General features: G+C 35.1%; 32 protein-coding genes (1 of these 32 only partly in view). 19 read left to right on the forward strand and 13 right to left on the reverse strand.

The window, feature by feature from the left end:
• The 3 genes from RMN97_RS02710 to RMN97_RS02720 form a co-directional block, all read left to right on the forward strand.
• On the forward strand, positions 1-2 hold a 2-nt sliver of the coding sequence (locus RMN97_RS02710) for a carboxyl transferase domain-containing protein (protein WP_309612990.1). Its footprint begins 1,627 nt before the window's first position; just 2 of its 1,629 coding nucleotides fall inside the window; its start codon lies off the left edge, out of view; only part of the stop codon is in view: it crosses the left edge, with 2 bases visible at positions 1-2.
• Positions 3-58: 56 nt separating this feature from the next.
• Complete coding sequence (locus tag RMN97_RS02715; protein ID WP_309612991.1) at positions 59-1,705, forward strand: M1 family metallopeptidase; 1,647 nt, start codon at positions 59-61, stop codon at positions 1,703-1,705.
• 70 nt (positions 1,706-1,775) lie between these two features.
• Complete coding sequence (locus RMN97_RS02720; RefSeq protein ID WP_309612992.1) at positions 1,776-2,201, forward strand: DoxX family protein; 426 nt, start codon at positions 1,776-1,778, stop codon at positions 2,199-2,201.
• A gap of 53 nt (positions 2,202-2,254) precedes the next feature.
• Here the strand turns inward: RMN97_RS02720 and RMN97_RS02725 are convergent, their stop codons facing one another.
• Positions 2,255-3,295, reverse strand: coding sequence for an AMP-binding protein (locus RMN97_RS02725; protein WP_309612993.1), 1,041 nt, complete (start codon positions 3,293-3,295; stop codon positions 2,255-2,257).
• Positions 3,288-4,244 (reverse strand): CPBP family intramembrane glutamic endopeptidase, encoded by a 957-nt coding sequence (locus RMN97_RS02730; protein WP_309612994.1) that lies wholly within the window; start codon positions 4,242-4,244, stop codon positions 3,288-3,290. Before RMN97_RS02730 ends, RMN97_RS02725 begins: the two co-directional genes overlap by 8 nt.
• A 63-nt stretch (positions 4,245-4,307) precedes the next feature.
• On the opposite strand from RMN97_RS02730, the gene RMN97_RS02735 reads away from it, so the two are divergent.
• Together RMN97_RS02735 and RMN97_RS02740 are read left to right on the forward strand one after the other, a co-directional pair.
• Entirely contained in the window at positions 4,308-4,649 is a 342-nt protein-coding gene (locus RMN97_RS02735) for an ArsC/Spx/MgsR family protein (RefSeq protein ID WP_309612995.1), read from the forward strand.
• A 65-nt stretch (positions 4,650-4,714) separates the two neighbouring features.
• Positions 4,715-7,171 (forward strand): TonB-dependent receptor domain-containing protein, encoded by a 2,457-nt coding sequence (locus RMN97_RS02740; RefSeq protein ID WP_309612996.1) that lies wholly within the window; start codon positions 4,715-4,717, stop codon positions 7,169-7,171.
• 55 nt (positions 7,172-7,226) lie between these two features.
• On the opposite strand, the gene RMN97_RS02745 is transcribed toward RMN97_RS02740, so the two are convergent.
• The gene (locus RMN97_RS02745; protein ID WP_309612997.1) at positions 7,227-7,400 is read right to left on the reverse strand and encodes a hypothetical protein; all 174 of its coding nucleotides are present in this window, start codon (positions 7,398-7,400) and stop codon (positions 7,227-7,229) included.
• 288 nt (positions 7,401-7,688) lie between these two features.
• On the opposite strand from RMN97_RS02745, the gene fumC reads away from it, so the two are divergent.
• Entirely contained in the window at positions 7,689-9,086 is a 1,398-nt protein-coding gene (fumC, locus tag RMN97_RS02750) for a class II fumarate hydratase (protein ID WP_309612998.1), read from the forward strand.
• A gap of 179 nt (positions 9,087-9,265) precedes the next feature.
• Here the strand turns inward: fumC and RMN97_RS02755 are convergent, their stop codons facing one another.
• The 4 genes from RMN97_RS02755 to RMN97_RS02770 all read right to left on the reverse strand — a co-directional run bounded on the left by RMN97_RS02755 (position 9,266) and on the right by RMN97_RS02770 (position 12,043).
• Positions 9,266-9,766 carry a CAP domain-containing protein gene (locus RMN97_RS02755; protein WP_309612999.1) on the reverse strand — a complete coding sequence of 167 codons (501 nt, stop codon included), beginning with the start codon at positions 9,764-9,766 and terminating at the stop codon, positions 9,266-9,268.
• 323 nt (positions 9,767-10,089) lie between these two features.
• Positions 10,090-10,743, reverse strand: coding sequence for a pyridoxamine 5'-phosphate oxidase (gene pdxH, locus RMN97_RS02760; RefSeq protein WP_309613000.1), 654 nt, complete (start codon positions 10,741-10,743; stop codon positions 10,090-10,092).
• Between the two features lie 54 nt (positions 10,744-10,797).
• Positions 10,798-11,703 (reverse strand): ribonuclease Z, encoded by a 906-nt coding sequence (locus tag RMN97_RS02765; protein WP_309613001.1) that lies wholly within the window; start codon positions 11,701-11,703, stop codon positions 10,798-10,800.
• A gap of 7 nt (positions 11,704-11,710) precedes the next feature.
• On the reverse strand, positions 11,711-12,043 hold the full coding sequence (locus RMN97_RS02770) for a ribonuclease Z (RefSeq protein ID WP_309613002.1): 333 nt from the start codon (positions 12,041-12,043) through the stop codon (positions 11,711-11,713).
• Positions 12,044-12,339: 296 nt separating this feature from the next.
• On the opposite strand from RMN97_RS02770, the gene RMN97_RS02775 reads away from it, so the two are divergent.
• Positions 12,340-12,705: a hypothetical protein gene (locus RMN97_RS02775; RefSeq protein WP_309613003.1), complete on the forward strand. Its 366-nt coding sequence runs from the start codon at positions 12,340-12,342 to the stop codon at positions 12,703-12,705.
• 93 nt (positions 12,706-12,798) lie between these two features.
• On the opposite strand, the gene RMN97_RS02780 is transcribed toward RMN97_RS02775, so the two are convergent.
• Together RMN97_RS02780 and gyrA are read right to left on the reverse strand one after the other, a co-directional pair.
• Entirely contained in the window at positions 12,799-14,127 is a 1,329-nt protein-coding gene (locus RMN97_RS02780) for a tetratricopeptide repeat protein (protein ID WP_309613004.1), read from the reverse strand.
• Positions 14,128-14,243: 116 nt separating this feature from the next.
• Complete coding sequence (gene gyrA, locus RMN97_RS02785) at positions 14,244-16,859, reverse strand: DNA gyrase subunit A (protein ID WP_309613005.1); 2,616 nt, start codon at positions 16,857-16,859, stop codon at positions 14,244-14,246.
• Between the two features lie 263 nt (positions 16,860-17,122).
• On the opposite strand from gyrA, the gene RMN97_RS02790 reads away from it, so the two are divergent.
• The 4 genes from RMN97_RS02790 (at position 17,123) to RMN97_RS02805 (ending at position 21,530) form a co-directional block, all read left to right on the forward strand.
• Entirely contained in the window at positions 17,123-19,666 is a 2,544-nt protein-coding gene (locus RMN97_RS02790) for an ATP-dependent Clp protease ATP-binding subunit (RefSeq protein WP_309613006.1), read from the forward strand.
• Between the two features lie 249 nt (positions 19,667-19,915).
• A complete protein-coding gene (locus RMN97_RS02795; protein WP_309613007.1) occupies positions 19,916-20,431 on the forward strand; it encodes a YetF domain-containing protein in 516 nt (171 codons plus the stop codon).
• A gap of 4 nt (positions 20,432-20,435) precedes the next feature.
• Entirely contained in the window at positions 20,436-21,017 is a 582-nt protein-coding gene (locus RMN97_RS02800; protein WP_309613008.1) for a TMEM175 family protein, read from the forward strand.
• Positions 21,018-21,164: 147 nt separating this feature from the next.
• Positions 21,165-21,530, forward strand: coding sequence for a DUF1304 domain-containing protein (locus tag RMN97_RS02805; RefSeq protein WP_309613009.1), 366 nt, complete (start codon positions 21,165-21,167; stop codon positions 21,528-21,530).
• Here RMN97_RS02805 and hutH read toward each other — a convergent pair.
• The gene (gene hutH / locus RMN97_RS02810) at positions 21,527-23,029 is read right to left on the reverse strand and encodes a histidine ammonia-lyase (protein WP_309613010.1); all 1,503 of its coding nucleotides are present in this window, start codon (positions 23,027-23,029) and stop codon (positions 21,527-21,529) included. The genes RMN97_RS02805 and hutH overlap by 4 nt on opposite strands.
• Positions 23,030-23,213: 184 nt before the next feature.
• Positions 23,214-23,363, reverse strand: coding sequence for a hypothetical protein (locus RMN97_RS02815; RefSeq protein ID WP_309613011.1), 150 nt, complete (start codon positions 23,361-23,363; stop codon positions 23,214-23,216).
• Between the two features lie 201 nt (positions 23,364-23,564).
• Here RMN97_RS02815 and thrA point away from each other — a divergent pair, with 201 nt between their 5' ends.
• The 7 genes from thrA (at position 23,565) to proB (ending at position 37,149) form a co-directional block, all read left to right on the forward strand.
• Complete coding sequence (gene thrA / locus RMN97_RS02820) at positions 23,565-26,012, forward strand: bifunctional aspartate kinase/homoserine dehydrogenase I (protein ID WP_309613012.1); 2,448 nt, start codon at positions 23,565-23,567, stop codon at positions 26,010-26,012.
• An 82-nt stretch (positions 26,013-26,094) separates the two neighbouring features.
• Entirely contained in the window at positions 26,095-27,015 is a 921-nt protein-coding gene (locus RMN97_RS02825) for a homoserine kinase (protein ID WP_309613013.1), read from the forward strand.
• A gap of 69 nt (positions 27,016-27,084) precedes the next feature.
• Complete coding sequence (gene thrC / locus RMN97_RS02830; RefSeq protein ID WP_309613014.1) at positions 27,085-28,371, forward strand: threonine synthase; 1,287 nt, start codon at positions 27,085-27,087, stop codon at positions 28,369-28,371.
• A gap of 213 nt (positions 28,372-28,584) precedes the next feature.
• The gene (locus RMN97_RS02835; protein WP_309613015.1) at positions 28,585-33,765 is read left to right on the forward strand and encodes a reprolysin-like metallopeptidase; all 5,181 of its coding nucleotides are present in this window, start codon (positions 28,585-28,587) and stop codon (positions 33,763-33,765) included.
• Between the two features lie 226 nt (positions 33,766-33,991).
• A complete protein-coding gene (locus RMN97_RS02840; RefSeq protein WP_309613016.1) occupies positions 33,992-35,176 on the forward strand; it encodes a hypothetical protein in 1,185 nt (394 codons plus the stop codon).
• Positions 35,177-35,198: 22 nt separating this feature from the next.
• A complete protein-coding gene (locus RMN97_RS02845) occupies positions 35,199-36,395 on the forward strand; it encodes a glutamate-5-semialdehyde dehydrogenase (RefSeq protein WP_309613017.1) in 1,197 nt (398 codons plus the stop codon).
• Complete coding sequence (proB, locus tag RMN97_RS02850; protein ID WP_309613018.1) at positions 36,379-37,149, forward strand: glutamate 5-kinase; 771 nt, start codon at positions 36,379-36,381, stop codon at positions 37,147-37,149. Before RMN97_RS02845 ends, proB begins: the two co-directional genes overlap by 17 nt.
• Position 37,150: 1 nt before the next feature.
• On the opposite strand, the gene ytxJ is transcribed toward proB, so the two are convergent.
• The gene (gene ytxJ, locus RMN97_RS02855; RefSeq protein WP_309613019.1) at positions 37,151-37,537 is read right to left on the reverse strand and encodes a bacillithiol system redox-active protein YtxJ; all 387 of its coding nucleotides are present in this window, start codon (positions 37,535-37,537) and stop codon (positions 37,151-37,153) included.
• A 162-nt stretch (positions 37,538-37,699) separates the two neighbouring features.
• Here ytxJ and clpB point away from each other — a divergent pair, with 162 nt between their 5' ends.
• On the forward strand, positions 37,700-40,303 hold the full coding sequence (clpB, locus tag RMN97_RS02860) for an ATP-dependent chaperone ClpB (protein ID WP_309613020.1): 2,604 nt from the start codon (positions 37,700-37,702) through the stop codon (positions 40,301-40,303).
• Positions 40,304-40,386: 83 nt separating this feature from the next.
• Here clpB and acs read toward each other — a convergent pair.
• On the reverse strand, positions 40,387-41,823 hold a 1,437-nt coding region (gene acs / locus RMN97_RS02865), incomplete at its 5' end, for an acetate--CoA ligase (RefSeq protein WP_309613021.1).

Raw genomic sequence — 41,823 nt, forward strand, 5'->3', positions numbered from 1 at the left:
AATCGTAACAAAATTAAAATTAGTCGCACTAATATTTTAGATTTTTTATTTGTAAACTATGAAAAAAATACTTGTTCTAAGTTTTATCATTTGCAACTTCCAACTTCTTTCTGCACAAGAAAAAACAACACGTAAAGACTCGCTTCAAGGCGGACTGCGTCCGGAGCGAACTTGTTTTGATGTGCTTCGTTATAATTTGAACATCAAGATTAATCCAGAAGAGAAATCAGTAGTTGGATATAACAATATTACCTTTAAAGTAATCAATACTACTTCAAAAATACAATTGGATTTATTTGCAAACATGCAGATTGACAGTATTGTTTTCAACTCTAAAAAACTTAATTATAAAAGGGAATTCAATGCCGTTTTTATTGATTTTCCAACTACATTAATTAAAGGAACTGAAACACAAAATCTAACATTTTACTATTCCGGAAAACCTATTATTGCCAAAAATGCACCTTGGGATGGTGGTTTTGTTTTTACGAAAGATAAACAAGGAAAGCCATGGATTGGTGTCGCCTGTCAAGGAACCGGAGCTTCTTTATGGTATCCGGTAAAAGATTCACAGAGCGATGAACCCGATTTTGGTGCAACAATAAAAGTAGCAGTTCCAAATGGTTTGATGAATGTTTCCAACGGAAGATTTATGGGAAGCGTCCCGTTATTTGAAAACGGGATAAAAAATGGTTACACACGTTGGGATTGGGAAGTCAAAAATCCGATAAACACCTATTCAATAACAGTAAACATAGGCGACTACGTAAACATTCATAAAAACTACAAAGGCTTGGATTTAGATTACTATGTTTTACGTGAAAACGAAGCAGCAGCCCGAATGCATTTTGAAGAAGTTAAACCAATGATGGATTGCTTTCAGAGTAAGTTTGGCCCATATCCTTTTTCAGATGACGGATATAAATTGGTGGAAACACCTTATTTAGGTATGGAACATCAAAGTGCTGTGGCCTACGGCAATAAATATATAAAAGGTTATTTAGGGAACGATAGATCCGGAACTGGAATAGGGTTACTTTTTGACTATATTATTATTCACGAAAGTGGGCACGAATGGTTTGGCAACAGCGTTACATCCAAAGACATTGCTGATATGTGGATACACGAAGGTTTTACTTGTTACACTGAAAATGTTTATGTTGAATGTCAATATGGTTATGAAAAAGGACAACAATATGTAAACGGTTGCAAAAGAAATATTGATAATTTAAGTCCAATTATAGGCACTTATGGTGTAAATAAAGAAGGCTCTACAGATATGTATGAAAAAGGAGCACTGTTCTTAAATACCCTGAGACATATTGTAAACAATGATGAGAAATGGTGGAAAATACTATTGAAATATTCCGAAACATTCCGTCATAAAATAATTAATACCGAAACTGTTGTCAGTTTTTTTAATACCGAAACTGGAATGAATCTGACTCCTGTTTTTAATCAGTATTTAAGACACAAAAATATTCCTGAGTTATTGGTTTCAATGGATAAAAAAAGGCATCTTGTTTTGAAATGGAAAACAGATGAACCTAATTTTGTAATGCCTGTTGAAGTTGAAATCAATGGTAAAGTAACACGTATACTTGTAAGCAACAATAAAACCAAAACAAAAGAAAAAGTAAAATTGCCTTTTGGGAGCAAGAACTTTAACAGCAATAAATTTTATTTTTCGACTGCTGTTAAATAAAAAACTAAAAAAATAACTTTGTATCTTATTAAAAAATAGTAACTTAGACTGAATTTTAAACTTTGTTATTATGGATACTTCAGTAAAAGGTTTGAACAAATGGGCAAATGCTCACTCTACTTTTTGGTTCGACGCCATCAGAATTATTTTAGGCATTTTTTTAATTTACAAAGGCGGTTATTTCGTCAGTAATAGTCGCGGTTTTGAAGATTTAATTGGTCCCGTAAGTAATTTTATGGGTGGCATGTTAACTTTCCATTACATTGCGGCAGCTCATATTATGGGTGGTATTATGATTGTTTTCGGATTGTTGACACGTTGGGCATTAATAGCGCAATTGCCTATTCTTATTGGTGCCGTCTTACTAAATTTTATTGGAGATATGAATGTTGTCAACTTAATCATTTCGTTAGTGACATTGGCAGTAAGTATTTTTTACACCATTTATGGCAGCGGAAAACATTCAGCTGATTACTATTTTAAAATGGAAAAATAAGTTGTTTACTTTAAAGGAAAAAACGTCCCAATAAATAATTGGAACGTTTTTTTTTATTTCATTGTTTCTTTTCTTAAAATTTTTCCAGTTGTAGTTTCTTTAAACTTGGGTATAAAAATAAGCTCTTTTGGCTTTTCGTATTTATCCAAAGACTCATAAAGCGAATCATCAAGCTCATGTTTTTCGCCTTCGATAACTAACACCACTTTTTCTCCTAATTCATTATCCGGTTTTGACGCAATAAAAAAACGTTGTTGAATTTTACTGGCTAGCTTCTCTTCTATTTGTTCTGGAATTAATTTGATTCCGCCACTATTGATAACATTATCCATTCTACCTAGGAAAATAAATTGATTTTCATTTACTAATTCAACAATATCATTAGTCATGATAACTTCTGGAGATATCCTTGGAGCGTGGATAACCAAGCAATTTCTATCGTCATACGAAATCGTAACGTGAGGCAGCACTGTAAATGCTTTTTCTCCCAACTTTCTGGCGGCTATATGAGTAATAGTTTCCGTCATACCGTAGGTTTCATATACTTCGATTGGCAATTTTAATAGTTGCTTTTCCAGTGCTTTATTTACGGCTGCACCGCCAATAATCATCTTTTTTACTTTTTTTAATTCATCTATTGAATTTTGCGCCTGCAAGGGAACCATCGCTACAAAATCAAAATCAATTTCGTTATTGTCTAATGGATGTGAACTTGGAGCCACAAACTCTAATTCGAGTCCTAAAATCATAGCTCGAACCAACATCATTTTGCCTGCTACGTATTTTATAGGCAAACATTGCAGTGCTTTATTGCCTGGTTCCAATTCGAAAAAATCGCCAGTAGCCAATGCTGAATCTACCATCGCTTGTTTATGGACAGAAATTGTTTTTGGCACTCCGGTTGTTCCCGAAGTTTCCATTTCAATAAAATTTTTACTATCAAACCAGTCTAATAAAAAATCACCTACCGGTTTTTCAAAATCTTCTCCTTCTTTGATAAAACTATACGCCACACGACATAAATCTTCTCTATCCAGATGAAATCCATTCAACTTGAACAAATTATGTACATTTTCGTAGGTTGGACTATTCATGATTTTCAGTATTTTGTATTAGTTCTATAACTTCAATTATAATTGTTCCGGTAAGTTTTTCTTTCCAATTGGTCCAATTATATTTTTTACTAAAGATATATAATAGTAGTGGAAAAATAATAAAGATTGGTACCAAAATTTCAAATCCAGCTGACGGTTCAGAAACATCTTTAAAAATAGAATTCGTTTGAAAAGCTGACCAATCGGAAGTAATCAATAAAGCGCCAACTAGGTTATTCGCTGCATGAAAACCAAGTGCTAATTCCATTCCTTCATCCATTAGCGTGATAATTCCGAGAAAAAAACCTGTTCCAATATAATATACCAAAACAATATAGCCCAACTTTTGTACTTCTGGATTAGCGATGTGCATCGTTCCAAAAATAACCGAAGTCAACAACAACGGAAACCATCTGTTTTTGGCCAAGACCGCAAATCCTTGCATCAAATAACCTCTAAACACATATTCTTCTGTACTAGTTTGAATAGGAATTAAAGCAATTCCAATAACAGCCAAAATTAAAAATGGAATCGGTTTGAAATTTAAAACAAAAGAATCCGGATTGGTGTAGTACATTAGCAATGTTGAACCTACCGTAAAAATTCCCCAAAGTGAAAACGAAAAAAATATTCTTTTAAAATCCACTTTTTCTCTAGAAGTAGTAATAGATAAGAGAGTTTGCTTGTGAAGATACTTCACTATTAAAATAATGGCAAAGAAGGCCACTACAAATGAAATCAATAACAGAAATAGGGTTGTGTTTAATGATAAAAAAGTCATTATATCAGTTTCTGTCTTTGGGAAAGGCTTCCCTGTTTTGAATGATTTAATCAGAACAGCAATAACCAGTGGCAATTGACCAATGGCTGAAGCGACAAAAATTATAAGTGATCCAACTAAATACATCCAAAATTTATTTGTTGGCAAAAATCCTTCTTCTAAAAACATAGCTTTTTTTGTTTCGCCTAAATTAACTTTTTTCTATTAAAATATATTACATTGTAAAAAAAAATGTTGCAAATACTTCATAATGCACGATGCGGAAAATCAAGAGACTGCTTGGCATTCATAACAGAATCCAAACAGCATTTTGAAATCATCAATTATTTGGAAAACCCATTAAATGTTGACGAACTTAAAGCACTGATTAAAAAACTGAAAATCAAGCCCATTGAATTAGTTCGTCAAAAAGAAACAATATGGATTGATAAGTATAAAGGTAAATCGCTAACTGATCCTGATATCATAAAGGCATTAGCCAAACACCCTATTTTAATTGAAAGGCCAATAGTTATTGATGGAGATAAAGCCATAATTGGTAGAGAACTTACCAAATTGAAAGACTTTATTTAACAAACCGTTGGGACACGTTTAAAATGCTAAAATGTAATTTTGCCTCGAAAGTTGAAAAATTATCTATGAGAAAGTTACAGTATCTTTTATCCGCTCTTGTATTACTACTATCTATTACGGTCTTCGGACAAGAAAGGCCTGAACGTACTAAAATTGCTATCACAGGAAAAATCATCGAAAAGACAAGTAAACTCCCGCTTGAATACGCTACCATAACTTTAAAAAACAATAAAAACCCAAAGTTGATTTTTGGTGGAATTACCGATAATAAAGGTGATTATTCTATAGATGTTGTGCCAGGAATTTATGATGTCACTTTAGAATTTATTTCTTTTAAACCAACAACCATTAGTCAAAAACAACTGACACAAGCTACAAATTTGGGAACAATAGTTTTAGAAGAAGATGCAACCCAACTTAACGAAGTAGTTGTTCGCGCAGAAAAATCTACTGTTGAAATAAAACTCGATAAAAAAGTATACAACGTTGGTCAGGATATGATGGTAAAAGGCGGAACTGCTAGTGATGTATTAGATAATGTGCCTTCGGTTACTGTTGACGCTGAAGGAAATGTAGCTTTACGAGGCAATGATAATGTAAAAGTACTTATTGACGGAAGACCATCAAATGCTATTAGTATTGCTGATGCACTCAAATCGATACCAGCTGATGCACTAGATAAAGTAGAAGTAATCACCAATCCATCTGCACGTTATGATGCTGAAGGTGGTGGTGGAATTATAAATATTGTGCTAAGAAAAGGTAAAAATATTGGTTTAAACGGAACAGTCATTGCTAACGCTGGCGATCCTGAAACCTATGGATTAACTGGAACTGTAAATTATAAAACAAAAGAATTTAACTTGTTCACTACGCAAGGATATAACTATCGAAATAATCCGGGGAATGCATTTACTGATTCAAGATATTTGAACTCAGATAATTCTACCAGAGATTTTATGAATGAAACAAGAGAGAATGAACGATTGAGCAAATCATATAACGCAAATATTGGAGTGGATTGGTTTTTAAACGAATCAACTACTTGGACCAATATTTTTAATTACAGAAGAAGCAACGGTGATAATCGTGACAATGTTTTCCAAAACTATTATGACGTAAACTATGATTATACGTATACCAGAAACAGAATAAACGAAGAAGATAGTAAAAGTAAAAATGTAGAATTCAATACCAACTTAACTAAAAACTTCAAAAAAGAAGGTCATAAATTAACTATAGATGGTTCATTTTCTTCTAATGCAGATAAAAATTTAGCTCAAATTACGGATACGTCTACCGCAAACAGCACAATAGGCATTGATGAAACTGTAAATAATCAAACGCAAAGCAGAAATACTATACAAGCAGATTATGTATTGCCACTCAGAAAAGGAAGCCAGTTTGAATTAGGGTATCGTGGCAATTTTTTGGTAAATACAACTAATTATGCTGTTGACAGAAATGGTGTTCCGTTTCCTAACTTCACCAATACATTAGAATATAAAGAAAATGTAAACTCGCTTTATACACAGTACGGATTCAAAATTAAAAAATTTTCAACGCTATTAGGACTTCGTTGCGAAGATTCAGATATTGATGTAAACCAATTAGCTACAAACGATTTTACGAATAAAAAATACAACAACTTCTTCCCAAGTGCTATCTTTAATTATGAAATCGACGATAGAAGCACTGCATCATTAAGCTATAGCCGCAGAATTCAAAGACCAAGAGGAAGACAGTTGAATCCGTTTAACAACTTATCGAGCAACGTAAATATTTTTATCGGAAATCCCGATTTAGATCCGGCGTTTACTGATGCAATTGATTTAGGTTATTTAAAACGTTGGAACAAACTTACTTTCAATACTTCTTTGTATGTAAATAAAACAACTGATGTTTTCCAACAAGTAAGAAGAGAAACAGGAACGTTTGAAAACGGAGTTCCAGTTATTATTTCGTCTCCAATTAATTTAGCAACAGAATACAGAAGCGGATTTGAATTTACCTTGAACTATTCTCCATACAAATGGTGGAAATTAAACAGCAACTTCAATTTCTTCTACATACAAACCGATGGTGATTATACTTATAGTGACTTTACAGGCAATCCTGTTGTTCAGGATTTTGATTATAAAACTACTTCCTGGTTTACTCGTTTGACTTCTAAAATTAGTTTACCATACAAAATTGATTGGCAAACTAACATGACGTATAATGGTGAGCAAAAAAACAATCAGGGAAGCACTTTGGGTAATTTTAGTATGAATTTAGCATTGAGCAAAGATGTTTTTAAAGACAAAGGAACTGTTGCCTTTAATGTCAGCGACGTATTCAATTCGAGAAAAAGAATTATGGACACTTATCTTTCCGGTATTGTAAATTCACATAGTGAAATGCAATGGAGACAACGACAAGTCAATCTTTCGTTTACTTATAGATTTAATGTTCAGAAAAATGAAAAAGATAAAAGACCAAAAGGCAACCAACAGGAGGATAACGGCGATTTTCCTGGATAATAATAAAGAAAAAAGCCCCGAAATTCGGGGCTTTTTCAAAAACAAAAACTTAAAATTAAGCTGTTTGTTCTGCGTTTCTTTTTGCTTTTCTTTCTTGCAACAATTCTTTAACACCTCCATAAATCCAATAAGGAACAACGAAAGTTATTAAAAACATCATCAACCAAAAACCAATGGTTAAAATGGTTAAGAAAGCTAAGAAACCTAAATACTGTGAAAATTCAAACATGTTTTCCGGAATTTTTTTGAATTATAAGCAAATGTAAGCGGAATATTTAAGCTATGCAAAAACAAAATCAATTTTTATTAAATAGTTTTTATGCGTAATTTTGCGTAGCTTTTTTTAGAAGCTGTTTCCCGCTATTCGTTTCAATCTGTCATTGCGAGGAACGAAGACACCCGAGCGTAGCGAACTGAGCGCAGCTAATCTCATCATGATTGTTTTTCGCAATGTCAGGATTTCCACTACTATCGGGGCTAAAAAACCATAAACGATAAACCATAAACTAAAAACACAATGGAATACAGAATAGAAAAAGACACAATGGGTGAAGTTAAAGTTCCTGCCGACAACTATTGGGGAGCACAAACCGAACGTTCTAGAAATAATTTTAAAATTGGTCCATCTGCATCAATGCCAAAAGAAATCATAGAAGGTTTCGCCTATCTAAAAAAAGCTGCTGCTTATGCCAATTGTGATTTAGGTGTTTTATCAACCGAAAAACGTGACGCCATAGCAGCCGTTTGCGACGAAATCTTGGTCGGAAAATTAGTTGATGAATTTCCATTGGTTATTTGGCAAACTGGTTCTGGAACTCAAAGCAATATGAATGTGAATGAAGTTATTGCCAATCGCGCACAAGTTTTAGCCGGATTTAAAATTGGCGAAGGCGAACAACTGGTAAAAGCAAATGACGATGTAAACAAATCACAATCATCAAACGATACGTTCCCAACAGGAATGCACATTGCTTGCTATAAAGCTGCTGTAGAAGTAACAATTCCCGGAGTTGAAAAACTGCGCGATACGTTAGATGCAAAAGCAAAGGAATTCATTAATGTTGTAAAAATTGGAAGAACACATTTAATGGATGCCACTCCTTTGACTCTTGGTCAAGAAATTTCGGGTTATGTTGCCCAATTAAACTACGGAATAAAAGCATTAAAAAATACATTGTCACATTTATCCGAAGTTGCTCTTGGAGGAACTGCCGTTGGCACCGGATTAAATACACCAGCGGGTTATGATGTGAAAGTAGCGGAATATATTGCCAAATTTACCGGCCATCCTTTTGTAACGGCTCCAAATAAGTTTGAAGCTTTGGCTTCACACGACGCTATTGTTGAAGCTCACGGTGCTTTGAAACAATTGGCAGTTTCGTTAAATAAAATTGCAAATGATGTTAGAATGCTAGCTTCGGGTCCACGTTCCGGAATTGGTGAAATTATAATTCCAGAAAACGAACCGGGTTCATCCATTATGCCGGGTAAAGTGAATCCAACGCAATGCGAAGCTTTGACCATGGTTTGTGCTCAGGTTATGGGTAACGATGTGGCGATTTCTGTTGGTGGAATGCAAGGTCATTATGAATTGAATGTTTTCAAACCGGTAATGGCTGCGAACTTTTTACAATCGGCACGATTACTTGGCGATGCCTGTGTTTCTTTTGAAGAACATTGCGCCAGCGGAATCGAACCAAATCATAAACGTATCAAAGAATTAGTTGATAATTCATTAATGCTTGTAACCGCTTTAAATACTAAAATAGGGTATTATAAATCGGCTGAAATTGCTCAAACAGCACATAAAAACGGAACAACTTTGAAAGAAGAAGCTGTTCGATTGGGTTATGTATCTGCAGAAGATTTTGATGCTTGGGTAAAACCGGAAGATATGGTGGGAAGTTTGAAGTAACTTTAAACCATATAGAAATATAGATTTTGAAACTTAACAAGAAGCTTTGCTTTAGTATAGAATAATCATTCTTATTTTCTATGAATCTATGTGGTAAAAATTAAAGTTTTAAATAAAAAAAATCCCGATTTGCATCGGGATTTTTCGATCTGTCAAAATCAAACAAAACAATAATCAAACTATTTTTTCTTCATAAACATATTGGTGTAATATTTTTTTCCAGTTGTTTCGTCAACTGTAACCGATATACCCAAATGAGTGTAATCACCTTCGATGTTGTCTTTGTGAGCTGGGCTGTTTAACCAAGCACTCATAGCGCTTTCTGCGGTTTGGTAGTTGTAGGCAATGTTCTCGCCTACTCTATCTGCTCCCAATACTTGGATCAGATTGCTAGATCTTTGTTGGAAATAATCATGGTTTACAACAGAATTATCAATCATATAAATATTGTGCTCTTGTGATTTATAAGAGATGTGATTGATTACTTCAAGTGTATTCAATCCAATACTTGCACGATAATCATTGATAAGTTCAACAAGCCTTAACTCCGTTTCGTTGTAATTGTAGGTAGTTACAATTTTGTTGTCAGTTGAAGAACCTTCTGAAGAATCAGAAGAACAAGATACCATAGTGAACACGATTGCTAACGGCAACAATGCTCTAAACATTTTTGCTTTCATAGTAGTAGGTTAAGTTTTTAATAAAGTAGATGTGGGGCAAACACTTTATTCGATTAATATTGACAGTTCTTAATAAAGTAGATGTGGGGCAAACACTTTATATAATTTAATTTGAAAGAACGTATTGTTTTATTTCGTTAAACAATTCTACAACTTTTGACGTTTAAAGCACAAATAAAATCGATGAATTGCATAATTTTTATTTTACTATAGGTATTTTTCCTACTTTAATGCGTTTCGTCGATACTTATTTTATCCGTTCATTAAACTAAAAAACCACTCTTGCGAGTGGTTCAGTTACTATTGAATAGTAGTACTACAATTTAAGGAGAAAGTCTATCAATCTTCCAATTGAAATCGTCTTGGAGTTTGTACCTAATTCTATCGTGCAATCGATTTGGTCTTCCTTGCCAGAATTCCAATTCTATTGGTCGAACTAAAAAACCGCCCCAATATTCCGGACGTGGAATTTCTCTTCCTTCATAAGTTGATTCCAGTTCTTTCAACTTATTATCTAAATAGTCTCTTGAGGGTATAACTTCGCTTTGCGGAGAAACTATAGCACCCAGTTTACTTCCGTCTGGTCGTGATTCAAAATAATTATCTGAAATGGTGCCCGAGGTTTTCTCTGCTATTCCTTTTATAATAACTTGTCTTTCCATACTATGCCAAAAGAAGGAGAGACAAATATTAGGATTGTTCAGGATGGCTTTCCCTTTCTCTGATGTGTAATTGGTATAAAATATAAAACCTTCCTCATTGAATTTTTTGAGTAAAACCACTCTCGATTTTGGAAAACCATCCAAACCAATAGTAGCAACAGTCATCGCATTGACCTCTCCCGAAGCGTCGGGACCACCAAAATCTTGGGTTTCATAAAACCATTTGTGGAATAAATTGATTGGATCTTCTGGAATCGTATTTTCCAGAAGCTGGCTTTTCTCATAGGACTTTCTATAATTGCTTAAGTCTTCCATTTTACTTTTATTTTACGCTACAAAATTAACACATTTCTTTTGGGCACACTTTTATTAAAATTCAAATGTTTTACCATCATCGGCAAGCAGCACATCTGAATACACTATTTCCGCTTCTTGTCTGAATAAATCAATCGAATCGTATCGTGTGCTGTAATGTCCTAAAATTAATTGTTTTACATTTGCTTTTGCAGCTATTGTTGCTGCTTGTTTCGCTGTGCTGTGCATTGTTTTCTCGGCTTTGTCAGCTTCCGATTCTAAAAATGTTGTTTCGTGATACAATACATCACAATTTTCAATTATGGAAATTATCGATTCATCATACATTGTGTCGCTACAAAATGCATAGCTTTTAGGTTGGATTGGATCAAAAGTAATTTCCGCATTTGGAATAACAGTGCCATCATCTAGCGTGATGTCTCTTCCGTTTTTAATTTTTTGATAATAACACGTATCTATTTTATATTCCTGAACAGCATCAACATTCAGTTTTCGGTCACCAATTTTTTCCTGGAACAAAAATCCATTGGTATATATTCTGTGTTTTAATGGAATAGTTTTCACGATAACCTTTTCATCTTCATAAACAACCTCGCTTTCTTTGGAATCCAATTCGTAAAAATATAAATTATAGCCAGTATAGGAATTAGAATAACGCAACTGAAGCAATATAATTTCCTTTATGCCTTTTGGTCCATACACATGCAAATCAGTTTGGCGATTAAGTAACATAAAAGTTGAAATCAAACCTACCAATCCATAAAAATGATCTCCATGTAAATGCGAAATAAAAATATGATTGATTTTGGAAAACTTAAGTTTGTTTTTACGCAACTGTACTTGCGTTCCTTCTCCGCAATCAATTAAGAACATTCGGTTTCTAATTTCCAACACTTGCGAAGTTGGATTAGTTATGGTTCGTGGAGTTGCTGCATAACAGCCAAGAATGGTTAATTTCATATAACTATTAAAATCCTAAATCGCGTTCAATTTCTTCCATTTCTATGATGTCATGAGCTTCTAAAATTGTGGGAACAAGCGTAATGCTTTTTGGAACAGCATTAAAATTTACACTATTGGTTACTAGTACTAATGACTTCTTTGCTTTGGCATGAATTTTAATCAAGTCGGTAAAAAGCTTTATATCATCCATAGTCAACGCTTTATCATGAGATAAATCAACTATAAGGTTTTGTGATTTAAAACTATTGTACTCGTGATGTAGCTTTTGATAAAACTCGGCTGTATTGCTTTGGGTGTTTCTAATAGTTGTGGTATGTCCTTTTTGTTCTACTTTCATTTTGGGAGACAAATATTATATTATGATGCTAATTTACTAAGATTTTGTCACTAATCATTGATTTGTTGCTGCGATAATCAATTTGATGATGTAGTTCATGGAAAATTATGGCTTTTCATCGGTGAAATACCTCTTTTTTTAACATTTCATAGACGAACTGCACAAAAAAACGCCCAAAACCCTTGAATTCATTGATTTTGTCGTTTAAACGAGTTTTGGGGTTAGTTATCGAAAATATTTTCAGGCTGAGAAGTGTTGCAGTAGTTTTGGTGAAGAAATAATAAAGAAACCAAATTATGACAACAGCTAATAACAATAGAACTCAAACAAACATCAAATTATTTGTTGCTTTCGCATTATTAGTATTATCATCTACTGGAGCATTTGCTCAAACAACTACTACTAGTGTTGTTGCAACTACTTCAACTGAGGTTTCTGTTTCTAACGAAGTGAAAATGGTTATCACTACTGATAAAGCTGTTGCTTCTACTACAATGGATTTCGCAGTTTGGTTTATGGGTTCAAAAAAAACTACAAATAACAATACATCAAACGGAACATTCAGCAAAAAACAATTGATTAACTCTGGTATCAATACAAACAGTGTGTTAATCAGATCTTTCTTGAAAAAAGTTTCTACTCAAGAAAACGGTGTTGCATAATTATTTTTTTAAATATATTTTGGTTAGTTTAGGAAATAAAAAGTCCCGATTAAAATCGGGACTTTTTTATGCTTCAACTTTGGTAATTATGTCTTATTGTTTTGCTTTTAATGCTTTGTATTTATCCGTCATTTCAAGTGCATTGTATACGCTTAATAAAGTTTTCTTTGCTGCATCATTATCGCCTTTCAATTCAACTGCTTTTTCAAGATATGGAAGCACTGATTTAAAATTTTTATTTCTTTCTGCTTTAATAACTTCATATCTTTTATTATCTTTTTCTGAAGTTCCCAATTTGTTCATTTCAGTAACAAATTTTTCGTCAGCTCTTAATAGCAATTCAGATAAATTAAGTAGTGCATTAAAATAATTTGGGTCTATTTCAATTGCTCTTTTATAATATTTTTCAGCGTCTTCAAGCTTATTAGCATTCGTACTAATAACTCCTAAATTATATACCAAATCCACATTAGTAGGATCTTTTTGCAATGCTTCATTCACTAAACGAGTATACGTTTCATAATCTTTAATTTGCAAATACAATTCAGCTTCAGTTAAAATCAAACCGCTGTCTTCCGGATTGGCTTTTCTTGCTTCAGCAACTGCTGCTCTAGCTTCATCAACTTTTCCTTTTTGAACAAGAATCAATGCAATATTTTTATAAACTACACCTGCTTTTGAAGGTATTTTCTCTTCTCTAGGCTTTGTATGCGAACCGGCTTTTATGGCTAAATCACGTAAGTTTTTGTTATCACCAAAATTTTCTTCTACTTTAGAAGTAGTATTGAAAGCAAAATAAATGCTTCTTTCTCCTGTATATTTCAGTCTTTTTAATTCATAATAATATTCTAATGCTGTATCTAAATCTTCAGCATTAGCTGAATAACTTGCTGCATAAAATAAATTATCTTGATCACTTTTGTCTAATTGATAAGCTCCATAAAGAACTTCAGAAGCTAGCTTATATTGCTTTGCATCTGCAAGTGCAATAGCAACGTCTATAAAAGTAGGTTTAAAAGCAGCGATTGTTTCTTTAATATCGTCTGTATATACTTTTTTACTTGACTTTTTCTCATAATCTAAAGTAGCATTCAAACCAACTGCCAAATCTGAAATTGCTTTTGGAGTTACTAATTTTGCATAAGCCATTTGAAGTTGCTGTGGCGTCATTGTTTTATCAATAGCATTGGATTCTAAAACTGGCACCATTGCTTTATAAAATGCTGCATAAATTTTATCGCCTTCTTCTGTTGCAAGTGGTTCAACTTTGTTTACTAAAGCTTTGTATTCAGTTAAATCATTCCCTTTAATTTCTTCTTTTTCATAAATCTTTTTCAATTTTTTTAACTCCTCTTTTTGTGCAAAAGACGAAACAGAAACTAATATTGCCGAAGCCAGTATAATGTGTTTGATTTTACTCATGACTTTTATTATTTGTTTTTAATTTGAATTCGTGAATCTACGATTTCATTGTTTTTAATTTTTAATTTATAAATAAAATCACCAATTAAAATAGGCTAATTGGTGATTTGTAGTTTCTATTCATCATCCTCAGAATCGTCTTCAGCATCATCGTCTTCGACGATATCGTCATCATCTTCGTCGTCGTCTTCAATTGAACCATCATCTTCAAGAACTTCTAAAACGGGTTTCACTCTTTCGATGGCTTCTACTTCGATTACGTTTCCGTCTTCATCAACTTCCGGCTCTGAAACATCATCTTTCATCACTTTAGTAACAGCTGCTATAGAATCGTTTCCTTTGATATTGATAAGTTTCACACCTTGTGTTGCTCTTCCCATTACTCTCAAATCTTCTACTGCCATTCTGATAGTCAATCCTGATTTGTTGATAATCATCAAATCATCCGCATCTGTAACCGAATTGATAGAAATCAGTTTACCTGTTTTCTCCGTGATATTTAATGTTTTTACACCTTTTCCACCACGGTTTGTAATTCTGTATTCATCAAGTGAAGAACGTTTTCCGTAACCGTTTTCAGCGACTACAAGAATTTCACTCTCCATGTCGTTTACAGTAACCATGCCAATTACCTCATCTGTTGCGTCTTTCAGCGTAATTCCACGTACACCAGAAGCTGTTCTTCCCATTGGACGCGTTTTGGTTTCTTCGAAACGAACCAGTTTTCCTGATTTGACAGCCAAGATAATCTGACTTTCACCATTTGTTAATTGAGCTCCTAATAATTCATCCCCATCCTTTATCGTAATGGCAGCAACGCCATTAATCCTTGGTTTAGAATATTTGTCTAAAGATGTTTTCTTAACCTGACCTTTTTTGGTAACCATAATTAGGTTGTGGCTAGTGGTATATTCTTTATCTTTTAAATCTTGGGTACAGATAAATGCTTTCACCTTGTCATCCGATTCAATATTGATAAGGTTTTGCAATGCTCTTCCTTTGGCAGTTTTGCTTCCTTCCGGAATTTCATACACACGCATCCAGAAACATTTTCCTTTTTGCGTAAAGAACATCATATATTGGTGATTGGTGGCAACATACATATGCTCTAAGAAATCCTGATCTCTTGTTCCAGCACTTTTTTGTCCAACGCCACCTCTATTCTGCGTTTTGTATTCGGTAAGGTTGGTACGTTTGATATAACCTGCGTGTGAAATGGTGATTACAACATTTTCATCGGCAATCAAATCTTCGATACTTACATCACCACCAGAATATTCAATAAGCGAACGACGAGCGTCACCATATTTATCTCTAATTTCGATTAATTCTTCTTTGATCAATTCCATTCTCAATTCTTTGCTTGCCAATAAATCTCTCAAGCGTTGAATTAATTTCATGATTTCTTCATATTCTGCTCTTAACTTGTCTTGTTCAAGACCTGTTAACTGACGCAAACGCATTTCAACAATCGCACGAGCTTGAATGTCTGACAAACTGAATCTTTCAATCAATTTACCTCTTGCTTCATCACCATCTTTTGAAGAACGAATCAATGCAATTACTTCGTCGATATTATCTGAAGCAATGATTAAACCTTCTAAAATATGTGCTCTTTCTTCCGCCTTACGCAATTCGAATTGTGTTCTTCTAACTACAACATCATGACGATGTTCAACAAAATAATGAATCAAATCTTTTACATTCAACATTTGCGGTCTTCCTTTTACCAACGCAATATTGTTTACACTGAAAGAAGATTGAAGCTGAGTGAATTTATATAACGTATTCAAAACCACATTCGGAACAGCATCACGTTTCAATTCATAAACGATACGCATTCCATTTCTATCCGATTCGTCACGGATGTTTGAAATACCTTCAATCTTTTTATCGTTAATCAAATCGGCAGTTTTCTTAATCATGTCTGCCTTATTAACCTGATATGGAATTTCAGAAACAATGATCGCTTCTCTTCCGTTTGATTCTTCAAAACTTATTTTAGCACGAATAACGATTCTTCCTCTTCCTGTTTTGAATGCTTCACGAACGCCTTCCATTCCGTAGATTGTTCCTCCGGTTGGAAAATCCGGTGCTTTGATGTGCGTAATTAACTCGTCAATTTCAATATCGTTGTTATCAATGTAAGCTAATGTTCCATCAATAACTTCTGTTAGGTTGTGTGGCGCCATATTAGTAGCCATACCAACTGCAATTCCCGATGCTCCGTTAATTAATAAATTTGGAACACGTGTTGGCATAACTGTTGGCTCATACAACGTATCGTCAAAGTTTAATTGAAAGTCAACTGTTTCCTTGTCGATATCTGCCATAATGTCTTCCGACATTTTTTTCATTCTGGCTTCAGTATAACGCATCGCAGCCGGGCTATCACCATCAACAGAACCAAAGTTACCCTGGCCATCAACCAATAAATATCGTAAACTCCATTCCTGAGCCATACGAACCATGGCATCATAAACCGAAGTATCTCCGTGTGGGTGATATTTTCCTAAAACTTCTCCAACAATTCTTGCGGATTTTTTGTGAGCTCTATTTGAAAAAACTCCTAAATCATACATTCCGTATAACACTCTTCTGTGCACTGGCTTTAAACCGTCGCGCACGTCTGGCAATGCTCTTGAGACAATAACCGACATCGAATAATCGATGTAAGCTGATTTCATTTCATCTTCGATGTTAATCGGAATTAACCTTTCTCCGTCAGACATATTCTATAAATTATTTAATAAAAATTACTTTAAATTCCAAACGTGCTAATATAGAATATTTAAAAATTTTAGCACCTATTTTTGCCCATAAATTTCAATGATTTATTAACAAAATAGGTGTTGTTTTTGGTTAATAAATTACTTGTGCACCTACTTTTATTATTGGCATTTTTTTTGTCAATTAGCTGACAGTAGATTTAGTCGGAATAGTTTTTGTTAGAATGATTCTGAATAACTAAATTTACATCACCAATTCTACATTTATGGATGATAATTTTTCACCTAGAGTTAAAGACGTAATCACCTACAGCAAAGAAGAAGCTTTGCGCTTAGGTCATGACTTTATTGGGACAGAGCATTTAATGCTTGGTATTTTAAGAGACGGAAATGGTAAAGCAATTACTATTCTCAATAATCTTTCTATTGATTTGGAACATTTGCGAAAGAAGGTTGAAGTACTCAGCCCGGCAAATCCAAATGTGGAAATCAGTAACGAAAAGAAAAATCTACACTTGACTCGTCAAGCGGAACGTGCATTGAAAACTACTTTTCTCGAAGCTAAAGTTTTTCAAAGTACGTCTATCAGTACGGCACATCTATTATTGTGTATTTTAAGAAATGAGAATGATCCAACAACCAAACTACTGCATCGTCTGAAAATAGACTATAACGTAGTTAAAGAACAGTATTTAAATATGACACCAAGCGAAGAAGATTTTAATGATAATTTGCCAACAAACGAATCATATAATGATGACTCAGGACAAGATGACAGTTTGAAAGAAGGCAATTTTAACAATCCGGCAAATAAGACTAATAAAAAATCTAAAACGCCTGTTTTGGATAATTTTGGTCGTGATTTAACCGAGATGGCCGAAGAAGGAAAACTCGACCCAGTTGTTGGTCGTGAAAAAGAAATTGAAAGAGTTTCTCAAATCCTTAGCCGAAGAAAGAAAAATAATCCGTTACTAATTGGTGAACCTGGTGTTGGTAAATCTGCCATTGCCGAAGGTTTAGCCTTGCGAATTATTCAGAAGAAAGTATCGCGAATTCTTTTCGGAAAAAGAGTTGTTACGCTTGATTTAGCATCTTTAGTTGCCGGAACAAAATACCGTGGACAATTCGAAGAAAGAATGAAAGCCGTGATGAATGAGTTGGAGAAAAATGACGATATCATTCTTTTCATTGACGAAATTCACACTATCGTTGGTGCTGGTGGCGCAACAGGTTCACTTGATGCTTCCAATATGTTTAAACCAGCATTGGCAAGAGGCGAAATACAATGTATTGGTGCCACTACACTTGATGAATACAGACAATATATCGAGAAAGATGGCGCGTTGGAAAGACGTTTCCAAAAAGTAATCGTAGAACCAACCTCAGTTGAAGAAACCATTACGATTTTGAATAACATCAAAAACAAATACGAAGATCACCATAGCGTTACCTATACAGACGAAGCGATTGAAGCCTGCGTTAAATTGACAAACAGATATATGTCAGAGCGTTTTCTTCCAGACAAAGCAATTGATGCATTGGATGAAGCGGGTTCAAGAGTTCACATTACTAATATTGATGTTCCAAAACAAATTCTGGAGTTAGAACGTCAATTGGAAGAAGTACGTGACTTGAAAAATTCGGTTGTTAAGAAACAGAAATATGAAGAAGCAGCCAAACTTCGTGATGATGAAAAACGTTTAGAAAAAGACTTAGCTATTGCTCAAGAACAATGGGAAGAAGATTCTAAAAGCAATCGTATTCTGGTTACCGAAGATAACGTTGCCGATGTCGTATCGATGATGACCGGAATTCCTGTTAATCGTATTGCTCAAACAGAAAGCAACAAACTAGCACATCTTCCTGATTTAATAAAAGGAAAAGTAATTGGACAGGACGAAGCTGTTTTGAAAATCTCTCGTTCTATTCAAAGAAATCGTGCCGGTTTGAAAGATCCAAATCGCCCTATTGGTTCGTTTATTTTCTTAGGACAAACCGGTGTTGGTAAAACACAGTTAGCTAAAGTTTTAGCCAAAGAATTATTCGATTCTGAAGATGCTTTGATTAGAATTGACATGAGCGAGTACATGGAGAAATTTGCCATTTCTAGATTAATCGGTGCACCTCCGGGTTATGTTGGTTATGAAGAAGGTGGACAATTAACTGAAAAAGTTAGAAGAAAACCTTATTGTGTTGTGCTTTTGGACGAAATTGAAAAAGCACATCCCGATGTTTTCAATATGATGTTACAAGTATTAGATGACGGTTATTTGACGGATAGTTTAGGCCGTAAAATCGACTTCAAAAATACGATCATTATTATGACTTCTAATGTTGGAGCACGTCAATTGAAAGATTTTGGACAAGGTGTTGGATTTGGAACAGCTGCAAAAATTGCCCAAGCCGATGACAATTCGAAAAGTGTTATCGAAAATGCTTTGAAGAAAACTTTTGCTCCTGAATTCTTAAACAGAATTGATGATGTAATTGTCTTTAATCCATTAGAAAAACACGATATCGATTTGATTATCGAAATCGAATTAAAGAAACTATTTGGAAGAATTTCTGAATTAGGATACACTCTAAATCTTTCAGACAAAGCCAAAGCGTTTATTGCCGAAAAAGGTTTTGATAAACAATTTGGTGCGCGTCCGCTTAAAAGAGCAATTCAGAAATATGTTGAAGATGCTTTAGCTGAGGAAATAATCACCTCCAAAATTGCTGTCGGAGATATCATTTTCATGGATTTAGACGAAGCTACGCAAGAGTTGACAGTCGCTATCCAGAAAGCAAAAAAATCCACGAGTTAAGAAATAATAAAGTAACTTTAAGCCACGAATTAAATTCGTGGCTTTTTAATTTTATAACTTTATCATGGACAAAAAATTTATTCCTTCCCTAATTATCTTTTTTAAAGGATTTGTTATCACCGCGCTCGGAATAGTATTTCACTTTATGAACACCGGAACATCAATTCCATTAATTGTAATTGGATTGACAGTCATTTTCGTTTCATTTATCGTACTGCTGATAATGCATTTAATAGAATCTAAAAAGAAATGAATCCTTATCTTGACATAGTTCTTAGAAGTATTGCCGTTTATCTTTTTATGGTGATTGCTTTGCGAATTTTTGGTAAAAAGGAATTATCCCAACTCAACACAGCCGATGTTATATTGATTTTACTGATTAGTAACTCGGTACAAAATGCCATGGTCGGAAGTAATTCATCACTTGCAGGTGGATTAGTAGCCGCTTTGGTTTTGTTTACTTTCAATTATATTTTGAAAAAAGCAATGTACAAATCAAAAACCTTTAACGATTTAGTACAAGACACACCTTTGATTCTGATTCACGATGGCAAAGTTGATTTCAAAGCTTTAGCCAAATTGGAAATATCATCCGATGAATTAGATGAAGTAATTCGGGAACATGGCGTGGAAAACTATAAAGAAGTGAAACTCGCCATGATGGAAATCGATGGGAATATAAGCATTATTTCGGGAGACAAAAATCTGAAACAAACACATCACAAACGAAAAATTCATAAAACATTGGGAAGCGTAAACAAATAACATCATGAATAAAAACAGACTCGAAGCCTTTAGCGACGGCGTTTTAGCTATCATTATTACCATTATGGTTTTGGAATTCAAACTTCCCGAAGGATCAAATTATGATGATTTAGAACCTTTACTTCCAAAGTTTTTTAGCTATGTATTGAGTTTTATTTATGTTGGTATTTACTGGAACAATCACCATCATATGATGCATACGGTAAAACAGGTGAATGGCAAAATTCTTTGGGCGAATCTGCATCTGTTGTTTTGGCTGTCGTTGATTCCATTTGCAACAGCCTGGAACGGTGAAAATCACTTCGCTCCTTTTCCAATGATGTTGTATGGCATAATCTTGTTAATGAATGGAATTGCGTATTTCATTTTGCAACAATTAATTTTAAAAGAACACGGCAAGGATTCTTTATTGTCTAAAGCAATTGGTAGCGATTTCAAAGGAAAATCGTCACCGGTCTTATATACAATAGCAATTTTGTTTGCTAATTTTTACCCAATAGTTTCTGGCGGAATATACATCTTGGTTGCCCTGATGTGGCTCGTGCCAGATAAAAGAATTGAAAGGATTTTTAACGAAAATCAATAGCTCTGTGAATCTCTGTGTAACAAAAAATATTTCAAAGAGATGCATAAAGAAAAATAAAGATGCACTGAGAATTATAACAGAATGGCACTCAGTGAATCTCAAAAAAAACTCCGTGAATCTCTGTGTAACAACCTTAAACCAAAAATTATGAACATCCTATCACAACTCATTGTCGGATTTATTGCACTTTTGCACATTTACATTCTTTGGCTCGAAATGTTCGCGTGGACAACTCGCGGAAGAAAAGTTTTTAAAACCATACCCGAAGACCAATTTGAAAAAACCAAAGTCATGGCAGCAAACCAAGGTTTATACAACGGCTTCCTTGCTGCTGGATTGATCTGGTCGCTTTGTATTACAGACATTGACTGGAGTAAAAACATCGCCATCTTCTTCCTTTCCTGCGTTTTTGTTGCCGGAATTTATGGTGCGATGACCGCTTCTAAAAGAATATTCTTTGTACAGGCAGTTCCTGCTATTTTAGGATTGTTGAGTTTTATGTTACAAATTTAATCCTCCAACTCCACCATAAAACTATTTAAAAACGCCACCGAATTTTCAATATCATAATGCAGAATTCTGTCTTCTTTTACAAGCGGCACATCAGCTCTGAATGATTTTAGGAACATTTCTATAAACTCACTTGACTGCAATGGCCGTCTGAATTCTATCGCTTGCGAAGCATTCATCAATTCTATCGCCAGAATCCGTTCCAGATTTTCCATAACCTTTAAGCATTTTGTAGCAGCATTTGCTCCCATGCTTACGTGATCTTCTTGTCCGTTACTCGAAACTATGCTATCAACACTAGCCGGAGTTGCCAATTGCTTGTTTTGGCTGGCAATGCTAGCGGCTGTATATTGCGGAATCATAAATCCTGAATTCAATCCCGGATTGTCAATCAAAAAAGCTGGTAAACCACGTAATCCTGAAATCAGTTGATAGGTTCTTCTTTCGGATATACTTCCTAATTCGGATAATGCAATCGCCAGAAAATCTAAAGCTAATGCTAATGGTTGTCCGTGGAAATTACCTCCCGAAATAATGACATCTTCTCCAATAAAAATATTTGGATTATCAGTAACCGAATTGATTTCGGTCTTGAAAACTTTTTTTACATAATCAATTGTATCCTTTGAAGCGCCATGCACTTGTGGAATGCAACGAAAAGAATATGGGTCTTGAACATGTTTTTTGTGTTGCGAAATAATTTGACTGTCTTGCAATAATTGTCTCATTCGTCTTGCCGTTACTATCTGTCCTTTGTGCGGACGAATCAAATGGATTAGTTCATCAAACGGTTCAATTCTGCCATCAAATCCTTCTAATGAAATAGCCGAAATCACATCCGCAAAATAAGCGTATTTCATGGCTTTCAGGAGAATATAACTTCCGTAAGCACTCATGAATTGCGTTCCATTCAGCAATGCCAAACCTTCTTTAGATTGCAACACGATTGGCTGCCAGTTAAACTTTTTCAACACTTCGGAAGCATGTACTTTTTCACCTTCAAAATTCACTTCGCCTTCGCCTAATAATGGTAATGACAGATGTGCTAATGGTGCTAAATCGCCACTCGCTCCAAGCGAACCTTGTGTATAAATTATGGGAAGAATATCGTTATTGTAAAAATCAATCAAACGCTCTACAGTTACCAATTGCACGCCAGAATGTCCATAACTTAAAGACTGAATTTTAAGCAACAACATTATCTTTACAATTTCAGTTGGCACTTCATCTCCAGTACCACATGCATGCGATTTTACTAGATTTTCCTGCAGTTGAGATAAATCCTCATTCGAAATTTTCACATTGTACAACGAACCAAAACCCGTATTAATACCATAAATCGGTTTGTCATGTTTTGCCATTTTTTTGTCTAAATATTCCCTACACTTTTGAATATTTATTCTGGCTTCTTCAGAAAGAGAAAGTGATTTATGTTGAGAGATGATTTCTTGTAAAGTCTCTAAAGTCAATACTTCCGAACTGATGTAATGTGTGTTTTCCATTTTTAGGGTGCAAATTGTCCCCAAAATTCAATAAACATACGTTAAAAAACAAGTTTTGTTCATAGTATTTTATTGAGAATTTAATAATGAAAGCATGTCTAAACTGGAAAAAAGTATATTTTTTTTGACTACTATCCATATTACTACGATTTTGATAAAAATGGTGCTAAAACTTTTTTCCTATTCAAAAAGTAGTATTTTTGAAAAACATGTGGAACAAAAAAAACATATTTACTTCAGCATCAGCAGCTAATTTATTGGCTCTAACTACTGTTGCTACCACATCAACTACAACCCCGTTTGGGGTATAATCTTTAATATAATCATAATGCATGGGCTTTCGATAGAGAGTAACTAAGTTATGCAAATCACAAATGAATAAAATACAAATAGCAAATAAAACACAAAAGAACAATTTACAAAATCCAAATGTTAGCAAATAATGCGCATCTTTTTTAACTTTTAGAGTTTGAAATTTAATTGGAATTTGGAATTTATCCCGATACTTCGGGATTGGAATTTAAAACAAAAAATCATGATAGTATTAAAATTTGGCGGAACTTCGGTAGCCAATGCAGAAAATATTTCAAAAACAATAGCCATTGTAACCAATAAAAGTAAAGAAGACAAACTAGCCGTTGTGGTTTCTGCTTTCAGTGGCGTAACCGATATGTTAATCTTAGCTGGAAAAACAGCGTCAGCAAAAGACAAAAATTACAAAGACATTGTTAGCCAAATAGAGAAAAAACACAAAGATGCTATCGACGAGTTAATTCCGTTGAGCGAACAAAGCAATCTTATTGAAACCATTAATGGTCATATCAATCACTTAAAAACTTTATTAGATGGTTGTTATCTTTTGGGCGAATTATCTAATAGAACCGCTGATATTGTGGCTGGCTTTGGAGAATTGTTATCATCTCAAATCATTGCCGTAGCGCTAAAACAAAAAGTAAGCAATTCCGCTTTCAAAGACAGTCGTGAACTAATCAAAACCGATTCGAACTTCGGAAAAGCAGCCGTTGATTTTGGCGTAACCAATAAATTGATTGCCGATTATTTTAAATCCAATACCAATCAGGTCGTGTTATTTCCCGGTTTTATTGCTTCTTCAATTGATGGCAATACAACAACATTGGGTCGTGGTGGTTCTGATTATACTGCGGCAATTATAGCAGCAGCTGTAAAAGCGGACGTTTTAGAAATTTGGACCGATGTAAACGGTATGTTTACTGCCAATCCAAAAATTGTAAAACAAGCACAGCCGATAGAAACTATTTCCTATCAGGAAGCGATGGAATTGTCGCATTTTGGTGCCAAAGTATTGTATCCGCCAACGATACAACCCGTATTGAAAGACAGCATTCCTATTTTTATCAAAAATACTTTTGAACCTGAAATTTACGGAACACTAATTTCTGATACTCCAAAGGCTACTGCAAATCCTATCAAAGGGATTTCGCATATAGATAACATTGCATTGCTGACACTCGAAGGTTCAGGAATGATTGGTGTTGCCGGTTCTTCAAAGCGTTTATTCGAAGTGCTTTCGCAGCATAACATCAACGTGATTTTTATTACTCAGGCTTCTTCAGAACACTCTATTTGTATTGGTATTCTAAATGCTGATGCTGATAGAGCCAAATTCGCTATCGATAAAACTTTTGAAATTGAGATTGCACAAAACAGAGTTGACCCAACCATAGTGGAAAAAGACTTATGCATCGTGGCTTTAGTAGGTGAAAGCATGAAAAATCATCAGGGAATTAGCGGTAAAATGTTTAGCACTTTAGGGAAAAACAATGTGAACATTCGAGCGATTGCACAAGGAGCATCTGAAAGAAATATCTCCGTTGTGATTAATGAAAAAGATGTCAAAAAAGCATTGAATACATTGCACGAGCGTTTCTTTGAGGACAATACAAAGCAGTTAAACTTATTCGTAATGGGCGTTGGAAATGTAGGCGAGAAATTCATTGACCAAATTGCACAACAAAAGAAATTCTTAAAAGAAAATCTGAAAATCAATTTGCGTGTTATTGCGATGTCAAACTCAAGAACAATGGTTTTTGATGAAGAAGGAATCAACCTGAAAGACTGGAAAACGGCGCTTGCAGCAGGTGAAAAAGCAAATGTAGAAAGCTTTATTGCTAAAGTAAAAGACGTCAACTTACGCAACAGCATCTTCGTTGATATAACCGCAAATTATGATATTGCAGGCATTTACGACAAGTTCTTAAGTGAGAATATTGCTGTAGTTACCTGCAACAAAATTGCCTGCTCATCGGAATATAACAATTACAAAAACCTTAAAAATCTATCCCGAAAATACAATGCTCCGTTCTTATTCGAAACGAATGTTGGAGCCGGATTACCAATCATTGACACGCTAAAACATTTGATTGCTTCGGGAGACAAAGTGAATAAAATCCAAGCGGTTTTATCAGGAAGTTTGAACTTTATTTTTAATAATTTCAGTGATAAATATAATTTTCATGATGTTGTTAAAGAAGCAGGTGTTCAAGGATTTACAGAACCTGACCCAAAAATTGATTTAAGCGGAGTTGATGTGGCAAGAAAGATATTAATCCTTATCCGCGAAAGCGGTTATAAAATGGATATTGAAGAAATCGAGAACAATTGTTTCTTGCCACAAGAATGTATGGACACAACCAACAACGAAGATTTCTTTAAATCATTAACGAAGCATGATGCGCATTTCAATAAACTTTTGGCTGAAGCCAAATCGAAAGACAGTCGTATTAAATTTGTCGCTAAATTTGATAACGGAAAAGCATCAGTAGGTTTACAATTCATTCCAAAAGAAAGCCCGTTTTATAACCTTGAAGGAAAAGATAATATAGTCGAATTCTACACTGACCGTTATGTGGACCAGCCTTTAATCATCAAAGGTGCCGGTGCCGGAGCTGCAGTTACAGCTTCTGGTATTTTTGCTGATGTAATTAGAATTGGAAATGTTTAATTAAATTACTGAGAAACTGAGTGCCTGAGTAGCTAAGAAAAACTCAGTAACTTAGCGACTCAGCAACTCACCAACTGTAAAAATGAACGAAATCAAAATATTCTGCCCTGCCACTATCGCCAATCTCAATTGCGGATTCGATGTTATGGGATTGTGTCTCGAAGGTATTGGTGACGAAATGATTATTCGAAAAGTCGCTGAAAAAGGCATCAGAATAACCAAAATTACCGGAGCCGATTTGCCTTTGAAAACAGAAAAAAATGTAGCCGGCGTAGCCGCTTTAGCATTATTGAATGCCATACAATCCGACTTTGGTTTTGAAATTGAAATCCATAAAAAAATAAAAGCAGGAAGCGGCATTGGAAGTTCTTCTGCCAGTGCGGCCGGAGCGGTTTTTGGCATCAACGAACTTTTGGGAAAACCATTTACTAAACACGAGTTAGTTGACTTTGCCATGAAAGGCGAAGTGGTTGCCAGTGGTAGCGAACATGCTGACAACGTTGCTCCTTGCCTACTCGGCGGATTTACATTGGTTCGCGGATACAATCCATTAGATGTGATAAAAATTGAAAGTCCAAGTGAATTATTTGCCGTGGTATTACATCCACATATCGAAGTGAAGACTTCGGATTCACGAGCGGTTTTATCACCAACTGTTTCCTTGAAAAATGCTATCACACAATGGGGAAACCTTGGTGGATTGATTGCCGGTTTATATACCAAAGATTACGAGCTCATTGGTCGTTCGCTAAATGATGTCATCGTAGAACCTGCGAGAAAACATTTGATTACTAATTTTGAAAAAGTAAAAAATGCTGCGCTACAAAATGGTGCTTTAGGTTCCGGAATTTCCGGTGCCGGACCATCAATTTTTGCATTGTGTAAAGGAGAAACTATTGCCAATACTGTTGCCAAAAGCATGAGTGATGCCTACGCAGATAGCGGAATTGCATTTGACATTCACATTTCAAAAGTGAACGATGAAGGAACAAAAATAATTTAAAGTTTGAAGTACGAAGTACGAGGTACAAAAAGTATTTCGTACTTCCGACTTCGTAAATCGTACTTAACAATGAATTACTACAGTCTTAATAATAAATCCCATAAAGTAAGTTTCCAACAAGCCGTTGTTGCTGGTTTAGCACCTGATAGAGGTTTGTATTTCCCAGAAACTATTACTCCACTACCCGATTCTTTCTTTACCAATATTGAAAATTTGTCTCACGAAGAAATTGCATTTGAAGCCATTAAACAATTCGTCGGTGATGAAATTCCAGAAGCCGAACTCAAAAGAATAATTTCCGAAACGCTATGCTTTGATTTTCCTTGTGTTCCTGTAGAAGACAATGTGTTTTCATTAGAATTATTTCATGGCCCAACGATGGCTTTTAAGGATGTTGGGGCACGTTTCATGTCACGTTGTTTGGACTATTTCAATAGAGACAAAGATATTAAAAATACGGTTTTAGTAGCAACTTCCGGTGATACTGGTGGTGCTGTTGCCAGTGGTTTTTTGGGTGTTAAAGGCGTAGAAGTTATCATTCTCTATCCATCCGGAAAAGTGAGTGATATACAGGAAAGACAGTTGACAACTTTAGGTCAGAATATAAAAGCGCTTGAAGTAGATGGCGTTTTTGATGATTGTCAGGATATGGTCAAAAAAGCATTTCTTGATGACGGTTTGAAACACAAGAATCTTACTTCAGCAAACTCAATTAATATTGCGCGTTGGTTGCCGCAAATGTTTTATATTTTCTTTGCATACCAACAATTAAAGAAACACAACAAACCAATTATTCTGTCTTGTCCAAGTGGAAACTTTGGGAATATCTGCGCTGGTATCATGGCGAAACGATTAGGATTGCCTATAGCTCATTTTGTAGCTTCTACAAATGCAAACGATACCGTTCCAAGATTTTTAGAAAAAGGAAATTACGACCCAAAGCCATCTATCGCAACTATTTCCAATGCAATGGATGTGGGCAATCCGAGTAATTTCATCCGTATTCAGGAGTTATATCACAACAATTTATCCGAATTTTACAACGACTTTTCATCCTATTCGTATACTGATACTGAAACCGAAGCTGCCATAAAAGACATTTACAACCGAACAAAATACATAGCCGAACCTCACGGTGCTGTTGGTTATTTGGGATTGAAAAAAGAAATGGCAAAACAACCGGATAGCGTTGGGGTATTTTTAGAGACGGCTCATCCAATTAAATTCCTTGATACTGTTGAACCTTTATTGAATTTGAAATTACCAATTCCGACACAAATTGAAAGCGTGCTTAACAAAGACAAAGTGAGCATAAAGATTAAGACGTATGAAGAGTTTAAAACATTTTTAGACTGAACCTTTTAAATTTCTTTATTATCTTATTATTTTCATATTAAGAATTGTACTTTATATTTTTATTTATAAAAAATTACTTTTAACAATTTTTTTAAGAATAATACACCTTTTTAATTATAAAATTATGATATTTACGTATAATAGTAATTTTACTAAATAAACTTTTTATTTAGGTACAATTAGTTTCAATATTTTAATGAAATACTGTTAATTATGAAATACAGACTACTTATTATTATTTTGTTGGTATTTGAAAGTCTTTCTTTTGCTCAAAACAAAATTAATCTTTGGAATAATACTAACAAAAAAAACAACATGGTTGCACTTGATTCGAGAATGCAACTCCCTGAAAACAAACTTTTCAACTTAAACTTAGTAGGTTTAAAATCAAATTTGAAAAATGCGCCTTCGAGAACGGTGTACAAGAAACAATCTGGAACTGTATTATCCATTCCAAATGCAGATGGAGTATTAGAAAAATTTAGTATTTACGAAAATTCAATTATGGATCCAGCTTTAGCGGCAAGATATCCAGGAATTAAATCATATATCGGAATCGGAATTGACAATCCTTTGGCAACAGCATATTTCAGTGTTTCTCCGCTAGGTTTCAAATCTATGGTACTTTCTCCTGATAAATCTGCTGTTTTCATAGAACCAATTTCGGCTGATTTAGAAACATATACCGTATACAGAAAAGCTGACAAAGCACAATCACTTTCGCGTTTCGAATGCAGTGTTATTGATGAGGTTGCTCCACAAATTGATGCAAGTACTTTAAGACCAAACGCTGATGACGGTGTTTTGAGAACTTTTCGGTTGGCAATGTCTTGTACAGGAGAATATACAGCTTATTTTGGTGGCACAATAGCATTAGCATTGGCTGCTATAAATAGCTCCATTACTAGATGTAATGGTGTTTTCGAAAAAGATTTCGGGGTGCGATTAATTATTATTGCCAATACTGATTTGGTTATTTATACTGATGCTTCAACAGATCCCTATTCTCCTGCTGCAAACAAGTCGCAATGGAACGCCCAATTACAATCAACTTTAACTTCCATTATTGGCGAGTCTAATTATGATATTGGGCATTTATTTGGTGCTACTGGTGGCGGAGGAAATGCTGGTTGTATAGGTTGTATTTGTGTTAACGGTTCAAAAGGAAGTGGAATAACATCTCCTGCTGATGGTATACCTACTGGAGATAATTTTGATATTGATTATGTAGCTCACGAAATTGGTCACCAAATGGGAGCAAATCATACGTTTTCTATGAATAATGAAGGAACAGGCGCAAATATGGAACCTGGTTCAGGTTCAACAATTATGGGCTATGCAGGTATAACAAGTCAAGATGTTCAGCCACATTCAGATGCTTATTTTCATGCCATTAGTATTCAACAGGTAACAAATAACATTAAAGCTAAAACTTGTTCGGTGAATATTGCAACAGGAAATGCTACACCAACGGCTAATGCAGGCTTAGACTATACCATTCCTAAAAGCACACCATTTATGCTTACAGGATCAGGATCAGATGCAAATGGAGATGTATTAACCTATAATTGGGAACAATTTGATAATGCTGCTTCTACTGAAACTGGGGCAAATTCTGTAGCAAGTGGTACAAGAACATCAGGTCCAACTTTTAGATCTTACAATTCTTCAACCTCTCCAATAAGATATTTTCCTAGAATGGCTTCAGTTTTAACTGGTGCCTTAACCACTTCGGGGACAGAAATATTAGTAGAAGCTTTACCGTCTGTTGCAAGAACAATGAATTTCAGACTAACTGTTCGCGATAATAAAGCTGATGGACCGGCAAACAATAGTGATGATATGATTGTCAATGTTAATGCAATAGCGGGACCATTTAGTGTTACATCACCAAATACCGCTGTTTCCTATGGTGTAGGTAGTTCGCAAGTTATAACATGGGATGTATCTGGAACAACGTCAAATGGCGTAAATTGTGCTAATGTTGATATTCTTTTATCTACAGATTCGGGTGCAACTTGGTCGACATTAATAGCGGCAACTCCAAATGATGGAACTCAAGCAGTTACTATCCCAAATACAATAGGAACTACAAATAGGATTATGGTAAAAGGAACCAATCATATTTTCTTTGATGTTTCTAATATTAACTTTAATATTATTAATACGACGCCTGCACCAACGATTTCCAGCATTAGTGCCACATCAGTTTGCATAGGGTCTACATTTACGATAACAGGAAATAACCTAACAACAACAAATGCAGTAACCATCAATGGAACTGCTGTCGCTTCCTATGTTGTAAATAGTAATAGTCAAATAACAGTGACGGCAGGTAATGGCACTTCAGGTACTGTAACTGTAAATACTGCTGGTGGTACAGCCACTTCTATTGCATCAATCAATATTTATCCATTACCAACTACTGCTTGGGCAACTAGTACTAGTAATGTTTGTCAAAGCACTACTGCAAAAACTGTAACATTGGCTTATACAGCTACTACTAATTTACCCACTACATATAGCATCACTTGGTCTGCTTGGCCTAACAATAGCTTTACAACAGTTACCAATCAAAGTTTTTCAGGTACAGAAGGTGGAGGAAATATTACCATTAATGTCCCTGCAAATGCAAATTTTGGTACATATACAGGAACAATTACAGTAGCTAACGGAAATGGATGTATTAGTTCTGCACTACAAACTTTTACAGTAATTGTAAATGCAACTCCAACAGGAGTTAGTGCAACAGCTTCACCTACTACCTTGTGTGCTGGTAACCCAATCAATATAAACTCTTCCTATAATGTTGCTTCTGTTACTGGAACCAGCACCACAATTAGTGCATTTAATGCTTTAAGGAATACCGGAACTAGTTATACTTCTATCTTTCCCGGAACTACAATAACTACATGGAGGAATTCAACCAGTACAGATGACAACCTGAGCAATAATCAGCCCATTGGTTTTAATTTTGTTTATAATGGCACGTCTTATAGCACCTTTAGGGTAAGTACTAATGGATTTGTCACTTTTGATAATGCTTCAACAGCAACTGGCTCTGGGGCTAGTCCTGCTGCCTATAGTTATACAAATAACTGGACTACTGCTGCTAGCGGTTTGATTGTTGCTCCAAATTGGGACGACCTTCGTACATCAGGAAATCTTGGAACGGTAGCTGATCTTAATAACAGTATTAATTATACTACTTCAGGAACCGCAGGCACCAGAATTTTGACAGTTGAGTGGAAAAACATGAAGGACTTTAGTACTTCTTCAGCCGCTTCATATAATTGGCAAATTAAGTTTTATGAATCAGATAACCATATTGAATTTGTATACGGAACAATGACTCAAACTGCTGCTTCTGTATCCTACAGTCTGGGATTAAGTGCTGCAACTGTTAGCACTACTCCTATATCCTCTCAATTACTCAGCCAAACAACAGCAAACACTGGCACTTTTGGTTTTACCAATCAAAACAGTCTTGCAACCATAACATCTAGTAATACAACAATTTCTTTTTATACTCCCCTCACCCCAGTTTATAGTTGGACAGGACCTAATTCATTTACAAGTTCTGAAGCTAATCCAATCATTACTTCTACTACTTCGTCTGCCTCTGGAACTTACAATTTAATAGTTTCTAATTCTGTAAATGGTTGCCAGTCGGCTCAGGTATCTAGTGCTAATGTCTCAGTTAACGAACGTCCGACAGCAGCTATCAATGGAACAGCAACTATTTGCAATGGAGGAAGTAGCACAATCAATATTTCAGTTACTGGTTCAGGAACTATAAGTGGTACATTATCACCGGGTGCAATTCCATTCAGCGGAACGGCTCCAACTATTAGTGTAAATGTTACACCTACATCAAATACTACCTATTCCGTTGCGACTTTATCAAATGCATCGTGTACTTCAATAGCAAGTGACTTAACAGGAACACGAATAATCAATGTAAATGCACGCCCGACAGCAACTATCACTGGAACAGCAACTATTTGCAATGGCGGAAGCAGTTCAATCAGTATTTCAGTTACTGGTTCAGGAACTATAAGTGGTACATTATCACCGGGTGCAATTCCATTCAGCGGAACGGCTCCAACTATTAATGTAAATGTTACACCTACATCAAATACAACCTATTCCGTTGCGACTTTATCAAACGCATCATGTATTTCAATAGCAAGTGACTTAACAGGAACCCGCATAATAAATGTTAATGCACGCCCGACATCAGCTATCAGTGGAACAGCAACTATTTGCAATGGCGGAAGTACTCCAATCAGTATTTCAGTTACTGGTTCAGGAACTATAAGTGGTACATTATCACCGGGTGCAATTCCATTCAGCGGAACGGCTCCAACTATTAGTGTAAATGTTACACCTACATCAAATACGACCTATTCAATTGCAACTTTATCAAATACATCTTGTACTTCGATAGCGAGTGACTTAACAGGAACCCGCATAATAAATGTAAATGCTATTACATCAGGAACAACTACTCAAACACAATGTGATGGTTCTTATTTATGGTCTGGTCCATTAGGAAACGGTCAAACTTATACCGCTTCAAACAGTACTGCTACATTCGTTTCCGGTTGTCATACACAAACGTTGAATTTGACAATTAACCAAAGTACAGCAAGTTCACAATCAGTTACAGCTTGTGATAGTTATACCTGGACAGCAAACGGAACAACGTATACTGCAAGTGGTACTTATGAAGTAACAGGGTTAAATGCTGCGGGATGTACCGATACTAAAACATTGATATTGACCATTAATACATGTCAGACAGTTTTAAATGTTAAGATGATGATTCAAGGTTATTATGCTGGTTCATCAACAATGACAGCGGCTAAATTTAATGAGTTGGCAACTACAACTGCTACAGATGTTGATGACATTACAGTTGAGCTAAGAAATTCAATTACTTATGCGGTAGTTGCTACTACCACCTCATTATTAAATACAAATGGTGATGCTCAAGCTATTTTTGCACCTGCTGTTGGAAATAGTTCATATTATATAGCTATTAAGCATAGAAATACACTTGAAACATGGAGTGCAAATCCTGTTTCATTTGGAGGTTCTCCAATAAGCTATGATTTCACAACATCTGCTAATAAAGCTTTTGGAGATAATATGGTTGAATTAGGTTCAGGCTTATTTGGATTCTATACAGGAGATATTAATCAAGACGGAAATGTTGACAATCTTGATTATTCAGACTGGGAGTTACAATCAATAGATTTTGAACCATCTACTTACTATCGTTCAGGAGATTTGAATGGAGATGGAAACGTTGATAACCTTGATTATTCAGTTTGGGAATTAACCGCAGGTGATATATCCCTTTATTCAAAAACACCAGAACATCCATAAATTTATTTTAAATAAAACGTTGGATAGAAATATTTTTTATTGCATATTTTTCATTTTAATTTAAAAAAAAAAGCATGTGATTAGAAAATAAATTCTATTTTATTTATAAAAATATACCTATTCAACTTATGAATGAGTAAGTTTTTTTATGGATTAATTGCATTTGTTTACTTAAGAATAAAACTCTTTTAAAAGGTTTTCCTATTTTTGTTCAAACCCTTAATAAATGAAAAAAATTACTTCACTCCTTGCCCTATTTATTATTGCTACTTCCTGTGGCGTTAAGCAAACCCGTGAATTGTTAACTTCCGGTGACTATGACGCTGCTATTACTAACGCAGTTGATGGTTTGCGCGGCAACAAAAATGCGAAAGGAAAACAAGACTATGTCTATATGCTAGAAGAAGCTTTTGCAAAAGCCAAAGAACGCGATTTACGTGACATCAATGGTTGGTTTAAAGATGCCAATCCGCAAAACTTAGAAAAAATATACAACACTTACGTTCAGTTGAATTACCGTCAGGAACAAATCCGACCTTTATTGCCATTGAAATTACTTAAAGAAGGTCGTGACGCTCAATTTCCTTTTGATGATTATACCGACCAAATTGTCAGTAGTAAAAACGCCTTATCAAAATATTTGTATGACAATTCCAAAGCGCTTTTGGTAACCAAAGACAAAATGACGATTCGCCGTGCTTATGATGATTTGGTTTATTTAGAAAGTATTAATCCCGGATTTAAAGATGTTGCCAAACTAACAGACGAAGCCAAGTTAAAAGGAACCGATTTTGTAAATGTTTATACCAAGAACGAAACCAATATGGTGATTCCGGTTCGTTTAGAAAACGATTTATTAGATTTTAGCACTTATGGTTTGAATGATAAATGGACAGTCTATCACAACAACCGTCAAAAAGGAATTGACTATGATTATGGTTTGATAGTTAACTTCCGTCAAATCAATATCTCACCAGAGCAAGTAAAAGAAAAACAATTTGAAAAAGAAAAACTGATTAAAGATGGTGTCAAAAACCTTTTAGATGCAAATGGAAATGTAGTAAAAGATAGTTTGGGACATCCGGTAAAAGTGGATAATATGAGAACGGTTCGCATTTCTATTTATGAATTTTCACAAATAAAATCATGTCAGGTTACCGCCAAAGTAGATTATATCAACTTTAAAATCAACCAGCTGATTGAGACATTTCCATTAGCAAGTGAGTTTGTGTTTAGCAATATATACTCAACTTATAAAGGTGATAAACGTGCTTGTGAAGAAACGTATTATTCTAATTTTGAGAGACGAGTCGTTCCGTTTCCAAGCAATGAGCAAATGGTTTTTGATACCGGAAACGATTTAAAAGCCAAACTAAAAGATATTATTTCCAGAAATAAGTTTAGAAGATAGTATTCTTTTTAAAAATAAAATCATGCTTAATTCCCTCACATTCGCTAAAAGAAATACCATTCTAACCAGAATGGCAAAACTTCTTGAACAAGAGAGATCTAACATCAAACTTGTTAATCAAGGAGATATTTCTAACTATTCTGGTGATGATTTAGCAATGACAAAAAGGCTTTTGGTAGATGATCAAAAAATAGACAGCATGATTGCTTCCTTAGTGCAATTAGTTGGTCAGGAAGATCCTGTTGGGAAAGTGGTATACCATTTTACCTCCGAAAACGGTATGAAAATCCAAAACAAAACAGCCGCTTTTGGAACTATTTTAATCATTTATGAATCAAGACCTGATGTAACCGTTGAAGCAACTGCTATAGCGTTTAAATCAGGAAACAGAATTCTATTGAAAGGTGGAAAAGAATCTTTGCAGTCTAATTTAAAGATTATGTCTTTATGGCACCAAGCTTTATCAGATAACAACATCCCAAATAGTTGGATTAGCTATTTAAATTTTGATAGAAAAGAAACCCAACAGTTCTTAGAAAAGCCTTCTCAAAAAGTAGATTTAATTGTTCCGAGAGGTGGAGAATCATTAATCAATTTTGTAAAAAAACATGCTACTTGTCCCGTAATTGTAAGCGGAAGAGGAAATAACTTTGTGTTTGTAAGCCAAGAAGCTGATATAGAGAAAGCATTGGCTATTATCATTAATGGCAAAACATCTAATATTTCGGTTTGCAATGCGTTAGACAAAGTACTTATCGATATAAATCTTCCAAACTGGGAAGCATTTACAAAAAATGTTGTGTCGGAATTGCAGCAACGAAATGTCACTGTTTTGGGCGATGAAACTATTTCAAAAGTAACCAACGTTCCTCAAATTGAATCGGATTTGATTTGGCATGAAGAGTTTTTAGATTATAAAATTGTCATTGGAACTGTTAACTCAAACCAAGAAGCTATTGATAAAATTAATACTTATTGTGGTGGACATTCTGCAGCAATCATCACTTCAAATGATGTAATTGCGCAAGATTTTATGGAAAATGTAGATGCAGCAGCAGTATATCAAAATGCTTCAACACGTTTTACAGATGGTGGACAATTTGGACTTGGTGGTGAATTAGCAATCAGCACCGATAAGCTTCACCAACGTGGACCGCTAGGTTTGCAACATTTAGTTTCTAATAAATGGTATATTTACGGCAATGGACAAATCAGGTAAAAAAAGAATTCTTTTAAAATTAGGAAGTAATACCTTAACCAAAGAAACCAATCATATTTCGAGAGGAAAGATTGAAGATATTGGAATGCAAATTGCTGCTTTAAAAGATAACTACGAATTTGTAATAGTAAGCTCTGGCGCTATTGCGGCAGCGAAACAGTTTGTGAAATTAGAGAGTCAAGACAAAGAAGTCTTTGTAAAACAAGCGTTGGCTTCTATAGGACAACCTCATTTGATGCGTATTTATCAGGAAAACTTTAGCGATTTGGGTTTACTCATTTCCCAATGTTTATTGTCTTACTCTGATTTTGAGAAGGAACAATCCAAAGTCAATATTGTTAACACCATAAATGTATTATTAAAAAATAATTACATTCCGATTATAAATGAAAACGATACGGTAGCTACTGATGAAATTCAATTTGGTGATAATGATAAATTGGCGGCGCTAACTGCTGTATTATTGAATGTTGATATATTAATCATTGCCACAAATACGGATGGAATTTATACCAAAGCTTCCATCAACAATAAAATTCCTGAAACCATTTCGATAGTAACTGATTTAAAAGTATTAGAAAAAGAAATTGGTGATTCGAAGTCTTCTCATGGAACTGGTGGAATGCAATCTAAAATTGAAGCTGCAACTATTGCCAAAGAAGGCAAAATAGAAACTTGGATTGTAAATGGATTAGAAGATAACTTTATCCTGAAAGCTCTAAATAATGAAAATAGGTTTACTAAAATAGTATAACTTAAATAAACTGCTCTAATTTTCCGGCATCTATACTTCCATGCGAATCATTGAAAAGCGCTTTTCCATCCTTTATGACAATTAGTTGTGGCGATTGGTGAAACACTCCAAAGCGACTAGCGATTTCATTTGAGACATCTCTATGTTCTAACAAGTCTAAAAAGTAAGGTGTTATTTTTTCGTGTAAATCAAACTCGTTTTCAAATTGCTTCAAAACCATTCTGCTAACACCACAACGCGTACTGTGTTTAAAAACAAGAACTGGCTTGACTGTTGATTCCGCAATTATTTCATTCAGTTGACCTAAATCTGTAAGCTGTCTCCAACCTACTTTTGAAACCGATTGATTTTCTTCATTAGAACCAAACACATTCTTTAAAAAACTCATAAGTAACTTGTTTTAAGACACTTTGTCTCATTAACAGGATAAAAATCATGTAATAAAGACATTCTGTCTGTAATTTTACATTGGAATACAAATTGACCAATGTTCGGCAAAGATATACATCTTAAAATACAATCAAATTATTTTAACAAACCTACAACAACTATGAACATAAATAATTTAACCATCAAATCGCAAGAAGCGCTGCAACAAGCACAGCAAATTGCACAAGGTTTTGGTCAACAACAACTCGAAAACGAACATATTTTTAAAGGAATTCTGGAAGTTGACGAAAACGTAACACCATTCATTTTGAAAAAACTCAATGTGAATGTCGATTTATTTAAAAAGATTTTAGACAGCACTATTCAAAGTTTTCCAAAAGTTTCAGGAAGCGAAATCATGTTGTCTCGTGAAGCGAACAATGCTTTGAACGAAGCGAATATCATTGCTAAAAAAATGAACGATGAATATGTTTCTATCGAGCATTTAATTTTGGCCATATTCAAATCTAAAAGTAAGGTAGCCCAAATTTTAAAAGACCAAGGCGTTACGGAGAAAGGATTAGAAGCAGCAATTGCCGAAATCAGAAAAGGCGAACGAGTGACTTCTGCATCTGCCGAGGAAACCTATAACGCTTTGAACAAATATGCTAAAAATCTTAACGAATTAGCACGCCAAGGAAAACTTGATCCGGTTATCGGACGTGACGAAGAAATTCGTAGAGTATTACAAATTCTAACACGTCGTACAAAAAACAATCCGATGCTGGTTGGTGAACCTGGTGTTGGGAAAACTGCCATTGCTGAAGGTTTAGCGCATCGAATTGTGGATGGCGATGTTCCTGAAAATCTTAAAGACAAAGTCGTTTATTCACTTGATATGGGTTCGCTGATTGCTGGTGCAAAATACAAAGGTGAATTTGAAGAACGATTAAAAGCCGTGGTAAAAGAAGTTACTTCTGCCGAAGGTGATATAGTGCTTTTTATTGATGAAATCCATACACTTGTTGGTGCTGGAGGTGGCGAAGGTGCTATGGATGCCGCTAATATTTTGAAACCAGCTTTGGCTCGTGGCGAATTGCGTGCTATCGGTGCCACAACTTTGGACGAATATCAAAAATATTTCGAAAAAGATAAAGCATTAGAACGTCGTTTTCAAAAGATTATGATTGACGAACCTGATACCGAAAGTGCGATTTCTATCCTTCGCGGAATCAAAGAAAAATATGAAACGCATCATAAAGTTCAGATAAAAGATGATGCGATTATTGCTGCCGTCGAATTATCTCAACGTTATATTACGAATCGTTTTCTTCCGGATAAAGCCATTGACCTTATTGACGAAGCGGCTTCTAAACTGCGAATGGAAATCAATTCAAAACCAGAGGAATTAGACGTTTTGGATAGAAAGATTATGCAATTGGAAATCGAATTGGAAGCCATCAAACGTGAAAATGACGAAAGTAAAATGAAAGGGTTGAAATTGGAATTGGCAAATCTTAAAGAAGACCGGAATGAGATTTTCACCAAATGGAAATCAGAGAAAGATGTTGTTGATAATATCCAATTAGTAAAAACCGAAATCGAAGATTTTAAATACGAAGCCGAACGTGCCGAACGCGATGGCGACTATGGTAAAGTAGCCGAAATACGTTATGGAAAAATCAAAGAAGCTCAAGAACGTTTGGATAAATTTCAAAAAGAATTACTAGAAAAACAAGACGGAACTTCTTTGATAAAAGAAGAAGTAACTCGGGAAGATATTGCCGAAGTAGTTGCCAAATGGACCGGAATACCGGTAATGAAAATGCTCCAAGGCGAAAGAGAAAAACTCTTAAAACTGGAAGATGAATTGCACCACAGAGTTGTGGGACAAGAAGAAGCCATTGAAGCGATAAGCGATGCGGTTCGCAGAAGTCGCGCCGGATTGCAAGACATGAAAAAACCAATCGGAACCTTCTTATTTCTAGGCACAACCGGAGTTGGGAAAACCGAATTAGCCAAAGCATTAGCCGAATATTTATTTGATGATGAAAACGCTTTGACACGTATTGACATGAGTGAATACCAAGAACGTCACAGCGTAAGCCGTTTAGTTGGCGCGCCTCCAGGATATGTGGGTTATGATGAAGGCGGACAATTGACTGAAGCTGTTCGTAGAAAACCATATTCCGTAATTCTGTTAGACGAAATCGAAAAAGCACATCCTGATACGTTTAACATTTTATTACAAGTATTAGACGAAGGTCGTCTGACAGATAACAAAGGACGATTGGCAGATTTTAAAAACACGATAATTATAATGACTTCCAATATGGGAAGTGCCATCATACAAGAGAAGTTTGAAAATCTTAAGGGTGGAATTGAAGCTGCAACCGAAGCTGCCAAAGTAGAAGTTTTAGGTTTATTAAAACAAACGGTTCGTCCGGAGTTTATTAATCGTATTGATGAAATCGTCATGTTCACACCGTTGACTAGCGCCAACATCACAGCCATTGTGGGCTTGCAATTAAAAAGCGTTATAAAAATGCTGGCGCATCAAAACATTACATTAGATGCAACACCGGAAGCCATTGAGTATTTAGCACAAAAAGGTTACGACCCACATTTTGGAGCGCGTCCGGTAAAAAGAGTTATTCAAAGAGAAGTGTTAAACCAACTTTCCAAAGAAATTCTGGCTGGAAAAATAACCACTGATAGCATTGTACTCTTGGATAGTTTTGATGGTCAATTGGTGTTTAGAAACCAAAGTGAACTAGTTTCATAAGTTTTTATAATAGGTATTTAGTCTTAATGAAAAGCCTAATAGTATTGAAACTAGTAGGCTTTTTTTACATTATATTCTTAAGACTAAACTTTTCCATCTCTAATCTCATCCACAATTTCGGGATTCAATAAAGTGGACGTGTCGCCAAAGTTACTAAAGTCACCTTCTGCTATCTTTCGCAAAATTCGACGCATGATTTTCCCGGAACGTGTTTTAGGTAAGTTCGATACAAATTGGATTTTATCAAGCTTGGCAATCGGACCAATTTGGTTAGAAATAATCTGATTTATCTCTATAGCTAAATTTTCTTGATTTCTGGTTTCTCCTATTTCTTTGAGTATAACAAACCCATACAAAGCATTTCCTTTAACATCGTGAGGAAAACCAACAATAGCACTTTCAGCTATCGCCGGATGCTCATTGATAGCATCTTCAATAGGAGCTGTACCAAGATTGTGTCCCGAAACAATAATCACATCATCCACTCTACCGGTAATTCTGTAATACCCAACTTCATCGCGCAATGCGCCATCTCCCGTAAAATATTTACCTGGAAAAGCCGTAAAATAAGTATCTTTATAACGTTGGTGATCACCCCAAATAGTTCGTGCTATTGATGGCCATGGAAACTTAATACACAGACTTCCGGTAACTTGATTGCCTTCAATTTCGTTGCGCAATTCATCCATCAAAACAGGTTGAATTCCCGGTAATGGTAATGATGCATAAGTGGGTTTGGTTGGTGTTACAAAGGGAATTGGCGAAATCATAATTCCTCCTGTTTCGGTTTGCCACCAAGTATCAACAAGTGGACAACGTTTGCCACCAACGTGATCGTTATACCAATGCCAAGCTTCTTCATTTATAGGTTCTCCAACAGAGCCAATAACTTTCAACGATTTCAACGGAAAACGTTGTACATAATCTAAACTTTCTTTTGCTAACGAACGAATAGCCGTTGGTGCCGTATAGAATTGTGTAATTTTATGTTTTTCGATTACTTCCCAAAAACGACTGAAATCAGGATAAGAAGGAACACCTTCAAAAATAACTGTTGTGGCTCCGTTCAATAGTGGTCCGTAAAGAATATAAGAATGTCCGGTAATCCAACCAATATCAGCGGTGCACCAAAAAATATCATTCTCTTCGTAGGCAAAAACATTTTTAAAAGTATAGGCAGTATAAACCATATAACCCGCTGTGGTATGCACCATTCCTTTTGGTTTTCCGGTTGAGCCCGAAGTGTAAAGTATGAATAATGGATCTTCAGCATCCATGATTTCGGCAACGTTATTTGGAATTGCAGCATCAAGTAAGGGTTGTAACCAAAGATCTCTTCCTTCTTTCATCGCTACTTCGGTATTCGTTCTTTTCACAACCAATACTTTTTCTACACAAGGTGTTTTTTGTAAAGCTTCATCCACAATTCCTTTTAAGTCAATGGATTTATTTCCGCGATAACTTCCATCAGAAGTGATAACCATTTTACATTCGCAGTCATTAATACGAGCAGCCACTGC

The sequence above is a fragment of the Flavobacterium sp. genome, from assembly GCF_031381455.1.
Lineage (GTDB): Bacteria > Bacteroidota > Bacteroidia > Flavobacteriales > Flavobacteriaceae > Flavobacterium.

Excerpts from the sequence above, each read along its gene's own strand:
- RMN97_RS02755 (WP_309612999.1), bottom strand. The coding sequence starts at position 9,766 with ATGAAAGCAAAAATGTTTAGAGCATTGTTGCCGTTAGCAATCGTGTTC.
- RMN97_RS02720 (WP_309612992.1), top strand. The coding sequence starts at position 1,776 with ATGGATACTTCAGTAAAAGGTTTGAACAAATGGGCAAATGCTCACTCT.
- thrA (WP_309613012.1), top strand. The coding sequence starts at position 23,565 with ATGATAGTATTAAAATTTGGCGGAACTTCGGTAGCCAATGCAGAAAAT.
- clpB (WP_309613020.1), top strand. The coding sequence starts at position 37,700 with ATGAACATAAATAATTTAACCATCAAATCGCAAGAAGCGCTGCAACAA.
- RMN97_RS02715 (WP_309612991.1), top strand. The coding sequence starts at position 59 with ATGAAAAAAATACTTGTTCTAAGTTTTATCATTTGCAACTTCCAACTT.
- RMN97_RS02765 (WP_309613001.1), bottom strand. The coding sequence starts at position 11,703 with ATGAAATTAACCATTCTTGGCTGTTATGCAGCAACTCCACGAACCATA.
- RMN97_RS02835 (WP_309613015.1), top strand. The coding sequence starts at position 28,585 with ATGAAATACAGACTACTTATTATTATTTTGTTGGTATTTGAAAGTCTT.
- ytxJ (WP_309613019.1), bottom strand. The coding sequence starts at position 37,537 with ATGAGTTTTTTAAAGAATGTGTTTGGTTCTAATGAAGAAAATCAATCG.
- RMN97_RS02800 (WP_309613008.1), top strand. The coding sequence starts at position 20,436 with ATGAATAAAAACAGACTCGAAGCCTTTAGCGACGGCGTTTTAGCTATC.
- RMN97_RS02795 (WP_309613007.1), top strand. The coding sequence starts at position 19,916 with ATGAATCCTTATCTTGACATAGTTCTTAGAAGTATTGCCGTTTATCTT.
- RMN97_RS02775 (WP_309613003.1), top strand. The coding sequence starts at position 12,340 with ATGACAACAGCTAATAACAATAGAACTCAAACAAACATCAAATTATTT.
- pdxH (WP_309613000.1), bottom strand. The coding sequence starts at position 10,743 with ATGGAAGACTTAAGCAATTATAGAAAGTCCTATGAGAAAAGCCAGCTT.
- hutH (WP_309613010.1), bottom strand. The coding sequence starts at position 23,029 with ATGGAAAACACACATTACATCAGTTCGGAAGTATTGACTTTAGAGACT.
- RMN97_RS02845 (WP_309613017.1), top strand. The coding sequence starts at position 35,199 with ATGCTTAATTCCCTCACATTCGCTAAAAGAAATACCATTCTAACCAGA.
- RMN97_RS02790 (WP_309613006.1), top strand. The coding sequence starts at position 17,123 with ATGGATGATAATTTTTCACCTAGAGTTAAAGACGTAATCACCTACAGC.
- RMN97_RS02805 (WP_309613009.1), top strand. The coding sequence starts at position 21,165 with ATGAACATCCTATCACAACTCATTGTCGGATTTATTGCACTTTTGCAC.
- RMN97_RS02735 (WP_309612995.1), top strand. The coding sequence starts at position 4,308 with ATGTTGCAAATACTTCATAATGCACGATGCGGAAAATCAAGAGACTGC.
- RMN97_RS02815 (WP_309613011.1), bottom strand. The coding sequence starts at position 23,363 with ATGCATTATGATTATATTAAAGATTATACCCCAAACGGGGTTGTAGTT.
- RMN97_RS02740 (WP_309612996.1), top strand. The coding sequence starts at position 4,715 with ATGAGAAAGTTACAGTATCTTTTATCCGCTCTTGTATTACTACTATCT.
- RMN97_RS02825 (WP_309613013.1), top strand. The coding sequence starts at position 26,095 with ATGAACGAAATCAAAATATTCTGCCCTGCCACTATCGCCAATCTCAAT.
- proB (WP_309613018.1), top strand. The coding sequence starts at position 36,379 with ATGGACAAATCAGGTAAAAAAAGAATTCTTTTAAAATTAGGAAGTAAT.
- RMN97_RS02840 (WP_309613016.1), top strand. The coding sequence starts at position 33,992 with ATGAAAAAAATTACTTCACTCCTTGCCCTATTTATTATTGCTACTTCC.
- RMN97_RS02770 (WP_309613002.1), bottom strand. The coding sequence starts at position 12,043 with ATGAAAGTAGAACAAAAAGGACATACCACAACTATTAGAAACACCCAA.
- gyrA (WP_309613005.1), bottom strand. The coding sequence starts at position 16,859 with ATGTCTGACGGAGAAAGGTTAATTCCGATTAACATCGAAGATGAAATG.
- thrC (WP_309613014.1), top strand. The coding sequence starts at position 27,085 with ATGAATTACTACAGTCTTAATAATAAATCCCATAAAGTAAGTTTCCAA.
- RMN97_RS02725 (WP_309612993.1), bottom strand. The coding sequence starts at position 3,295 with ATGAATAGTCCAACCTACGAAAATGTACATAATTTGTTCAAGTTGAAT.
- RMN97_RS02745 (WP_309612997.1), bottom strand. The coding sequence starts at position 7,400 with ATGTTTGAATTTTCACAGTATTTAGGTTTCTTAGCTTTCTTAACCATT.
- fumC (WP_309612998.1), top strand. The coding sequence starts at position 7,689 with ATGGAATACAGAATAGAAAAAGACACAATGGGTGAAGTTAAAGTTCCT.
- RMN97_RS02780 (WP_309613004.1), bottom strand. The coding sequence starts at position 14,127 with ATGAGTAAAATCAAACACATTATACTGGCTTCGGCAATATTAGTTTCT.
- RMN97_RS02730 (WP_309612994.1), bottom strand. The coding sequence starts at position 4,244 with ATGTTTTTAGAAGAAGGATTTTTGCCAACAAATAAATTTTGGATGTAT.